Source organism: Pseudoalteromonas sp. CNC9-20 (genome assembly GCF_022347875.1).
Taxonomy (GTDB): domain Bacteria; phylum Pseudomonadota; class Gammaproteobacteria; order Enterobacterales; family Alteromonadaceae; genus Pseudoalteromonas; species Pseudoalteromonas ruthenica.
Map to the genome: position 1 here is coordinate 1 of NZ_JAKRFS010000011.1, position 41,943 is coordinate 41,943.

Consider the following 41,943-nt stretch of genomic DNA (forward strand, 5'->3'; position numbering starts at 1 on the left):
ACCCCATGCCGAACTCAGAAGTGAAACGGAACTGCGCCGATGATAGTGTGGGTTCGCCCATGTGAAAGTAGGTCATCACCAGGCTCCTAATTAGAGAGACCCGTTGCAGAAGTGCAGCGGGTTTTTTTATGCCTGTAGGCCAGGCTTCAGCCTTGCATCACCTAGTCAGGGTAAACCCTGACCTACAACAGAACGAAACACCCATCACCACACCTGTAGGTAAGGCTTCAGCCTTGCATCATTGAGTCAGGATAAATCCTGACCCACAACACAGTGTCACCGGTCATCGCATCTGTAGGCAAGGCTTCAGTCTTGCAACACCCTAGTAAGGGTAAACCCTGACCTACAACAGAACCAAACAACAGAAAAACCCCACACCTGTAGGCAAGGCTTCTAGCCTTGCAACATCTAGTCAGGGTAAACCCTGACCTACAAACACAGCGAAACACCTGTCATCATATCTGTAGGCAAGGCTTCAGCCTTGCTTCACCCTAGTCAGGGTAAATCCTGACCCACAACACAGTGTCACCGGTCATCGCATCTGTAGGCAAGGCTTCAGCCTTGCAGCACCTATTCAGGGTAAACCCTGACCTACAACACAGCAACCTAGCCAGGATGAACCTCTACTAATCAGAATAATCCATATGCGGGCGTTTCTTCTGGACTGTGAGAAAGATGTTCAGGCCTAAAAATAGCACTGGGCTCTATGATCACTGAGTGACTATCGCCGAGCTTTATTAATCCGGCCATCATATGTTTGGTTTCATTATCTATATTGAACCCAACCGACGTTAATTCACTTAGTGACTTAATATCATCTCGCTCTACACTGATGCTGTCTTCCACTCTGTCTATCAGCAAACCAATATAGGGGTTTAGACCATCTTTAGTGGTAAAAACGATGATAGGCTTATAGTTGTATAAGATCTGATCTTTGGCGGTTTCTAATAAGCGATTGAGATGAGCGAAGCTGTGATGCTTTTCATAGCTCAATATTTCACGCCCTTGTTCTTGTGTGGCAGTGCGCACCAATTTAGCTTGCTCTAATAGACGCTGATGGCTATCACTTAAGCGCTGTAGGATATCCTTTAGGTCACTGTCGTGGGCGTGCATATTTTGGTACCAGCGCACAAACTGACGAATCTCATCGTCGTACTCGTTGGTCATGGCTTGGGTATTTTCTACGGCGTTCTCCAGCGCTGTAAACCACGTTTTATTTAATGTAATAAACTGGTCCAACTTATGCGCCAAGTTTGCATTACTCTGCTTTGTGGAGACACCATTGAGCATAATACCTAAATCGAATACCGGTGTTGGTATATCCATATAGTCTTTAACCCCGAGAAACGCTTTGTGCTCATTAGGAAGGCTGGTGAGGTTATCGTCGTAACGCTCAGTGAGTAAGATATCAAGGATCTTTAAAGAGATGGTTTTAGCGCCAATACGAAAATTAACAAAGTCCATAAAAGTCTAAGAGTTGCTCGCAATCGTTATTCTAAAGCTTAGTCTAGATAGACTTTTTAACCAGCAAATACAGTTAATTAAGTGGAACGATGTAACTATTCTCACCAACGGGCTTTGAAAGCTTGAAGAGTGTTGCAAGCTGCGGATCTTGAGAGCTGATGAGTGCGCCATTTTGAGCAATGCAGGATGGCATAGGGGCTTGCTTTTGCAGGCAGAATTCAGCAATGAGTGTCATCGCATAAGCATTTAAGTAACCTTCAAAATGTAAGCGATTAGCGTTACTCATGCCTGCGGCGGAGAAATCCCGCCGAAAGGCGTCACATAGGGGTTGCTGACACGTGTTAGGGTCGGCCACTACTTCTGTGACTATAGCTCGAGAGCTTTGCTTAAGGTGAGGCCGTAATGCACTTTCGGAAGTAAATGACATTGCCGCGAACCAAGGTTCCTGCCCTTGTTCTGCTGCGGTATTTATAAACTCAGCAACCGGAACGTAGGTTCCTATCAATACGATGGCATCAAGACGCAGAGGCAAAAGCTTCTTTAGCGCGATGGCTAAATCTTGTGTATTGCGCCGAAATCGTGCCGTTTGTTTAACAGCTAACCCTTTGCTGGCTAGTGCTTTTAGGGTGCTAGACCCTGCTTCGAGACCAAACTCATCAGCCTGAATAACTATCCCCACACTTTTTACACCTCGATCTTTAAAGTACTGGGCATGAGCCATAGCTTCATCGTCGTAGCTAGTACGCAGATTAATAACGTTGGATGTTTCTAGATTGCGCAGAAAAGCTGCTCCAGAGTAGGGAAATAATAGCGGAACTTGGTGTTTGGAAATTAAATCGACGATGGCTGCAGTAGTCGGTGTCCCCATATAGCCAAACAGGGCATCGACCTTTCTTTGTGTGATGAACTCATGGGTATTAGCCACAGTATTAATTGGCTCATAACGATCATCCAAGACCGTCAGGTTGATGATGGTATCACTGTGTCTATTATGATTATCAAAGTAGAGTTGGGCGCCAATCTTAAGTGCCTTACCAATTTCTTGTGCGGGGCCGGTGAGTGCACATGACATGCCCAAACTCAGAGATTGCTTTTGCTTCGTCGCCACGGGCATTGCAACGTCAAGGGTGAGCGAAAGCAGTAGAGCACTGAGCATGCTGATCCTTAGGTTAGTATTTGTGAAGCTAAAGCTATTAATACCTTATTAGTCTGCTTTTTGCTTTGCTGCAAATCAACCACCCGCTTATTTATACCTAAGGTATGCAAGATAAGCGCTTGGGCTTCATCGTCCACGTTGAACAGCAATGACCAATTACCTGCGATTGCGCGGTACAGGGCTCCGTAGCATAGGTTCAATGGTATCTCATTATTCACAAAGCGAGTTAGACAAAGCCTGTCCGCTTCGGTGAGTGGCCTTGTTGGCGCTTCTTTTAACAGCTGTAATGTTAACTTTGGTGCTATGTCATTAAAGCAGTGGCTTAGCAACAGTGGCATATCTTGGCACCAGCTCTGATTCAGATTTGCAACACTCGAAGTACCTAGGCTATTGAGACCTTTTACCATTAATGCACTGTGTTCACCACTGACATGGTCGCGTTTACTACCTAGTTTGATAGTGCGATAGTTGGCTGATTGCCAAAACGAGAGTAGCGCTGCATGCGCGCCAAAGCTAGTACCAATAACCGCTACCTGCGACTGCCGTAAGTCCTGCTCGATAAATGACAGCAATAAATGACCCAACCCTTGATGGTGCAGCTCGGGTACAATGGCGATGCGCACTATGCGTGCATAACTTAATTGTCCGAGCTGTGCTTCGCCGGACATATTAATCATACTTTGCGCTAATAGATGGCCTTGAGGACGGCGCTGGCCGATGGCGATTGAGCTTGATATATCCTCGTCTAATTCCCCCTCTATGCTGACAAGGGCCACGCCAATAATCTTGGCGCCATCCCGGCAGATATAAAGGTGTTGTGACGGTGCATCAAGCAGTTGCCGCAAATCGTTGGCGGACGTCTGGTAGTGAGCGAGTACCAATAAGGAAAAGCATTGCTCAAGTAAGGCGGCATCAGTCAGCAAGCTATGGGCTGGCACTTTAAGCAGCTCCACCTCGCTGTGGTCCACCCTTTGTGCGGGCATGGGTGTGCGCATATCCAGTAACAGCAGTCGGTTGATGCTTTGCTCTAGTGGATCGCCGTTAGCAAAACGTATGGGGGTAACCATATTGAAGGTGCGGTGATTCTTATAGGCTTTTTTCAAGAAGTCTAAAAATCGCAATGTATAGCCGCGACCGCTGCCTTCATAGCCAGCCATAGTACTGGCAAATACAACCCGAGGATAAAGCGTTAAGAGTTGCTTTAGTATTGGAATGGGTATGGTGGCCGCTTCATCAACAAACAACACGTCACACTGTGGTTGCTCACTGATTAATTTATCCGGCGGCATAAATCGTACGTTGGCCAGTTGATTGCCGTTGTCTGCATCGAGTTGTGTCTGCTCTGCTAAGTGCTTAAAAGCGCTGTCGAGGGAGCGGCGCTGAATGGCACAGAGGATGATATCTTTGTCAGGCAGTTTCGCGGCACTTATGCCAAGTGCAGCTGATTTCCCACGACCCCGATCAGCGCTGAGCACCAAAGGCCGATTGGCACGCCCTGTGGCTGTTTTGATGATCATCGCTATAGCTTGCTCTTGCTCGCTGTAGTCCGGAGAACTTGCGGTCGTGTAAGTTAGCGATTGATAAGTAAGTGCTTGGTGAGTTTGCGCTGATTGACAGAGGCTAAGTGGCTTACAGTCGACTAACTGTTGCTCAAACCAGTGCCAAAACAAGCAGCTCTCGGGTTGAGGGTGGCCATAAGGCAGAATTTTATTGATACCAGGGTCGACAAAATCGTGGGTATTTTCTGGCAGCATAACGACCATCAGGCCCCCGGCTTTAACAGTGCCAGCGGCTGCGGCTGCCTTATCGGCATAAAAGCCGCTGTAGCAATCGTAGGCAACAAAGCTATGCTCTTGTCCAAGAATTTGATGCAGATGCTCCGGCCATTGGTTATCAACACAGTGGTTAGATTTACTTAAAGTGAGCCAGTCGCTGTCGGTATCCTGTTGCAAATATTGCAGTTGCTGTGTGCACCATGACGGCTCACCCCGCAGCAGCAGCAGTTGTCGCCAACGCCGCTGGGTTAAGCCACTCAGTAACGAGGCTAGCTCAGATTGCTTGTAAGCGCGCATAAGCGGTGACCAACCATTTGCTACCAACATCGTCGAAGTTTACTTGTACCCGTGACTGCGGGCCAGCTCCTTCGTAATTAAGCACGGTGCCCTCACCAAACTTAGCATGGAGAACTCGCTGGCCGAGGCTAAAGCCACTGTCGGCAAACGCTGCTTGAGTCAATGAAGGGCTAAAGCGGTTAGCTTGTTGCGGCGCTGAGATTTTTGTTTTAACACGGATCTCTTCTACACAGTCTTCCGGCATTTCTCGTAGGAACCGTGACGGGCTGTGATACTTTTCTTGGCCATATAAGCGCCGGCTTTCAGCGTGGGTAATATAAAGTTTATCCATGGCTCGGGTCATGCCCACATAACATAGACGGCGCTCTTCTTCTAAGCGACCACTTTCCTCTTGGCTTTGTTGTGATGGGAACATGCCTTCCTCTACACCGACCATAAATACCAGTGGAAACTCTAAGCCTTTGGCAGAGTGCAGAGTCATCATTTGCACTGCGTCTTCGTGCTCTTCGGCTTGACCCTCTCCGGCCTCTAAAGAGGTATAGGCTAAAAAGCCTTGCAGTGGTGAGGAAAACTCTTCATCAACGGGTAATTCATATTGCTCGCAAGCGTTAATAAGCTCTTCTAAGTTTTCCACGCGAGCACGACCTTTCTCGCCTTTTTCGGCCTGATACATGGCCATCAAACCGGTATTCTCTATGGTGTATTTTGCCTGCTCTGCGAGGGTCAACTCAGCAATACGCTGCTCCACCCCCTCAACCAACTCAATAAAGCGATTAACTGCCGTGGCGGCGCGACCAGACAAATGTTTCTGCTCTAAGATAGCCTTGGCGGCATACCATAACGGCAGCGACTCGGCTCGGGCACAGTCACGAATATGACTGAGCGTCTTATCGCCAATGCCTCGAGTTGGCGTGTTGATCACACGCTCAAAGGCGGCATCATCTTGACGATTACTCACCAGGCGCAAATAACATAATGCATCTTTGATTTCTTGGCGCTCGAAGAAGCGCATGCCGCCATAAATACGGTACTTTAATCCCTCTTGTAACAAGGCTTCCTCTAAGACTCGAGATTGCGCATTGTTACGGTAAAGAATTGCGGTATCGGTTAGCGCGTTGCCCGCATCCATCCAGGTTTTTATTTTGCCAACAATAAAGCGCGCTTCATCTAGCTCATTAAAAGCAGCATAAATGGAAATAGGCTCGCCTTGATTGCCGTCGGTCCACAGATTTTTACCCATGCGTTCTGCGTTATTCTCAATCAGAGAGTTCGCCGCTTTCAAGATGGTGGCAGTCGAGCGGTAATTTTGTTCAAGACGAATGGTATCGGCGTCGAAGTCGTCCAAGAAGCGTTTGATATTCTCGATACGGGCACCACGCCAGCCGTAGATACTTTGATCATCATCGCCGACAATCATCATGCTGTTGGTATCGCCTGCGATCAGTGCAAGCCAGCGGTACTGAATGGTATTGGTATCTTGAAACTCATCCACCAGAATATGCGCAAAGCGCTGTTGATAATGGCGCAGCAGAGTGGGGTTTTGCTGCAGTACCTCGTAGCATCGCAACAGTATTTCTGCAAAATCGACCAGTCCGGCGCGATCGCAAGCCTCTTGGTAAGCTGAGTATACACGCAGCAATAGCTGCTCGTTGACATCATAGGCTTGAATGTCACCCGGGCGCAGGCCCTCATCTTTTTTGGCGCTGATATACCACGCAAGGTGTTTGGCTGGCCACTTCTTCTCATCAATATTCATGGCCTTGAGTAAGCGACGGATCATTCGCTGTTGATCATCGCTATCAAGAATTTGAAAAGACTCAGGTAGCTTGGCTTCGCGGTGATGGGCGCGCAAAATACGGTGTGCCAAGCCGTGGAATGTGCCTACCCACATGCCGCCAACGGAGCCTTGAATGGTCTGCTCGACACGAGCACGCATCTCTTTTGCGGCTTTGTTGGTAAAGGTTACGGCGAAGATGCTAAAAGGCGAGGCTCCTTCAACTTGAGTAAGCCAAGCGATGCGGTGCACCAAGACCCGGGTTTTGCCCGAGCCAGCTCCTGCTAATACCAGCATATTTTGCAACGGCGCTGCTACCGCCTCGCGTTGCTTGTCGTTTAAGCCATCAAGTAATTCAGATACATCCATCGCCGCTTTCCACCTGTCATAATTGCCACCAGTATAACAAGAGTTCCAGCTTGGCTAAATAGAATACTGTTTTTATAACCAGTGCGCTGTCTCTTTGTCATTAACTATGGTGTTGCAGGCCCGACACTGGCACTTGATGGCTTTATAGCAGCTTGCTAAATACAATCTTAGTATCGGCATCAATTTGGCTGTTAGCAGTGAGTTGTAGGTACTGATATTTCGCCAACATGGCACGCATAGCGCTAAAGCACAGCATGCTCTTAACTTGAATTTCTTGATAGCCATGGGCTTTGGCCCAGCGCTCTTGATATTGCAGCAGCGCCCTGGCTACCCCTTGAGAGCGATAACTGGGCACCACACCGCCAAGTCAGCTATAAAAACATTGTGGTGACAACGCAAAGCCCAGTTTAAAACCGATAATATGATGTTGTTGATAGGCCACCAAGGCAAGAAAGGGGGCTGCTGCGATCTTTCGCTCATAGCGAGCTAGGCTGGCCCCAGTGGCAAGCTCTGGAATACGACGCTGAGCTGTTAAACACTCGGACAAACTAACCGGTTTAAGTGAGAATCTCGAGCTCATGGATATCGCTAATCTCCATATCCGCTAGCCCCTTGTACTGGTAGCTAATCGATTGGTTATTGAGCCATACACTCTTGCAACCAGCATTATTAGCGCCTTGTACATCGGTGTCTAAGCTATCGCCGATATGGATTATTTGCTGCGGTATGACTGCCATTGCCTGCGCTGCTTTGTGGTAAAGGTCGCTATAAGGTTTAGCACGACCGTCTGGGCCGGCCATAAATACGGCATCAAACTGGCCATGAAGGTTAAAGCGGGTGACATCGACATTGCCGTTGGTGATGGCTATCAGGCGAAAGCGTTGGCGCAAAGTGTCCAGTAATGCCAGCACACTGTCGGCAACAACAATGTTACTACGGGCCTCGGCAAACGCCCGATAGGCATGTTCAGCATGGCTGTTGTCAACGCCCATGTGCTTCATGGCGTGAGTAAGTGCCTGCTTACGTAGGGCGGTAACATCATGCGCTAATGCTGGCTGCTGCATTAACGCCTGCTCGCGACAGTATTGCCAAAAATCAGCTTCTTGCTCGCGCCATTGCGGCAATGTTTGTAAGTAATCATGTTGCGCCTGCAGTGCAGCCTTAATAACCGGATGATTGTTATACAGCGTGTCATCCAAATCAAAACTGAGCACTTTGGCTTGCTCTAAGGCGCGATTGAATCGAATCATAGTTACTTCTGTTTTTTGGCTCTAGGGTGGGTATTATCATACACCTTGGCAAGGTGTTGAAAGTCCAAATGGGTATAAACCTGAGTGGCGGACAAGCTGCTGTGTCCAAGCAACTCTTGCACCGCGCGCAAATCACCACTGGACTCAAGTACATGCGAAGCAAAAGAGTGGCGTAGTTTGTGTGGATGTACCTGGGCACTAATCCCTTGTTTGACACCCCATTCCCGCATGCGCTCACGTACGTGACGAGCAGAAATGCGCAACTTGCGCTGTGATAAAAATAGCGCATCAGAGTCTTGGCCGATCAGCGCTGGGCGTATTTTTAGCCACGAGTTTAATGCGCTAATGGCTTGGCGGCCCACAGGAACAATACGCTCTTTACGGCCTTTACCTAGGACCCGAACTTCTCCGCCACGCACGTCTATATCGGTTACATTTAAGCTCACCAGTTCGCTGATCCGCAAACCACTGGAATACATCAGCTCCATCATGGCTTTATCACGAACTGCCAGGGGATCATCATCATCAATATCCAACAATTGATGCATTTGGTCTACATCTAAGTTACGAGGCAGGGGCTTATCGAATTTTGGCCCTTTTACGTACTGCGCCGGGTTGTCGTGGTGCTGGTGGTAAAGCTTCAAATAGCGAAAAAAAGCCCGCAGACAACTTAATTTTAAACTGACGGTACGTGCACTTAGGCCTCGTGCTCGCAATGACATGGCGAACCGGCGAATATCATCCGCGCTTAAGGTCAGCCAACCATCACGCTCTTCATGATAATACCGCGCCACTTCAAGAAGTTGTCGTTGATATTGTTCTAAGGTGAGTGGCGAATATTGTTTTTCAAAACGAAGATAATCACTGTACGACTGGACAGGTGTGGCCCAAGTGTCAGCCATGGTCGAAAATGTTAGCGCCTGCGACTCGCTCATGAACTGGTAGCGAGACGCTCTTGTAATGCTTTCACAAACTCGAAGATAAAAAAGCTGTCCTGCGCGGGCTCAAAATGCAGTTCATCTTCGCTGGCAAATGCGAGCAATGCCAAGGGCGTATCCGGCTCACCAATTAAGTACAATGCCGCGCTCTTGCAGGTATGATTAAAGATCAATGCCTGCTCTTGCTCCGAGAGACGTCCAAGATAATGGCCTTGTGCGTGTAAACGGCTATTTATTAGCGGTTGCAGAGCGTCATTGTACTGAACCAACTTGCACTCGTTAAGCTGCAGTTGCTCGCAAATAAGTTGCTCTAGGCTACTGGCAAGCTCGACAAACTCACAGTCACTCATAAGCTGGCGATGACAGGCACTGAATACTTGGTAAACCTGTTCGTTTTGCTTCGCTTGACTTACAAGTTGTTGTAATTGTTCTTGAAGAGCAAGGTTTTGTTCTCTTAATAGCTGCTGCTGGCGCAGTTGTAAGGAAGCGACGCTCTCATGCTGAGAGCCAAAGTTCATACAAGCAAATACGCCCGGATTTTCTAAAAAGAAGTCTGGGTTCTGTTGTAGGTATTCACTGACTTGCTGGGTAGTTAATTCGCTCATAAGGCTATTTGTCCGTCAAAAACATGCTCTGCGGGGCCAGTCATCTTGACTGGGTGTCCTTCACCTTGCCACCGTATTTGCAATGCTCCACCTGGTAGGTCGACCTTGACGTTGCGCCCAAGCTTGCTTTGCAACTGGCCGACAACGGCGGCTGCACATGCACCGCTGCCACAGGCTAAGGTTTCACCTGCGCCACGCTCCCACACTCTGAGTTTAATATGAGACTCGTCAATAATCTGCATAAAACCGACATTGGCGCGCTTTGGAAAGCGTTCATGCTGCTCAACAGCTGGACCTAGGGTGTGCACCTCGGCGGCAGTAATGTCTTCAACCTCGATCACACAGTGTGGATTGCCCATCGATGCGGCGCCCATAAATAATGTATGTTCTTGGTGGCGAAGAATATACGTTAGCTCACGCTTATTGGCTTGCAGCGGTATATCTTTGGGCTCTAATATTGGCTGCCCCATATTGACCGTCACTTGCCCGTCTTTTTCAATATACAGCGTCATATTGCCGCCTTTAGTGGAAACGGAGATTTTATGACGATTAGTGAGTCCCTTCATACGTACGAAGCGAGCAAAACAACGTGCGCCGTTACCGCATTGTTCAACCTCGTTGCCATCGGCGTTAAAAATGCGGTAATGAAAGTCTAAATCCGGTGAATAAGGTGCTTCCACCATCAGCAGCTGGTCAAAGCCAACGCCAAAATGGCGATCCGCCAAGCGCTTGATCTGGTCTCGGGAGAGAAAAATATTTTGGGTAACATTGTCCACGACCATAAAGTCATTACCCAAACCATGCATCTTTGAAAAGTTAACTAACATAACGCTTTATAATCGCTCACTCTATGCTGTTACTATGCCTACAAAGTTGCGCCAAGGCCATTGCTTTTACTGCTGTGGCGACGGCTCTGCGTTATCGTTTGCGGTTTCCTTGGCATTTAGCGGTGTTTCTGCTTGTTGGTTATCTACTTGTTCTTGTTGTGGCAAATAGAGCGCGCCGCTTTGACCACACGCACTGAGAAGCGTTAAGCTGGAGGCTGCAAGGATACGAAGCAAACGATGACTTTTGTACATAGCGATTCGATAGATAATTAATATGACTCGTTTTATAATCGCAGAGTAACAGAAAATACAAAAAATGTAGTCGTTGCTGTTGAATTATTTCCCATCGAACGTTACTGCGAGCATATAGGAGCGCAGCCACAATGAGCGAAACCACCATGACCGATACCGAATACCATCAGTTAGCCGATGCCTTGATGCTAACAATAGAAGAGCAGATAGACGATATTGATGCGGATTTAGATTATGAGTCTGCAGCTGGCATATTAGAAATTATCTTTGCTGATCGCAGCAAAATCGTCATTAATAAACAAGCGCCATTACATCAAGTTTGGGTCGCTACTAAGTTTAACGGACACCATTTTGAACTACGCGGCGATACTTGGATTGATAACCGCTCTGGTGCGGAATTTTGGCAGTTTATGTGTGATGCGGCGAGTAAACAAGCGGGTGTTGAAATCCGCTGGGAGCATGATTAAGTGAGTAGCTTTGACGGCGTGAGTGTGTTTGATGCGCCAGAGCACAAATGTACAGTTATCTGGCTTCACGGTTTAGGCGATTCAGGTGAAGGGTTTGCACCTGTTGCTGCACACTTAAACCTACCGGCGGAGCTCGGAGTCAAGTTCCTCTTCCCTCACGCCCCGGAGCAAGCGGTGACCATCAATGGTGGTATGGAGATGCGGGCTTGGTACGACATCAAATCTCTTGATCTAGATAAACGTGCAGATGCCCAAGGTGTGCAACAATCGGCGCAAAGTATCAGTGCATTAATAGACGAGCAGATAGCGGCCGGGATCCCTGCGGATAAAATTATTCTAGCTGGCTTCTCTCAAGGGGGAGTTATCGCCTTACACTTAGCGCCGCGTTACCATCATAAGCTGGCCGGTGTTATGGCGCTATCAACCTATATGTCTGAGCCTGAGCGCTTAACGGATGAGGCCCGCCATCGCGATCTTAATATTTTCATGGCTCATGGCGATTTTGACAATGTGGTGCCTTTAGAAGCAGGTAAACAAGCCTATACTTACCTGCAAAATGAAGGCATGAACGTATCTTGGCAATCTTACGCTATGGCCCACCAAGTCTGTGATGCCGAGCTGCACGCTATTCGACAATGGCTGCTTGAGCGACTAAGTTAATAATGATTCAGGAACAACGGTAATGGGACAAAAAATCGTGATCACAGCGAATATGAATAACAAGACTCAACGTATTGAGCGCAAGGAAGTGCAATATCAATGGCATTGGCGCCGCATCGTTGGTGCTGCAACGCTTGGTTTGTGTTCTGTGGCTGCGATTTGGTACCTAGCATTTACGCCTGCCAACGCCGAGCAGGGCGAGGTGAATACGGCGTCCTCCGATGGTATACAGAGTCAGGCTGAAGCGCCCAATGAAAGTGCGCAAGAGGTCACGGTTGCAAAAGCAGCACCCGTTGCGTTAGCTGCGCAGGCACCAGTACAACCGAGCCAGCCCCACAAAGAAGATGAAGTAGAGGCTGACTCAAAGAGCGCCATGATGGAGTCTGAGCAAACGCTGGTGGCACAAGTGAGTACCAATGAAACAAGCACTGTTGAGAGCTCCACGTCCGCGTCCTCAACTGAGGCACAGGCGAATGACACGGCAGTGGATGCGCCTGCGCCCGAGAGTGAGTTTAATACTGAGGCTAAAGTAGCAAGCTTGTCTCAAGGCACCAAAATTGACACCGACAAGGTAAGCCGAGCGGTGCTCACAACCGCTGTGCAAGACCGTGAACCGATTAACTCTCTTGGCCAAGAAGTAAAAACCAGTGACTTCCAGCAACAGCTGTTTTTCTTCACCGAATTACATGGTTTACAAGGACAAAAAGTAAAGCATGTGTGGTACTTTAATAACCAAACTATGGCCAACGTTGAGCTCGGTGTTCATACCACTCGTTACCGTACCTTCTCGTCTAAGAACATCATGCCAAGCCAGCTCGGCACATGGCGAGTAGAGCTGAGAGACGAAAATAATAAACTATTGGCTACCCGAGCATTTCGCTTGGTTGGCTCACGATAAATTCGAAGTAGGAATTTCATGACCAATTCGACCGCGCGAGTGCGTATTGCTACTCGCAAAAGCGCGTTAGCGCTATGGCAAGCTGAGTTTGTAAAAGCGCAACTAGAGCGTCATCACAGGGGTATTACCGTAGAGCTCGTCACCATGACCACCAAGGGTGACATTATTCTTGATACGCCACTGGCAAAAGTGGGTGGAAAAGGCTTGTTTGTTAAAGAGCTTGAGCAAGCGATGCTGGATGGTCGCGCTGATATCGCTGTGCATTCAATGAAAGATGTCCCGGTAGAGTTTCCCAAGGGTCTCGAGTTACACACCATCTGTGAGCGTGAAGACCCTCGTGACGCCTTTGTTTCGAATACGTTTGATAACATTGATAGCTTGCCTGCAGGTGCTATCGTCGGCACGTCCAGCCTACGCCGGCAGTGCCAACTTAAAGAGCAGCGCCCAGATTTAGAGGTGCGTGATTTACGAGGTAATGTGAACACCCGCTTGGCTAAACTAGATGATGGTCAATATGACGCCATTATTCTTGCTGCGGCCGGTTTAATACGGTTGCACATGCCCGAGCGTATTCGCAGTTATATCAGTGCTGAGCAATCACTCCCTGCCAATGGCCAAGGGGCTGTGGGTATCGAGTGTCGCAGTGATGATATGGCGATTAAGGCATTGCTAGCACCGCTGGAGCATCGCGAAACCCGGATTCGAGTTGATGCTGAGCGAGCGATGAATCGTCGACTTCAGGGAGGTTGCCAGGTTCCAATAGGAGCCTATGCCGAGCTCAACGAAGATCACGTTTATTTACGTGGTTTAGTGGGTTCGGTGGATGGTCAGCAAATTTTACGAGCTGAGATCTCCGGTCCCGCTTCTGAAGCTGAGAAGCTTGGTATTTCGCTAGCGGATGACCTGTTAGCGCAAGGGGCGGGAAGTATTCTTGCCGAAGTATATGGCGAACTAAAATAATACGGATTTATTACTATGGCGCATATAGTGGTCACCCGCCCTCAAGGCAAAGGAGAAGCACTCGCTGAGCTGTTGATTGCTGCAGGTCATCGCGTCAGTACCACACCTGTGCTGCAGATTGACTATCTCTCAGTCGACGCAAATCAGCTGGCTACCCTCGATGAGGCTGATATCGCTATTTTTGTGTCGCAAGATGCTGTGCAAGGATTGTATCAACAGCGCGATACCTTACCCGCCAATTTGGCTTGCTTTGCGGTTGGACCCACGACCGCTCAAGCCCTTGAACAGCAATTCTCATGTAATGCCAAGGTGCCAAAAAAACACCATGACTCTGAAGGGTTATTGAGATTACCCGAGCTGCAGAAGGTTGAAGGTAAAACAGTCGTGTTAATCAAAGGCCGAGGTGGGCGCACTTTGATTGCCAAAACGCTGAAAGACCGAGGTGCTTTTGTTAACTCACTGGTGACTTACGAGCGCAAAGCTGTCAACGGTAGCAGCAAGGCATGGTTACAGCAGTGGCAGCAGCAGGGTGTTGAGGCGTTGGTAATCACCAGTAACAGTGGTGCAGATGCTATTTTTGCTTGCCAAGATGAAAGCCTGTTACAGTGGCTTAAATCAAGGCAATTTTATATTGTAAGTGAGCGCACTAAGGCGCACTTAGTGCAGCTTGGGGTGAAAGGCGAGCAAATTAAGGTTGCAGCCGATGTCGACAACGAGGCCATTGCCGCATGTATTGGTGCCGAGCAGGAAGGAAACATGAGCGAACAACCAAAAAACACACCAAAGAGTGAGCCTGCGCCAAGCGCAACACAACCTAAAGCAGTACCATCACAGAGTAAACCAATGACACAAAAAATAAGTAAAACAGCCGTTCTAGCGTTGCTGGTGGCATTGGCTGCGGCTGGGGTAACTGGATATCAATATTGGTTACAACAGCAGGCGCAAGACCAAGAACAGAACCAACTACAACAGCATTTAGAGCAGCTACAAAGCGATAATCAAGCGCTCAACCAACGCCTCGAAGCATTGGCCAACGCTCTGCAACAACAGCAACATAGTGCTCAGCAATGGCAACGACAGTTTAGTGATAGAGTTAATGGTGAGCTAAGTGCTAATCAACGTGCCGTAGCTGGGCAAATAGAGCAAGCCATTGATGGCTTGAACAATCAGGAGCAACCGCCGTTAGACATCAACGAAGTGAAGCGCTTGGTCGCCATGGCTGATTTTCAACTTTGGTCGGAAGCGAACTACGCAGGCGCTGCAGCAACGCTGAAGCGACTCGATGCATTACTGGCAAGTTATCCTGGCAATGCCCAATTAAGACGCGCTATTCACACTGATTTACAGCAGCTGGCCAGCATCGAAGTGGCCGATGTTGAAGCGGTGGTGCTTCGACTTCACGGCCTTGGTGGGCAGGTCGATAAGTTACAATTTAATATGGTTGAATTGGCGCCTACCGAAAGCAATGGCGAGCAATCACAGGCATTGTCGGACAATGTATCTGATTGGCGACGCAATTTAGCTGCAACCTGGGATAAGCTGGTGGATGATTTTATAAAAGTGCGCAAGCGCGAGGCCGCTATAGAGCCATTATTAGATAACCAGCAGCAGCGACTTATTAAACAGCGACTTCACTTTTATCTTGATCAGGCAGGCTTTGCCGCTAGCCATAAACATCCCAAGTTGTATACACAAGCTTTGCAGAGTGCCGCCGATATCGTGACGCGTTACTTTAACCTGCAACAACCGCAGACCAGCCAGTTTTTGGGTCAGCTTAAACAGCTCCAATTAAAAACCTTGGTTCCTCAGCAGCCAGTTACGCTCAGCTCTGTTCAGGTTGTGGGGGAGTCTTAATATGGCGCGTTTATTAATTGTTTTTATTGTTATTGCTGCAGTTGCAGCGATAGCGCCTTGGCTGATAGACGAGAAAGGTTATGTTCTTATTGCGTTCGGTCAGTGGACTGTAGAGGGAAGCATTGTAAGCTTCACCATTCTTACTGCCTTGGCGCTGTTTCTTGGCTACCTAATTTACAGCTTGGTGCGCTATGGCTGGGGCAGTTACCGCAATTTGCGTCATGGCTTTTTCGCGCGCGCGAAAGAGCGCAAACAGGCCGTATTGGAACAAGCGATTTGGGCGCTGATTAATGACGACATGGAGCAGCTGCAACATACATTGAGCAAAGGCAAGGTGGAAGACCATTGGCAGGATTTTGCATTGGCAATGCGCGCCAAAGCAAGTTTGCGTCAAGATAAGCCAGATCTAGCCCTAAACTTGCTTGATGAACTCTCGGATACCAACCGTGCGAAGCCGGCAGCACTGTGGTTAGAGAGCCACTCAGATGCAGAGGTATTAGCGACCTTACGGCAACAGTGTAATAGTAAAAAAGCGACATCACAGCAGCTAAATTTGTATGCACAGGTGCTACTAAGATTACGCAAATACAGTGAATTTGCAGAGCTAGTGCCGCGTCTGGTGAAATCACAAAGTCTTAATGAATACCAATGGGACTGGGCGCTACGGCAATATTTCCAAGGAGCAGATAAAACTCAGCTCGATAAGCGCCAAAGTGAGCTGCCAAAGCATATCCGTGAGGCGGCGCATACACACTATTTACGTGCTGTTGTGCGCATAGGCGACATTGCGTCGGTGACTGATGCCCTGAAGAAGTTATTGAAACGCGGTGAATATTCGCAATTATTGTCTATCCTTAGTGAGATAGAGCAAGGTGACGTTGAAGCGCTGCAAAAGGCACTGCAACAAGAATTGAAGAAGCAACCTGACGAAGCAGAAATGCTATTGTGCCTCGCTTACTTGGCACAAAGCCAAGGAGAGCATGACCTCGCATCGCGTATTTTCGATAAGGTGCTAGCACAACAACAAACCCTGCCTCATCCGCAGCGTGCGATGCGTAGTTATCGCGCAACGCAGCAAGCTGAAAAAGCATTATTGGTTCTCGATCATAGCTAAGACTTAAGACCAGAAGCAGGGAAGGTAATGAAGAATCTCTTTAACTTAACCTTTGTAGTAGCACTGGGTTACTTCATTACCGGCTTTTTAAGCAACGCGCTACTGGCTATTGATGGCTATGCGGTGGCTTCCTGGCCCCCCTCAGGAATAGCGTTAGCGGCATTATTGATTGCAGGGCGGCGAGCGTTGGTTGGCATTGTGCTTGGCGCGTTGATGACCAACTTACTTCACCTTGAAGTGGTCGCCGACATCTTACACTGGCAGGTTGCTTTGCATGCGGCCTCCGTGACTGCAGCTTCAACTGCTCAGGCCTTTCTAGGTTACTGGGTCATCACTCGAATAATAAAAGCGCCTCTGGATCTCTCAGACCTCAAACTGACCATCACCAGTATTATTTTCGGTGGACCAGTCGTTTGTGTCTTCGCCGCTGCAGTGGGTACTGAGCTGCTTATCACTAATGGCGTTATTCCTGAGGTGGCGCGATGGGACAGCTTCGTCACTTGGTGGATAGGCGATAGCATCGGAGTTATGATTTTTACTCCGTTGTTGTTGGCAGGCTTTAACTTCGCGGTGATGCGTCATCGCTTACAAGTGATTGTGCCATCCATGGTGATTTATGCGGCCATTAGCCTGACCTTTTATGCTGCTGCAACCAATAAGCACAATAAAGACCAAGAATTATTCCAAGCTCAAGCTCAGGTCGTTGTTGACCAATTCGACGAAATTCTTACTCGCCTGCGGGCCAATACTCAAGTGTTAGCATCCTTCATTGGTAATCAACAGTCGGTGACTCGTGGCGAGTTTCGTGAGTTTACGGCTAAACAGATGAATTACAACCCAGAAATCAACGCGCTGGTGTGGATGCCTAAAGTAAAAAGCCAAGATATCGCTCAGTTTGAGCAATCTACCACGGTGGAAATGAGCAACCCTTTCAAAGTGTTTGCCCGCTATGAGCGCGACACCAATAACGGCGCACACTTTCCGGTTTACTACGGCCACTTTTCTCAGGGAATGCGACAGGTTTTTGGTTTAGATATCAGTGCTGAGCCTTATTTTAAGCATCTTCAAGCTTATAAAGGTGAACTCTTCGTCACTGATACCTTTGCGCTAGAGAGTAGCCCTCAAGGAGACTTAGGGTTTTTGGTGTTGTCGCCTGTCAGAGCCAAAGATAAAAGTATCAGAGGGTATGTGGCTGCGGTGGTTAGCTTGCCCTTGTTGTATCGCTCGGCGATGGCCAACCTGACCTTTAATAATGTTGGGGTTGAGCTGGTGGATATGAGTGCGCAGCCTCATAAAGTTATTTTACCTTTAGCGCAGTCCGGACCCGTTATCATGCGTCATGACTTTGCGATCGCTAACCGCCAATGGCAACTTAATTTGCACCGTCAAGGAATAGCCCACGCATGGTCTGGCTACTGGTATGCACAGGTCATAGGCATGTTGTTTGTATGGTTACTAATTACTTTTTTAATCGCTATTACCGGCAGTAATATTCGGGTGCGTGACCAAGTAGCAAAACAAACCCGGGTGTTACGAGAAGAAAAAGCCAAAGCTGATAGTGCCAATGACGCTAAGTCTCAGTTTCTGGCTAACATGAGCCATGAAATTCGTACGCCAATCAATGGCATTAAAGGTTTGCACTATTTAGCGTTGCAACAACAAGATTGGCCACAAGCACAGCAATATATCACTCAAGCCGACAGTGCTCTGAGCGTATTACTTCGGGTGCTCAATGATATCCTCGACTTTTCGAAAATGGAGGCGGGCAAACTAGAGTTGTATCAAGAGCCTTTAGAACTTGAAGAGCTGTGCAAAGAACTAAAACACCTTATGAGTGTGGAAGCGGGTAACAAAAGTTTAGTGATCGACTATGAAATTAACGAGGGAGTGAACCCTGTATTCCACACCGATGCAATTCGCCTTAAGCAAGTGTTATTAAACCTGCTGAATAACGCCGTTAAATTCACCCAGCAAGGGGCGATCCGCCTAAAGGTAGACGAACACGATAACGAGCTTTGCTTTAGTGTCACGGATACCGGCATGGGCATTCGCGAAGATATTCAAAAGCAATTGTTTAAGCCCTTTTCTCAAGCCGATGGCTCCACCTCGCGACGCTTCGGCGGCACAGGATTAGGCTTGAGTATCTGTCAGAAACTGGTCACCTTAATGGGCGGGCGTATTTCCCTAGAAAGTGAAGAGGGGCTAGGCTCGTGTTTTCGTGTCTATTTGCCCAAACAAAGCCCCTTAGCTGTGCGTCCCGATGTGCCCAAGGCAAAAGAGCAAGCCACTTTGGAGTTAGACCTCACCGGCGTCGCTATTTTGTTAGTTGAGGATAATTTATTAAACCAACAAGTTGCCAAAGCCATGCTCGAGGGCAAAGGAGCTCAGCCTGATATTGCTAACGACGGTGTCGAGGCTATTGAGATGGTGAGTGAAAACCACTATGACTTAGTTCTAATGGATATTCAAATGCCGAACATGGATGGTTTAACCGCAGCTAGAGCTATTCGCAATGAGCTACTGCTAGACGACTTGCCAATTATTGGGCTCTCTGCCAATGCTCAAGAGCATGACTTTAAGCTGGCTGAGCACTACGGGATGAATGATTATGTGGTCAAACCCATAGACGCGGAGCGGCTATTTAGTAGTATCGCCATGCAATTAAAACAGCACCCAGCGAAGCAGCACGCGTAGCTTGAATTTATCCCTCAAGTGCGTATGATCCGCGAAATTTTATCGAAACCTAGGGGGTCATTATGATCAATCGCCAGTTACCATTGCTCGACTTACACCGCCACCTTGATGGCAATGTGCGTGCCAAAACAATTTTAGAGCTTGGTCAGCAGTTTAATCTTGACCTTCCAGGCAGCGATCTTGAATCGCTACGCCCTCATGTTCAGGTAATCGAGGTTGCTCCAGACTTAGTCTCATTTCTGGCTAAGCTGGATTGGGGAGTGAAAGTGTTAGGGGATTATGACGCCTGTCGTCGTATTGCTATTGAAAATGTCGAAGACGCAGCTGCACAAGGTATTGACTATACCGAGTTGCGCTTTAGCCCCTATTACATGGCGATGAGTCATGGTTTGCATCCGCAAGGTGTAGTAGAAGCGGTGGTTGATGGTATCCACAGCGCGGTGCAAGAGCATGACGTTCAAGTCAACTTAATTGGCATTTTATCGCGTACCTTTGGCCAGCAAAAGTGCCAGCAAGAACTCGATGCCATCTTAGCCTTCAAAGAGCACATGGTCGCCGTTGATTTAGCTGGTGATGAGTTGGGCTTCCCCGGGGAGTTGTTTGTTGATCACTTTAGGCAAGTTCACAAAGCCGACTTGCGAGCGACTATTCACGCTGGCGAGGCCGAAGATTCACGCAGTATCTGGCAAGCCATTGAAGGATTAGGGGCTGACCGCATCGGCCATGGCGTTAACGCCGCTAAAGACCCCAAGCTGATGGATTATTTGCGCGATCACCGTATCGGTATTGAATCTTGCTTGACCAGTAATGTACTGACCAGCACAGTGGCTCAAATTGATACACATCCGCTCAAACAATTTTTAGAGCATGGTATTTTGGCTAGCATCAACACCGATGACCCAGCGGTGCAAGGTATCGAGCTTGCTAATGAATATCAGCATGCTGCCTACCAAGCCGGCCTCAGCCAAGAGCATATCACTCAGGCCCAAGAAAACGCCCTGACTATCGCTTATTTAAGTGACGGTGATAAAGCTGCATTAAAAGTGAAAGCGGCGCAGCGTTCATAAATTAGGCTGCATTGCAGCTTTGATAGCTGCGACTTAGCGCATGTAAAACCTGAGTACGGCTAACGATGCCTATCACTTTGTTTTGCTCCACTACGGGGTATTGCTTGGGTTTATGAGGTTGTTGCATTTTTAGCGCAACCTCCAGCAGTGGCGTCTGTGTGGATGTTGTGAGCACATCTTGGTGCATCACATCAGCCACTGTAATGCGGCCATCACAAAAATAGCTATTGATGGTCAGCGGTGCCAGACAATCCTGCTCCGACAAGTAACCCACCAACTGTTGTTGCTCATCAACAACAGGTGCGCCTATAACTTGGTGCTTCTTGAGCAGCGCAATGGCCGCTGTTAGTTCCAAGTCTGGGCTGAGAGAAAGAAAGCTGCGGCTCATAGCATGCTGTACTTTTAAATCGAACATAATCTGTCACTCCTTTAAGTCTTAGGAGCAGTGTAGGCTTGTCTTTTTGATAGGTAAAAGGGAATAAATAAATGGAAGTGTTCGATTTAACGGATGGTTGAGTGAGAGTTAGCCCTACATCGGTGGAATGTAGGGCTTTAGGTTGTTGCCTCTATTTGATAAAAGCAAATGCGTCGGCAAACATATATTCGCGCTGGGCACCATGCTCTATGAAGTCGTCGCGTACAATGCCTATCATGTCGAAGCGTCCCGCCATATAAATAGAGTAAGGCTCCAAGGAAACAATGTCTTTCATCACCGCGTGGTGCACAAGGCCGGTATGACCATGCCATTCACCTTGAGGCTGCTCAACCACCGGGATAAAAGTGAAGTTACTGCGTTTAGCTGCCCACTGCTGCATTTCCTCTTTGGCATATAAAGCATCTTCATGCTTCACACCCCAGTAAAAAAAGACGGGACGGTCACAGTCAATTTCAGCTAGGTGGTCGGCCATTGATTTTACGTATGAAAAACCGGTGCCACCGGCTAACAATACCACCGGACGGGTGCAGTCGATGCGTAACTGCGATACGCCTAAACCTACTTCAATCAGCGCTTGGGTGCCATTTTCATGGTGCTGGCGTAAATGATCGAGGGCTTGCATCGCATAGCTATCAGCGCCCGATGCGCCGATATGCAGCTCAATTTGCTGTTTTTGGCTTGGGCGGCTGGCGATAGAGAAGGCGCGCTTATCTTTCTCGGCTAAAACGAGCTGCAAGTAGTGACCCGCTTCAAACTCAGCTGGCTGCTCTGGTGCCAAGACAACCTTGGAAACAAATTCTGTCAGTGGCGTGATGCTTACCACATCCGCTTTTAGTGTTTGCATGATTAACCTTTATGATTTTAGCTGCGCCACAGCGTATCACATAAGCGGCTGTGGCGATAAGTCTGCACTTTAGTCGATACCTAGGGAATCCCAGATTTCGTCAACGCGTTGTTTGACCTTGTCATCCATAACGATAGGCTCACCCCATTCGCGATCCGTTTCTCCTGGCCACTTATTGGTTGCGTCCATGCCCATTTTCGAACCTAAGCCAGAAACAGGTGAAGCAAAGTCGAGATAATCGATCGGGGTGTTTTCCACTAGGGTGGTGTCGCGAGCGGGGTCCATACGGGTGGTGATCGCCCAAATGACATCATTCCAGTCGCGTGCGTTGACATCGTCATCACAGACAATGACGAACTTAGTGTACATAAACTGGCGTAAGAACGACCAGACTCCCATCATTACTCGTTTTGCATGTCCTGGATACTGCTTTTTCATGGTCACTACGGCCATGCGGTATGAGCAGCCTTCTGGGGGCAGGTAAAAATCGACAATTTCTGGGAATTGCTTTTGCAGTATAGGTACAAATACCTCGTTCAGGGCGACGCCTAAAATAGCCGGCTCATCGGGTGGGCGGCCAGTATAGGTGCTGTGATAAATAGGATTTTCACGGTGCGTAACATGCGTCACCGTCATAACAGGGAAGTCATCGACCTCATTGTAATACCCGGTATGGTCACCATAAGGCCCTTCTGGGGCGCGCTCGTCTTGAGCAATATAACCTTCAAGCACGAATTCGGCACTAGCGGGAACCTGTAAATCATTGGAAACGGACTTGACCACTTCGGTCTTACCGCCACGAAGTAAACCTGCAAAGGCGTATTCACTCAGAGTATCGGGCACAGGTGTTACCGCGCCTAGTATGGTGGCAGGGTCGGCTCCGAGGGCAACCGACACCGGGTAAGGTTCACCCGGATGCTCTTTACACCACTCTTGAAAGTCAAGCGCACCACCGCGATGGGATAGCCAACGCATGATGATTTTGTTTTTCCCCAGTAATTGCTGGCGATATATACCGAGGTTCTGACGTTTCTTGTACGGGCCCTTGGTAACGGTTAGGCCCCAAGTGATCAACGGTGCAGCATCACCCGGCCAGCAGTGCTGAATGGGCAGGCGGGTTAAATCTACTTGCTCCCCAGCTAATACTACTTGTTGGCATGGCGCTTTCTTCACTTCCTTCGCTGGCATGTTAAGCACTTGCTTGAACACCGGCAGCTGGCCTATAGCTTCTTTAATACCTTTCGGGGGCTCAGGCTCTTTTAAAAAGGCCAACAGCTTACCTACTTCACGCAAGGCCTCTACATTATCTTGGCCCATACCTAGGGCTACGCGTTCAGGAGTGCCAAAGAGGTTAGCTAATACCGGAATGTCGTAACCTTTGGGGTTTTCAAATAATAGGGCTGGGCCTTTAGCGCGCAATGTGCGATCGGCTATTTCCGTCATTTCCAGGTAAGTATCGATGGGCTGGCTAATTCGTTTGAGCTCGCCGCGCTTTTCCAGTAACGCGATAAAGTCGCGAAGATCTTTATATTTCATTACGCCTCGTTAAGCCTGAGTGTTTGCAGCATTATACTGTAACCCAATGGAAAAGCGATCAGTGGCTACGGTGACACTGCCAGGTTTCACTCCCTATCATTAGCATTGCTTCATCGCCCTTGCCCCAGAAGGTCATTTCACCGTTAGTATATTTACTCCCGGAGGCTGAGCGTTCTCCCGATAAACTGTAAGTATCGCCGTCAAGCGTTAATGTGGCCGTGCTGTCGTTATATTCGACCTTTAATACCGATCCAGAATCACACCGATAGCTAATGCCAACGGAATTGTCGGATGGTTCTATGGATAACTCTGAACACGCAGATAACAAAGTGACAAGTAATAATATTATTAGGGAGGGCTTCATAAGTGAAAGACTCCTATTTTGTGGACAACTACAGTGTAGCGTATGCACTTAACTGGGCCTATTACCCTTTTTTAGGATTTATTGCAGCTGCGTTAGCTCACCGTCTTTTTGCTATGACTTGAGCGCCTGACCCTTTGGGTGAGCGACGATAAATAAAGTTATCAGCACAAACAAAAAATCGCGGGCGCATTCGGTGCTGGTATTGCGCTGAATCCGCATCGCACACAACGTTGGGCTAGAGACTGGCGTTTGTGCTGATGTTAGCAACCCTTTCATCTAGTCCGTAGCTGGAACCATGATTGCTATCGCGGTACACTCTTGTAACTTATTTAACAAAAATAAAAAGTACTACTTTTAAAATGCATTTCATGGAGTGAAATAATGAAATTATTTATTGCCCTGCTGTTGGGGCTTGTTAGCACGGCCGTTGGTGCCGAGGAAGCCAAAACAGAGCTTATTCCCCTAGAACATTTCTCCCGTAGCGCACAGTACCACTCTCTTAAATTATCTCCCGATGGCGCCTACTTAGGGGCGATGACCAAAAAAGAGGGCAAGGATGTTCTGTTTATTCTTGATACCGAAAACTTCAAAATGCATCACGGCGTCAGTTTTCCCGGCAACGCACAGGTTGGCGATTATCAGTGGGTCAATAATGAGCGCGTGGTGTTAAGCAAAGAATATTTACGAGGCTGGAAAGACCATCCTGAGTATTATGGTGAATTATTTGGCGTAAACGTCGATGGTAGCCGCTCTAAATATCTGATGGGCTATCAGGGGGAGCAACAGACAGGCTCGCGTTTACGAAAGGCGACCTCCGTATACGGCACCTCTTATATTCTTGACCCATTGGTTGATGATGAGCGACACATGCTGGTGGTTACCTACCCTTGGACTGGCAGCAAGGAGCCCCATACCATCGTTTATGAAGTGGATGTGTATCGCGGGTTGCGCCGTCAGGTCACCCGTTCACCGTCGCGTATGGCGCAGTTTTTAACTGACGAGCAAGGACGCTTGCGGGTATCGGTCTCTACTGATAATTACACCGATCAAGAGATTCACTTACGTGACCTTGATGAGGGTCAGTGGGTTGAGCTTGAGCGCGGGGCCATGGGGTTGTCAGATATCAAGTTGCATGGCTTTAACCAAAAAGGGGATGTCGTGTACGCCAGTGCCTCTAAAAATGGTGAACCAGCTGGCCTTTATAAGTTGAACTTAGAGACTAAAACCCATGAATTGGTCTATCAAGAAGAGCATGTCTCTCCTAGCAAGGTATGGGTTGATGAGGTCGATAAATCGGTATTCGCGATTGAATATGAAGCGCAATATCCTAATTATGCTTTTGTCGATAAGAATGCGCCTATGGCAAAGCGTCTTAAGGGGCTTTTACAAGCAGTCCCCGGGCGCCAAGTGCGTATCACCAGTAGCACCGAAGACGGTAACCTTAGTGTGGTGTGGACAGGTAGCGATCGTCACCCCAGTAGCTTTTACCTGTTTAATGCCAGTACCAACGAGTTGAAGTTTTTGTTCTCGTCGCGGCCTTGGATTGATACCACGCAAATGTCACAAACCAAGCCCATTCAATATACTGCGCGTGATGGGCTGAATATTTACGGTTACTTTACCGTGCCCCATGGTAAGGAATTAAAAGACTTACCATTAGTTGTACTTCCCCACGGCGGCCCCCATGGTCCTCGTGACTGGTGGGGATTCGATCCTGAAGTACAGCTCTTGGCTAGCAGGGGCATAGCTGTGTTGCAGGTCAACTTCAGGGGCTCAGGCGGCTTTGGTGGCAACTTCCAGCGTGCAGGGTATCGCAAATGGGGCAGTGATATTCAGTATGACATCATTGACGGTGTTAACTACGTGACAGAGCAAGGCTGGGTTGATAAAGATAATATGTGCATCATGGGAGCCAGCTTTGGCGCCTACTCAGCATTGCAAAGCGCTATTATTGAACCCGATATGTTCCAATGTGCGGTGGGCGTAGTCGGGGTCTATGATTTGCCGTTGATGTTTGATGAGGGTGACGTAGCTGCTCGCGATAGTGGCCAGCGCTACTTACGCAAGGTCTTAGGCAGCGACAAGAAGCAGCTAAAGGCGTTCTCACCGAGTTACAATGTCGACAAATTAAAGGCGCCCGTACTCATTGTTCATGGAGGAGAAGATCAGCGCGCCCCCATTGAACAGGCCGAGTCTTTGATAGCCGCCCTAGATAAGGCCGAACATCCGTATCAATATGTGTTGCTGGAGGATGAGGGGCACGGCTTTTATAACGCCGAGCACCAACTTCATTATTACCAGCAGATGATCGCGTTTGTCACTGAACACCTTAATTTATAAAGGTTTAGCTTGTGATTGAGCGATGTAAAAAGGCCCTGTTTTAAAACAGGGCCTTTTAGTAAGAAAATGGCCTACAGCCGCAAGGGCAAGCAGGCCACGGGAACAAACTTAGTGTGCGTGGTCATGCTCATCTTCAGCGATACCTAACCACTGCAATTTACTGGCAGCAAAGTTAAGCTCTTGGGTCGCAGTGATGGCCTGCGACTCTAAGTCCACTTTGTGTAGCATGTTCTCTTGCTGATTGAGCACGTAAAGAGCTTCCTCGTCTGCGGCAACCGCTAACTGGTAGTTCTCTGATACCTCCGAAAAAAGGTTGAAGTGAGTGCTGTGATGCCAGCCTCCATCGCCTTCAAAAACGTGTAAGTCACCGTGATTATCGAGAATAAAGTAAGCACCGTGATGAGCGCTAAAGGTGCTAGCCAAAGCATCGACGTCGGCTTCATCACGCCATAACACTTCGGTCATATCATGATTTTCTGGATCGAGGTTAAACAATCGCTTTGCTGAGGTAATGGCAAGCAGATCATGCGAGTTATGACTTGCTTTGATGGTGCCAATGCGACCCTCAAGCCCCTCTGGGTTGGCTATCTTATGAGCACTGAAGCTCGTATCTTGCTGCTCTATTAGCAGTACTCCATCGCTACAACCAAAGGCGATATGTTCTTCATTTTGCGCGCTGCCGTGGAGCATCGGGCAGGTTGGTGCAAAGCGTAGTTCATGGTGAAGATGATCATCATGGCGGTGAAACAGCTCAACTTGGCTAGGCAATACAGTGTCACTGCTAGCCTCTCGATAGGTTGCTAGCACGTAGTCGCCGCGTATCTGTGCGGCACCATGCATATAAGTAGCAAACTCATGGTGGGCAATTACCTCACCTTCGCCAATATGATGATCGTCAAGCAAGGTGACTGATGCGTTGACCGTGTTTTGTTTATCACCATCGAAAAATAAGGCCGCTTGTTGCTCTGCAGCGTCAAAGTGTGTCGGCTTAGCACCACTAAGTTGTAACGATGACAAGCTAGGGGCTTGCTCGTAAGGGTGCATATGGTCGCCATGGTCTTCGCTATAAACGCCACCATCAATAAACTCTACTAAGCCTTGGTCTCGCTGGATCAGCGCGGCGTAACGCAATGAGGGTGTAGCGTACATGCCAGATACCACATGCGTTGTCGGTAGTAGCTCGACGAGGCTTAAGTCCTCAGCGTTAAATACGCTTACTTCAGCCTGTTCAGCCGCCGAAATTAACAGGCGTCCGGCAATGTGTTCATCATTATGCTCATGCTCTGAATGCTCTTCAGGTACAGCTTCTGTGGGTTGATTTAGGTCATCGATGCTGTCGCCACAACCCCACAATAATGTCGTCGCAACTAATAATGGTAAATAACGTAAGCGCAAAGCAAGCTCCTTAATAATTATTCTGGCTCCATGTTTTGTTATATAGTAACATTAAGATGTTATATTGCAACATAACATTGTTTGGTGCCAGTTTTTAGTAACAGCTAGGAGTTATCGCTTACTAGCTACAGTGCTTTAGCGCTATTTTAGCTTTAGGATGGTTTTGTTCGGCGGCTCTCTTAAACCACAGACATGCTTGTTGAGTGTCTTGTTCAGTGCTTTGGCCTTTTAAATACATGTCACCTAAGTTGTATTGCGACCAAGCATCACCTTGCTCGGCACCACGCTGAAAAGCGCTCAATGCCTCAGTCCACAAGCCTTGACGAAAATACTCAATACCTTTTTGGTTGGCTTGATTTAATTTAGGCCCTTCGTAGAGAGGTTTTGGCTTAGGTCGTGGACGAACGATGCCGCCGTCAATGTAGATATGCTCTGGGCGACGGGCTGAAATAATCGTGCCCTGCGCAAATAAAGGGGCGAGCTGCTGACGCTCAAGAGAGATGGAATTTGTTAAAAAGTAGCTATCAAGCATTAAATTATCCATGCTGATGGCTTTGTCTGTGCCGCTTTCTCGCTTATAAGTGACACTACTGACTTTGAAAGTGACGGTATCAGGATCAACAGCTTTAACCTGAAGCACTTGATACCCCGGCGCTGCGTCTTTACCAAGGGCACGACTTAAGCCTTGCTTTTCGAAAACGTACACATCCCAAACTTTGGGCGCAGCTAAGTTGGCAGCCATTTGTTGCCCTTGTTGGTGGTTATGATTAACAAGCAAAACCACTAATGCTGCAATAAGCCATAAGCCCAAGCTATGGTAAGTCGCCCAAATGAGCCAATGGCTCAGAGCTGCGCCGGGCCTGCCTAGCGGCATCAAGGGTAAGCCATAAGCACTGAGAACTGAATAGCGGCCAAAGCGTTTATTGATATGAGTCGGAGCGAGTCGCTCGGTGGGGACGGCAGAAACTGGCATACTAACATTCCTTGTTGCGCAAGTATTTTCACACTAGCGCAACTAAAAAATGTTAGCAAGATTTTATTTTGCTTGAATTTTGTCCTTAGCATCGGCGGCCATATAGGCAAAAACGGCATACGCAGCGGTATTTTGCTTTAGCTTATGTGGTTCGATTTTATCTAAGGTGTCATCAGCGGTGTGATGGTAATCAAAGTAGTCGGTGCCGTCTTGATGCAAGGCAAATATAGGGCTCGATTGTGCTCGTTCAAACGGGATTAAGTCCGGCCCTCCTCGGGCTGAGTTTGCGCCGATATAGGTTACATCAAGAGGTTTCAGTTGCTCAGCAATAGCGCGCACTATGGGTAAGGATTGGGCATGCACGTTCGATTCGAACGCATACACGACATCGGCGCCAAAATCCGATTCGGCGGCGGCAACGATGTGCTCTAACTCATCACTATGTGCTTTGACATAATCTTTAGCACCCCACAGGCCAAGCTCTTCAGCGGCAAAGAGAACAACACGAATACTTCGCTGTGGGCGTTTCACCGCTGCCACATGCTTTGCTGCTGCCATGGTGATTGCAACGCCTGCGCCGTCATCTAAGGCACCGGTGCCTAAATCCCATGAATCAAGGTGGCTAGCTAAGAGAACGTATTCATCAGGTTTACTGTGGCCAGTTATCTCACCAATCACGTTGTAGCTCTCGCCCTGTCCTAAATCTTCAGTTTGTATATTGATGTGCACGGTGACTTGTTCGCCGAGTGCGATAAGTCGCGCAATTTGATCGGCATCTGGGTTGGCAATAGCCACATTGGGGATCTTGCTTACTCCTTCTTTATAGTGACTGCCACCGGTATGAGCAAAACGGTGATGGCTGGTGCTGACTGAGCGCATCATATAGCCAATTGCGCCTTTTTGTGCCGCGACAACGGCGCCTGAACTGCGCGCTTTTACTGCAGGCCCATAACCATTGCCATCAATATCACGGTTCATACGATAGTTCACATAGGCAATTTTTCCTGCTAGCGAGCCGGCGGGTGCAGCTTGTAACTCTGCCAGCGTTTCAAACAAGACGATAGGAGCGGTTAGGCCGTCTTTTGCGGTGCTGACGCTGTTGCCTAAAGCCGTTAGATGCAACGGTTGTTTGCTAGGAGTGAGTATATGTCCTGATTCATGATAGCGACGCCAGTGTGGGAAGTGGGCTTTTTCGAGCCACACTTTATCGAAGCCGAGCCGTTCGAATTGAGCTTTGGCCCAAGCGACGGCCTTTTTATCATTCTCGGTACCCGGCAGGCGAGGGCCGACCTCGGTGGTAAGAGACTCTACGAGCTGCCAACTTAATTCGCTGTTTTGTGCTTGCTGACGAATTTGTGCGGTGTGTCGTAATTGCTCAGTGGTAAATTGCTCTGCGGCTGCTTGCTGTATTGGCGCTAATGCGAGTAGGGGCAGTGCCAACAAAGAGACAAACTTCATGGTTGTTCCTAGGTCTAGAGATAAAAGTGTATTTAATCACATCCTTACTCATGGTGATAATTTATGCGCTAGGTCGGGAGGGAAGGAGGCCGCCAATTGGCGACCTCTTTATGGTTAGAAGCTGAACTGGGCCGCAAGGCGGAAGTTCGTGCCTTCGCCAACAGTGACATTACTGACGCCACCGCCGGCAAGGTAGTCAGTATCAAATAGGTTCTCAATATTGAGTCTTAAGTCAATGTCATTACCGGCAAGCTTAAGCGCGTAGGTAGCACCGACATCGACGCGCGTATACGCATCTTTCTCAACGGTATTGGCACTGTCGGCAAAGCGTTTTCCGGTGTAAAAAACGCCAGCATTAAAGGCCAGGGCATCGTTAAGCTCATAGCGTGACCACAGTGAAGCCGACCACTTGGGTGCATCCGCAGGGCGGTTGCCTTCATAATTCTCATCACGTTCGTATTGAGCATTTAAATACATAGTGGACGCCATGACGAAAAAACGATCGGTGACCGCGCCCTGTGCGGCGAGCTCTAGGCCCTTATGACGCTGCTCGCCAACCTGTGTAGTGATTGAATCATAATCAGGGTGTTCAACGAGCTCAGTGACTAAGGTGCCGTCTTTACTGATATCAAACAGTGAGCCGCTTAGCAGTAAACGGTCATCGAACAACTGCCACTTAGCACCGAGCTCTATTTGCTCAGAAGTCACAGCGTCAAGTTTCATATTATGATTCTTGTCGGTTTCATTATTGAGCTTATCGGCGCCCTGCGGCTCGAAGCCTTCTGAGTAGCTGAGGTAAATCGTGGCGGTATCCAGTGGGTGGTAAAGTACGCCTAGTTTAGGAAGTACAGATTCATTGTCGGCACCGGTTTTATTTTGCTTATCGTAGCGCCCACCAATAGAGACTTGCCACTGTGGGTTCACAGTGATCAAATCCTGAATATAGATACCATAGTAGTCATATTCTGCGGTGTATAAGCTATCATCGCTCTGATAGCTTACATTGGGGCGGCTAGGCTGTTGCTGAGCGAGTGTGTAATCCACTGCATCTGCGCGGGTGCGAAGCTGTCCATAATAGTAATCTAGACTATTGGCACCAATCAGTAGTTGGTGTTGCATATTGGCCAGCTTAAATTCGCCAACAAAGTCGATGTAGGCGGTAGTAAATTGCCAATCATCAAAGCGATCATAGGGGCGCGAGGTGTAGCTATCACCGACTTGATAGTCGCTCGGTTTGCGCGGTGCTGACTCAAAACGTTGGCGCTCGAACGTTTGCTCGTTGTAGCCTACTTTCACTTGCCACTGGTTATTAATGAAATGGCGTACATCAAGGCCGATATTTTCCACAGTAATATCAGTGAAAGCCCAAGAAAAATCGTAAATCGTTTTATCGTCACCGATAAGCTCGCCATCGTTGTTTAGCCAAGCCCCAGTGTCTAATCCTGTTTTATCATCGGTGCGGTCGTAATGTACGCGTAATAAGGTGTCGTCCGTGAGGTCATAATCTAACACCACAGCGCCCAAAAAGCGGTCTCGTTCGCGTTCTTCGCCGCTGGGGTATTCGCGCCAGAAGTTCACATCTTGCTTGACTAAAATGCCGCGTCCGCGCAGGCGTTCATCTTCGGTTAGTGCAGAGCTTGCATCAAGCATAAAGCGAGTGGAGCCGTGTTGATCGATATCTGCCGCAAGGTTAATAAATTGATTGGCGGTGGGCTTTTTAGTCACCATATTGACCAATCCGCCCGGACCAGACTGACCATAGAGGATACTCGAAGGGCCTTTGATAACCTCAACACGCTCAAGGATTTCAATCGGTTGTTGGTAATGAGACCAATGCTGGTGGCCATCGCGTAGGTAGCCAGTCGATGAACTTAAGCCAAACCCACGCATGTTGAATGTCTCTCGGTTACGCTGTTTCGAACCCGATGTAAGGCTGGCGTCATTACTCAGTACTTCGCCGAGTGTGGTGGCCAGTTGCTCATTAACGATAGTGTCAGGAATAACAGTCACAGACTGAGCCGTCTCTAGCAGTGAAGTATTTGTGCGTAAGGCGCCTGAAGCGCTATCCACCTTATAGTCGTTAAAATAAGAGCCGACGACTTCGATCTTTTCCATGTTTTCAGTTGCGAGAGTCGCGGTAGGGAAGGCAGCTGCGATTGCTAAAGTGAGCGCGTGGCGGTTCATAATAATTACCTAGATAAAAAACAACGTTGCGCATGTTAATGAAAGTAATTATCAATTGCAATTGTTATTTTTTACTCGTACATATTGAAGTAACTGTTGGTATTCATTATGAATTTGTTGAAAGTCTGCGTTACTGTGGGTGTTTTTATCCGGGTGGTGCGCAAGCGCAAGCGCGCGCCATCGCTTTTTTAGTGCCTGCATTTGAATCGGCTGTGACAATTTCCAACGTTTGTTAATACGTGCTAGGGTCGTATCGTCTAAAGTGTTAATGGGCAAGGCTTGCCAAAACTGGTCTAACAAGTCTATAACTTGCTCGCGAGATAAGGCGTAATTCTGCCAATTGAGGTAATATTCTCGCAATGAATCGTTGCTGCTAGGTCGTTGTTTTGGGTGGCCGTAAACGAGCTGAATATGTAAACTAGATATGGACAAATAGCAGTCGCTTTTGAGCAATTCATCTTGCAGCTGAAACAGTGCATTCATAATGATGAAGTTGCGTTTAGCTAGATCGGCCATGGAGTCTTCATCCAGGCGGCCAAGGTGACCGTGTGCTTTTAATTGGCTAGCCAGGGTATGGACTTTCCAACTTTGACCGTCCGTTAAGAGCGCTAAAATAGGCTCTATGAGTGGGTTGTAATGTGAGTCGTCCATAATAAAACCGTTAACGTAATTGAGATTGCCCAGCGTAGGGTGTACAGGGTTTAAAATACAGTGAAATGGAATATGTCGCAAAGGAAGCTCCCTCGGTTACTGGTGTGTATCCAGTTACTTGTATGCTCACTTTTTACTAGCCTGAGCTATGGTGATGCGCTGATTGACGATATTCGCTCCCAACCTCAGCAATTGCAACGCGATTACGCCATCAGCAAACTCGCTCAACCTCTTTCTGAACCACAACAATTAGCAGTCAATGCCTTTATCGCCAAACAGTTTTTTGAAGACAGTAACTATGAAAAGGCGGCTCGCTACTATTTACGCGCAGAGCAACTAGCTGCAAAACACGGCACGGTAATTGAGCATTCCCGATATGCACAGATGCAAGGCGTTAGCCACTACTACCGGGGTCAAGATTTAACCGCCATTGAAGACTATCTTCGCGCCATCGAGATCATCGAGCAAATCGACAAACCCATTATTGCGGCGCATTTATATAATAATATTGGCCTGGCTTATTCTGGCGCAGACCAAATCGAAGCGGCCATCGCCTCTTATTCAAAGGCAAAAGAGCTTTACGATGAATATGGCGACGAATATGACCAAGTTAATATCATGCACAACATCGCCGTTGCTTATATGGACTGGTACCGCTTCGAAGCTGCATTTGATATTTATGAGCAAATAGGTGATAGCTTTGAGCGTTTGGGGGATACGATAGGGCAAGCGCAAATGGAGACTAACTTAGGCTCTATTTACCAATCACGTATGGATTTCGAACAAGCCGAAATTTACTACCAAAAGGCTCTGGTGAAGTACCAAGAAAATGGCGACCGCCCAAACCATATTGTCAATCTTATTCGCTTAGCTGAATTAAACTTCGTGCAAGGGCGTTTTGATGCCGCTTATACGCAAATGCGTGACGCCCAAGCGCAGGCTGAGGTAATGGATAATTTGCATTACAACAGCAATATTAAAGAAATTGAAGCCAAGTTGCTGTTCGCTAAAGGTCAATATAAGCAGGCACAGCAAGCGCTGCGAGAGGTATACACCATGCGCGAGCAGGTGACCGATGACAAAGCCTCTCCTGCGATTTCCTTAATTGAATTACTCGTGACTGCGGCGCAGGGTGATCATGTCAAAAGCGCATTGCTATACGAGCGCTATGAGCGCCAGCAGCAAGAGATGCTAAGCAATAAAATAGCCAGTTCTTTGAATGATTTCCAAGCTAAGTACAATGCCACGGAACTACAACAACAGGTTGACTCGCTCAAGCAACAGCAACAGTTAGACAAACTCGAAGCGCAGCAGCGTCGTCAAATGACATTTCTAGCTGCAGGTATACTGATATTGGCTTTTATCAGCATAGTGCTGTTATTCCGGCGCTCTGCCGAGCGCAAAGCCACGGCAATGCTAGAGGATAAAGTAAAGCAACGTACCAAAGAGCTGGAGGAGTTGGCCGATCAGCTCAGTGCGGCAAACGAAATAAAAAGCCAATTCTTGGCCAATATCAGCCATGAAATACGCACCCCCCTGACCTCTATTATGGGTCAAGCGCAAGCAATCATCGAAGGCGATGTGCCCGCCGAGCAAGTAGCCAAGGAGCTACGAGTTATCTACAACAATAGCCAACATCTTGGAGAGCTGATTAACGATGTACTCGATTTGAGTAAAATCGAGGCCAACAAGCTGGAGTTGGTTATTTCAACAGTGAGTATTTGTTCCTTGCTTGCGGATATAAATGCCATGTTCCAGCCAAGCGCATCACAAAAAGGCATTCTTTTTCGTATTAATAATAAGTTGCCAGCAAGCTTCGGCGCGGAATTTGACTACATTCGAGTAAAACAGGTGCTGGTGAACTTATGCTCTAATGCGGTGAAGTTCACTGAGCAAGGTGAGGTTGAACTTGCTATTACTGCTGATGAGCAAGGCGTGTGCTTTCGTGTAAAAGACACCGGGATTGGTATTGCTGAAGATAAGCTTGATGCCATTTTTGCGAACTTTAGCCAAGGTGATAACTCCATCAGCCGGCGCTTTGGCGGCACAGGCCTCGGTCTTAGCCTATCGCAGCAACTAGCGCAGATTATGGGTGGAGATATAAGCGTCTCCAGTGTTTTGGGGCAGGGCAGTACATTTAGCTTCTATATCCCTTGTCGTTGTATGGAAATGGACGAGCGCAGCAACGACACGATTCAGGCAGCACGGGCCCTGAGCTTTTCCGGTGAGGTGGTACTGGCCGAGGATCACGAGGATAACCGGAGACTAATTGAGCGTCTACTTACCAACTTAGGTATTAAAGTGCACAGCGCTGCTAATGGTGAACAAGCTGTAGAGCTTACTTTGCAGCACTGCCCTGATTTAGTGTTGATGGATATCCAAATGCCAAAAATGGATGGTCTTGAGGCTCTTAATTTGTTGCGCCAATGTGGCTATACGCAACCGATCATCGCTTTAACGGCGAACGCCATGACCCATGATATTGAGAGGTACAAAGCTGCTGGGTTCACTAATCACTTGGCGAAACCTATCGAAAAAGAAGAGTTTTGCCGCACCCTAGAGCACTTTTTGAACGTTGAAATAGACGCTCGTGCGGCTCAGAGTGTGGATATGAGCGACTTGCACGAAAGCTTTATGCACACCTTGCCAAGAGAGATCGAAAGCTTAGTAAATGCACACGCTCGTAATGACCTCGATGAAATTAAGGCCGTCGCCCACCGCTTAGCAGGGGCTGCGCAGATGTTTGCCAGCCAAACCATTGCGGAGTTGGTATGCGATATTGAACTTGCGGCAAAGTATCAGGATAAAGAGCAAGTCGGTGTATTAATCGAAGACTTGGCAAATCTGGAACTAGAATAAATCAATATCACCCGTAAGGTCCTCACTATGGCTTGTCGTTTGCGGCAGCGCATCTATGTGTTTTCGGCTGGGATCATTACGTTTGCGGGTATCATAATGTTCTTCACTGGTAATAAATAAGCTTATCTTCTGCTCTATACACTGTGCGAGATTGAGCAAGTCTTGTGATGATACTGATTGTATCCGCGAGCTAGACAGCGCGTCTGAGTTGAGCTCTTGCATGGCATCGACGCAGCTTTGCGCTCTATCCGACAACGTATGCTGTTGCTGCAGTTGACTGCGGATTCGTTCTGAATGGGCGCTAATGTCGAGCATGGAATGCTCTATTTGGTCGACCTCGTTAGTCGCTTGCGCGGATAATTCAACGGTTTCCTGTGTCAGCGAGATGCTTTGTTGCATCAACTCGGTGACCCGCTGCGTCCCTTGCTGAATATGGTGCACCATTTCCCGTACTTCACTGGTGGATTTAGTCGTGCGTGCGGCGAGGTGGCGAACTTCGTCAGCGACCACAGCAAAGCCTCGACCCATTTCACCCGCACGCGCCGCTTCAATCGCGGCGTTTAATGCCAGTAAATTGGTTTGTTCAGCAATGGCATTGATAACATCAATCACCGAACTAATTTTTTCGCTGTCTTGTTGCAACTGTGCTAATTCATCGTTGGTTTGTGCTATCTGTGATGACAGCGTTTGCATGCTGCGCTGGCTTTTATCAGCATCGATTTTGGTTTGCTTTACTGAGTTAGTTGCCAGCTCCAACGAACCACAAATATTGTCAATGCCATCACCGAGTTGGGTCGTAATGTGCAGCATGTCATTAAATGAGTTTACCATGTCGTTACCATGGGTACTTTGCATCATCGCTTTTTGAGTGACTGAGGAATAGGTATCGGTAAGTTCATCAGCCATCGGAAGGAGGCGTGCAGAGCTGGCATGAATCTCCATGATTAAGTGCTCAATAGTGGCTAAGCAGCTATTGAATACCAGGTAAGATTGGGGAGCGTGTTTGCTGTCATCAAAGCGAAAACTGACGTTCACTTTTTCTCCATCTACCAAGTGCTGTGCTAGATCAGCGGTCAGCTCATGGTCTTGTACAGAGCCTTGCTTCAAAACGTAGATAAATAAGGCGAGGATAACCACAGTGGGCAATAAAATAAGTGCGGTGTGCCACCACGATGATGTGAACTGGTAGGCCACTATCACTTGCGTGAGTGTTAATACCGCCACAAAGAGAAGGTAAAAATTTCTAAGATTCATTAGCTTACTGATTATATTTTGCCCTATCTAAGATATAGACTAATCTCGTCTAGGCGCAAAATAAAAAGGCCGCGACTGCAAAACAGTCACGGCCTAGGAGTAAGCTAAAGCAGTTATTACTTGCGCTTCATCGAATCAAAGAATTCATCGTTGGTTTTACACATGGCAAGCTTATCGATGAGGAATTCCATGGCATCGATTTCCGACATGTCATGGACAATCTTACGTAAAATCCACATCTTCTGAAGCTCATCTGCCTTGGTGAGTAATTCTTCGCGGCGTGTACCTGAGCGATTGAAGTCAATTGCTGGGAATACGCGTTTCTCTGCAATCTTACGGTTAAGGTGCAGTTCCATGTTACCTGTACCCTTAAACTCTTCGTAGATGACCTCGTCCATTTTTGAGCCGGTATCAATTAGAGCTGTAGCGATGATGGTCAAGCTACCCCCTTCTTCAACATTACGCGCTGCACCGAAGAAGCGTTTTGGTTTATGTAGCGCATTCGCATCAACACCACCGGTCAGTACTTTACCTGATGATGGGATTACGGTGTTGTAGGCGCGGGCTAAACGGGTAATGGAGTCTAAAAGAATAACCACGTCTTTTTTGTGCTCAACCAGACGTTTGGCTTTCTCAATTACCATTTCGGCTACTTGTACGTGACGGCTGGCAGGTTCATCAAATGTTGACGCTACTACTTCACCTTTCACCAAGCGCTGCATTTCTGTTACTTCTTCTGGGCGCTCGTCAATCAGTAAAACCATCAACTCACAATCAGGCTGATTGTAGCTGATAGACTGGGCAATGTTTTGCAGCAACATGGTTTTACCCGCTTTTGGCGGAGCAACAATCAGGGCTCGCTGACCCTTACCAATTGGTGAGGCTAAATCCAGTACCCGTGCGGTGATGTCTTCGGTACTACCATTACCACGTTCCATGCGTAAACGTTCGTTTGCGTGCAGTGGAGTAAGGTTTTCGAAGAGGATTTTAGTACGGGAGTTTTCAGGTTTATCGAAGTTAACTTCGTTCACTTTTAATAGTGCGAAGTAGCGTTCGCCATCCTTAGGTGGACGAATCAGTCCCGCAATCGTATCGCCAGTACGCAAACTGAAACGACGAATTTGGCTTGGCGAGACGTAAATATCATCAGGGCCGGCTAGGTACGAGGCTTCAGAGCTACGTAAAAAGCCAAAGCCGTCTTGCAAAATCTCCAAGACACCGCCGCCATAAATGTTTTCACCGCTTTTGGCGTGCGCTTTTAAGATTGAGAAGATAATATCTTGTTTTCTAAGGCGGGCTACGTTTTCTAAGCCCATAGACTCGGCTAGTTTTACAAGTTCTTTGATAGACTTGTCTTTCAGTTCGCGTAAATGCATATTGGTGGGTTCTTTAACTATTTATCGTCTCGAAATGGAAGTATCCCGAGTGAGGTTTTTGGATAAACTTAGGATTGTTGGGGTTATAAACTAGCAGCTCGAAAGCGCATCGTCCAGTGTTTAAACACAATTGTAGAGTAAAAAAGGGCCAAAGCCCTTTTTTAACGGCGTGATTACAGGTTGTTCTCTAAAAACTCAACTAGCTGAGCTTTAGATAATGCACCTACTTTCGTTGCTGCAACTTGGCCATCTTTAAATAGCAATAAAGTTGGAATACCACGAATACCGAACTTAGGCGGAGTGCCTGCGTTTTGGTCGATGTTGAGTTTGCCAATGCTTACACGGCCGTCAAATTCGCCAGCTACTTCGTCAAGGATTGGCGCAATCATTTTACAAGGTCCGCACCATTCAGCCCAAAAGTCGACTAGTACAGGCTTGTCTGATTGCAATACGTCAGCGTCAAAGCTGTCGTCAGTTAATTGGATAATTTTATCGCTCATCACGTTCTCCGTTAATTTTGGCGAATTTATTTAGTGCGTATTTAAACACTCTTGTTTCTTATTGCAAGTTTAAGCGTTATGCTTTATCGCTATGAATAAGACACATTTAACCGATAAAAAATTTGCAGACTTTGCTTTAGCACCGGAAGTGGTTGCCGGATTGCAAGCAAGTGGCTTTGAATACTGCACGCCAATTCAGGCAAAGTGTATGCCATACATTATGGCTGGCCAAGATATTGCTGGTCAGGCACAAACGGGCACCGGCAAGACTTTGGCGTTTCTTACGGCCACTTGCCATTACTTATTGCGTAGTCAAAAGCCATCGGGTCAGCAACCAAGAGCCCTGATCATGGCTCCCACTCGGGAGCTCGCGATTCAGATCCACAAAGACGCAGAAATCTTGGCGCCACACTGCAACCTTAAACTAGGTTTATTATATGGTGGCGAGGATTATGAAAAACAACGGGCACAGCTGGAAAAAGGTGTTGATATCTTAATTGGCACCACAGGACGATTGATCGACCTTTATAAGCAAGGTTGTTACACCCTCAATGATATTGAGGTGGTCGTCCTTGATGAAGCCGACCGTATGTTTGACCTTGGCTTTATTAAAGACATCCGTTATATGTTTAGGCGGATGCCAGAAGCAAGTGAGCGACTGAACTTATTGTTCTCCGCGACACTGTCTTATCGTGTCCAAGAGCTTGCGTTTGAGCACATGACAAATCCAGAGCATGTGCAAATTGAGCCGGATGTGAAAACGGGTAAGCGTATTCAAGAGGAGCTGTTCCATCCTTCACAAGAAGACAAGATGAAGCTGCTGCTAACCTTAATTGAAGAAGAATGGCCAGATAAAGCGATTGTGTTTGCTAATACTAAACACAGTTGCGAAACGGTATATGCATGGCTTAAAGCTGACGACCACAGAGTTGGGCTATTAACAGGCGATGTCAATCAGAAAAAACGTCAGTCTATCCTGGCGCAATTCACTAAAGGTGATTTAGACTTTCTGGTAGCTACGGATGTAGCCGCTCGCGGATTGCATATCCCGGAAGTAAGCCATGTATTTAACTATGACCTACCGGATGACTGCGAAGACTATGTGCATCGCATCGGTCGAACTGGGCGCGCTGGTGCTTCAGGACACGCTATTAGCTTTGCCTGTGAGCAGTATGCATATAACCTTCAAGAGATAGAAGAGTATATAGAACACAGCATCCCATTATCCCATTATGACAAGAGTGCATTGTTGGATGACATCAAAGCACCAAAAATGATTAAACGCCGAGGGCCGCAAGGACGTTCTCGTAATGGCGGTCGAGGCCAAGGCCAAGGGCAAAATCGGCGTCGTCAGCCGCGTTAGAAGTAAATGATCCCCAAGCTTGGCCTATGCCAAGCTTTTTTTGAGGTAATAACAAGTGGTGAAACCTTCCCTCCAAGATGATTTATATGCGGTAATCGATCTTGGCTCAAACAGTTTTCACATGCTGATAGCTAAGACCGTTGCTGGCTCTTTGCAAACAATTGGTCGGGTTAAACGTAAAGTACGTCTTGCAGCAGGGTTAGACGCGCAAATGTGCCTGAGCCAAGAGGCGATGGAGCGCGGTTGGGAGTGCTTGGCCTTATTTGCTGAACGCTTGCAGGATATTCCTGCCCATCAGGTGTGCATTGTTGCCACGGCAACGCTGCGCTTAGCCACTAACGCCGAAGAGTTTAAGAACCGTGCGCAAGAGATTCTCGGTCACCCCGTGAATGTTATTAGTGGTGAAGAGGAAGCTAAAACCATTTATCAAGGCGTTGCACACACTTCTTCATGCAGTGGCAAGCAACTGGTTATTGATATTGGTGGCGCGAGCACCGAGGTGGTGATCGGTGAAGGGTCCCACCCTATACATTATCAAAGCCTCAATATGGGATGTGTTACCTATCTAGAAGCTTATTTCAAAGACGGCGCTTTAAGCCAAGAAAACTATAATGCTGCTATTGCTGCGGCGAAAAATATTGTCGAGCCGATCGCCGCTAAGTATAAACACACCGGATGGGACTATGCCGCTGGTGCATCGGGCACCGTACAAGCAATTCAAGAAATTATGGTCGCACAGCGTCAGGACGAAACACTGACCTTGGATAAGCTCCATGATATTCGACAGCTAACGGTACAATATAGCAATATTGATAGCCTTCAACTTCCTGGCTTAAGCGAAGAACGTCGTTTGGTCTTTGTCTCTGGATTAGCAATCCTCATTGCTATTTTTGAAGTGTTAGAAATTGAAGCGATGGGCTTGGCCGGTGGTGCGCTTCGCGAAGGGGTGCTCTATAGCATGATCCCCGAACTACAGCGTAAAGATATTAGACAACGTACTATCGACAGCTTTGTTACCCGTTACCATGTAGATCATAGCCAGGGTGAGCGCGTAGCCTGTATCGCCAAATTGCTCGCCACACAACTGGCCAGTGATTGGCATTTGAATGAGACTGATCACGCTTTACTGCATAGCGCTGCAAAACTCCATGAAGTGGGTTTATTAATTGAATATAAGCAATATCCAAAACACGGCGCTTATATTCTTAAAAATACCGATATGCCAGGGTTCACTCGTCAACAGCACTTATTAGTGACGATGTTAGTGCAAAGCCACAAGGGGGACTTGAGTGCAAACCAGTTTGAGTCCCTTGGTGCGCACCAACAACTAGCGATATGTTTGGTTAGAGTTTTGCGTTTAGCTGTTATTCTCTCTATGCGCCGTAAAGATGATGTACTACCGCAACTAGCCATTAATGCTCAAGGTGAGGCACTCATCTTATCTATAGACTCGCAATGGTTAAAGCAACACCCGCTTATGCTAAGCGAACTTAACCAAGAGACACTCTACCAACGTAATGCTGGTTGGAAGTTAACCATCCAACAATAAAAGTCCTACAATAAAGCCGCCGAACAGCGGCTTTTTGTATTAATTTAAGCCGTAATGCCTAAATTAAAAGCAAACGATCCGTTTTTTGCAGTTTTCTTTAAAAAAGGGGTTGCGTGGAAATCGAATCTCCCTATAATGCGCATCCACCGACACGGCGGACTGCTTACAAACAAGCACTTCAACGAGTTGGGTGAGTCAAGTAAAACTGAGTTTTAAACAGCGCATTGAAAAATGCAAACTTCTTAAAATAAAGTGTTGACAATAAAACAGGGTTGAGTAGAATGCACAGCCCTCGAGACGCGAAAGCAACTCGAAACGTTCTTTAAAAATATGAAGCAATCATCTGTGTGGGCACTCGTACAGATTGAGTTCTAACAGCCGATTCTAGTTCGCTAGATGACGCAAACAAATTTAGAGTCTCAATTGAGCTGAGTGACCAA

Annotated in this window: 35 protein-coding genes; 12 read left to right on the forward strand and 23 right to left on the reverse strand. The window is 47.7% G+C overall.

Annotation, left to right across the window (positions count from 1 at the left end):
* Window positions 1–630 precede the first annotated feature (630 nt).
* The 11 genes from MHM89_RS18440 to MHM89_RS18490 form a co-directional block, all read right to left on the reverse strand.
* Complete coding sequence (locus tag MHM89_RS18440) at window positions 631–1,464, reverse strand: chemotaxis protein (RefSeq protein ID WP_239409430.1); 834 nt, start codon at window positions 1,462–1,464, stop codon at window positions 631–633.
* 73 nt (window positions 1,465–1,537) lie between these two features.
* A complete protein-coding gene (locus MHM89_RS18445; RefSeq protein WP_239409431.1) occupies window positions 1,538–2,620 on the reverse strand; it encodes an ABC transporter substrate-binding protein in 1,083 nt (360 codons plus the stop codon).
* 8 nt (window positions 2,621–2,628) lie between these two features.
* Window positions 2,629–4,692, reverse strand: coding sequence for a GNAT family N-acetyltransferase (locus MHM89_RS18450; protein ID WP_239409432.1), 2,064 nt, complete (start codon window positions 4,690–4,692; stop codon window positions 2,629–2,631).
* Complete coding sequence (gene uvrD / locus MHM89_RS18455; RefSeq protein ID WP_239409433.1) at window positions 4,670–6,835, reverse strand: DNA helicase II; 2,166 nt, start codon at window positions 6,833–6,835, stop codon at window positions 4,670–4,672. The genes MHM89_RS18450 and uvrD overlap by 23 nt, the downstream gene beginning before the upstream one ends.
* Window positions 6,836–6,977: 142 nt before the next feature.
* Entirely contained in the window at window positions 6,978–7,190 is a 213-nt protein-coding gene (locus MHM89_RS18460) for a GNAT family N-acetyltransferase (RefSeq protein WP_239409434.1), read from the reverse strand.
* 12 nt (window positions 7,191–7,202) lie between these two features.
* Complete coding sequence (locus MHM89_RS18465) at window positions 7,203–7,415, reverse strand: hypothetical protein (RefSeq protein WP_239409435.1); 213 nt, start codon at window positions 7,413–7,415, stop codon at window positions 7,203–7,205.
* Window positions 7,393–8,085 (reverse strand): HAD-IA family hydrolase, encoded by a 693-nt coding sequence (locus MHM89_RS18470; protein ID WP_239409436.1) that lies wholly within the window; start codon window positions 8,083–8,085, stop codon window positions 7,393–7,395. Before MHM89_RS18470 ends, MHM89_RS18465 begins: the two co-directional genes overlap by 23 nt.
* 2 nt (window positions 8,086–8,087) lie before the next feature.
* Window positions 8,088–9,020: a tyrosine recombinase XerC gene (xerC, locus tag MHM89_RS18475; protein WP_138589264.1), complete on the reverse strand. Its 933-nt coding sequence runs from the start codon at window positions 9,018–9,020 to the stop codon at window positions 8,088–8,090.
* Window positions 9,017–9,628: a DUF484 family protein gene (locus tag MHM89_RS18480; protein ID WP_239409437.1), complete on the reverse strand. Its 612-nt coding sequence runs from the start codon at window positions 9,626–9,628 to the stop codon at window positions 9,017–9,019. The genes xerC and MHM89_RS18480 overlap by 4 nt, the downstream gene beginning before the upstream one ends.
* Window positions 9,625–10,455 (reverse strand): diaminopimelate epimerase, encoded by an 831-nt coding sequence (gene dapF, locus MHM89_RS18485; protein ID WP_239409438.1) that lies wholly within the window; start codon window positions 10,453–10,455, stop codon window positions 9,625–9,627. Before dapF ends, MHM89_RS18480 begins: the two co-directional genes overlap by 4 nt.
* A 66-nt stretch (window positions 10,456–10,521) precedes the next feature.
* Window positions 10,522–10,707, reverse strand: a complete 186-nt coding sequence (locus tag MHM89_RS18490) for a lipoprotein (protein WP_022943589.1) — start codon at window positions 10,705–10,707, stop codon at window positions 10,522–10,524.
* Window positions 10,708–10,853: 146 nt separating this feature from the next.
* On the opposite strand from MHM89_RS18490, the gene cyaY reads away from it, so the two are divergent.
* The 8 genes from cyaY to add all read left to right on the forward strand — a co-directional run bounded on the left by cyaY (window position 10,854) and on the right by add (window position 20,421).
* Window positions 10,854–11,174 (forward strand): iron donor protein CyaY, encoded by a 321-nt coding sequence (gene cyaY, locus MHM89_RS18495; protein ID WP_026110922.1) that lies wholly within the window; start codon window positions 10,854–10,856, stop codon window positions 11,172–11,174.
* Window positions 11,175–11,834, forward strand: a complete 660-nt coding sequence (locus tag MHM89_RS18500; protein ID WP_239409439.1) for an alpha/beta fold hydrolase — start codon at window positions 11,175–11,177, stop codon at window positions 11,832–11,834.
* A 22-nt stretch (window positions 11,835–11,856) separates the two neighbouring features.
* Window positions 11,857–12,732: a DUF2914 domain-containing protein gene (locus MHM89_RS18505; RefSeq protein WP_239409440.1), complete on the forward strand. Its 876-nt coding sequence runs from the start codon at window positions 11,857–11,859 to the stop codon at window positions 12,730–12,732.
* An 18-nt stretch (window positions 12,733–12,750) separates the two neighbouring features.
* The gene (gene hemC / locus MHM89_RS18510; RefSeq protein WP_239409441.1) at window positions 12,751–13,692 is read left to right on the forward strand and encodes a hydroxymethylbilane synthase; all 942 of its coding nucleotides are present in this window, start codon (window positions 12,751–12,753) and stop codon (window positions 13,690–13,692) included.
* Window positions 13,693–13,707: 15 nt separating this feature from the next.
* The gene (locus tag MHM89_RS18515; RefSeq protein ID WP_239409442.1) at window positions 13,708–15,546 is read left to right on the forward strand and encodes a uroporphyrinogen-III synthase; all 1,839 of its coding nucleotides are present in this window, start codon (window positions 13,708–13,710) and stop codon (window positions 15,544–15,546) included.
* Window position 15,547: 1 nt separating this feature from the next.
* The gene (locus MHM89_RS18520; RefSeq protein WP_045979490.1) at window positions 15,548–16,660 is read left to right on the forward strand and encodes a heme biosynthesis HemY N-terminal domain-containing protein; all 1,113 of its coding nucleotides are present in this window, start codon (window positions 15,548–15,550) and stop codon (window positions 16,658–16,660) included.
* 27 nt (window positions 16,661–16,687) lie between these two features.
* Window positions 16,688–19,354: an ATP-binding protein gene (locus MHM89_RS18525; RefSeq protein WP_235420174.1), complete on the forward strand. Its 2,667-nt coding sequence runs from the start codon at window positions 16,688–16,690 to the stop codon at window positions 19,352–19,354.
* Window positions 19,355–19,416: 62 nt separating this feature from the next.
* Window positions 19,417–20,421, forward strand: coding sequence for an adenosine deaminase (gene add / locus MHM89_RS18530; RefSeq protein WP_045979492.1), 1,005 nt, complete (start codon window positions 19,417–19,419; stop codon window positions 20,419–20,421).
* 1 nt (window position 20,422) lies between these two features.
* On the opposite strand, the gene MHM89_RS18535 is transcribed toward add, so the two are convergent.
* From MHM89_RS18535 to MHM89_RS18550, 4 genes are all read right to left on the reverse strand, one after another.
* Window positions 20,423–20,836: a CBS domain-containing protein gene (locus tag MHM89_RS18535; protein ID WP_138549049.1), complete on the reverse strand. Its 414-nt coding sequence runs from the start codon at window positions 20,834–20,836 to the stop codon at window positions 20,423–20,425.
* A gap of 151 nt (window positions 20,837–20,987) precedes the next feature.
* Complete coding sequence (gene fre / locus MHM89_RS18540) at window positions 20,988–21,701, reverse strand: NAD(P)H-flavin reductase (protein ID WP_045979494.1); 714 nt, start codon at window positions 21,699–21,701, stop codon at window positions 20,988–20,990.
* Between the two features lie 69 nt (window positions 21,702–21,770).
* Window positions 21,771–23,237, reverse strand: coding sequence for a 4-hydroxy-3-polyprenylbenzoate decarboxylase (gene ubiD, locus MHM89_RS18545; RefSeq protein ID WP_053911849.1), 1,467 nt, complete (start codon window positions 23,235–23,237; stop codon window positions 21,771–21,773).
* A 58-nt stretch (window positions 23,238–23,295) separates the two neighbouring features.
* The gene (locus MHM89_RS18550) at window positions 23,296–23,601 is read right to left on the reverse strand and encodes an MliC family protein (protein ID WP_239409443.1); all 306 of its coding nucleotides are present in this window, start codon (window positions 23,599–23,601) and stop codon (window positions 23,296–23,298) included.
* 381 nt (window positions 23,602–23,982) lie between these two features.
* On the opposite strand from MHM89_RS18550, the gene MHM89_RS18555 reads away from it, so the two are divergent.
* Window positions 23,983–25,941, forward strand: a complete 1,959-nt coding sequence (locus MHM89_RS18555; RefSeq protein ID WP_239409444.1) for a S9 family peptidase — start codon at window positions 23,983–23,985, stop codon at window positions 25,939–25,941.
* Between the two features lie 108 nt (window positions 25,942–26,049).
* On the opposite strand, the gene MHM89_RS18560 is transcribed toward MHM89_RS18555, so the two are convergent.
* The 5 genes from MHM89_RS18560 to MHM89_RS18580 form a co-directional block, all read right to left on the reverse strand.
* Complete coding sequence (locus MHM89_RS18560; RefSeq protein WP_239409445.1) at window positions 26,050–27,336, reverse strand: hypothetical protein; 1,287 nt, start codon at window positions 27,334–27,336, stop codon at window positions 26,050–26,052.
* A gap of 121 nt (window positions 27,337–27,457) precedes the next feature.
* Window positions 27,458–28,309 carry a tetratricopeptide repeat protein gene (locus MHM89_RS18565; protein ID WP_239409446.1) on the reverse strand — a complete coding sequence of 284 codons (852 nt, stop codon included), beginning with the start codon at window positions 28,307–28,309 and terminating at the stop codon, window positions 27,458–27,460.
* A 63-nt stretch (window positions 28,310–28,372) separates the two neighbouring features.
* Window positions 28,373–29,767 carry a M20/M25/M40 family metallo-hydrolase gene (locus MHM89_RS18570; protein WP_239409447.1) on the reverse strand — a complete coding sequence of 465 codons (1,395 nt, stop codon included), beginning with the start codon at window positions 29,765–29,767 and terminating at the stop codon, window positions 28,373–28,375.
* 114 nt (window positions 29,768–29,881) lie between these two features.
* The gene (locus MHM89_RS18575) at window positions 29,882–31,951 is read right to left on the reverse strand and encodes a TonB-dependent receptor (RefSeq protein ID WP_239409448.1); all 2,070 of its coding nucleotides are present in this window, start codon (window positions 31,949–31,951) and stop codon (window positions 29,882–29,884) included.
* A 51-nt stretch (window positions 31,952–32,002) separates the two neighbouring features.
* Entirely contained in the window at window positions 32,003–32,602 is a 600-nt protein-coding gene (locus MHM89_RS18580; protein WP_152440082.1) for a DNA-J related domain-containing protein, read from the reverse strand.
* Window positions 32,603–32,674: 72 nt separating this feature from the next.
* On the opposite strand from MHM89_RS18580, the gene MHM89_RS18585 reads away from it, so the two are divergent.
* Window positions 32,675–35,461: an ATP-binding protein gene (locus MHM89_RS18585; protein WP_045979501.1), complete on the forward strand. Its 2,787-nt coding sequence runs from the start codon at window positions 32,675–32,677 to the stop codon at window positions 35,459–35,461.
* Here the strand turns inward: MHM89_RS18585 and MHM89_RS18590 are convergent.
* The 3 genes from MHM89_RS18590 to trxA form a co-directional block, all read right to left on the reverse strand.
* Complete coding sequence (locus MHM89_RS18590; RefSeq protein WP_239409449.1) at window positions 35,453–36,715, reverse strand: methyl-accepting chemotaxis protein; 1,263 nt, start codon at window positions 36,713–36,715, stop codon at window positions 35,453–35,455. The two genes, MHM89_RS18585 and MHM89_RS18590, sit on opposite strands and share 9 nt — an antisense overlap.
* 116 nt (window positions 36,716–36,831) lie before the next feature.
* Window positions 36,832–38,091, reverse strand: a complete 1,260-nt coding sequence (rho, locus tag MHM89_RS18595; protein WP_022943569.1) for a transcription termination factor Rho — start codon at window positions 38,089–38,091, stop codon at window positions 36,832–36,834.
* A gap of 173 nt (window positions 38,092–38,264) precedes the next feature.
* Window positions 38,265–38,591, reverse strand: coding sequence for a thioredoxin TrxA (trxA, locus tag MHM89_RS18600; protein ID WP_022943568.1), 327 nt, complete (start codon window positions 38,589–38,591; stop codon window positions 38,265–38,267).
* Window positions 38,592–38,682: 91 nt separating this feature from the next.
* On the opposite strand from trxA, the gene rhlB reads away from it, so the two are divergent.
* Together rhlB and gppA are read left to right on the forward strand one after the other, a co-directional pair.
* Window positions 38,683–39,954 (forward strand): ATP-dependent RNA helicase RhlB, encoded by a 1,272-nt coding sequence (gene rhlB, locus MHM89_RS18605; protein WP_022943567.1) that lies wholly within the window; start codon window positions 38,683–38,685, stop codon window positions 39,952–39,954.
* A 55-nt stretch (window positions 39,955–40,009) separates the two neighbouring features.
* Window positions 40,010–41,503, forward strand: coding sequence for a guanosine-5'-triphosphate,3'-diphosphate diphosphatase (gppA, locus tag MHM89_RS18610; RefSeq protein ID WP_239385989.1), 1,494 nt, complete (start codon window positions 40,010–40,012; stop codon window positions 41,501–41,503).
* The last annotated feature ends 440 nt before the right edge of the window (window positions 41,504–41,943 follow it).

What these genes read in the sequence shown, in the direction of transcription:
- MHM89_RS18450 (WP_239409432.1), bottom strand. Translation starts at nt 4,692, where the DNA reads ATGCGCGCTTACAAGCAATCTGAGCTAGCCTCGTTACTGAGTGGCTTA.
- rho (WP_022943569.1), bottom strand. Translation starts at nt 38,091, where the DNA reads ATGCATTTACGCGAACTGAAAGACAAGTCTATCAAAGAACTTGTAAAA.
- MHM89_RS18465 (WP_239409435.1), bottom strand. Translation starts at nt 7,415, where the DNA reads ATGAGCTCGAGATTCTCACTTAAACCGGTTAGTTTGTCCGAGTGTTTA.
- MHM89_RS18520 (WP_045979490.1), top strand. Translation starts at nt 15,548, where the DNA reads ATGGCGCGTTTATTAATTGTTTTTATTGTTATTGCTGCAGTTGCAGCG.
- MHM89_RS18440 (WP_239409430.1), bottom strand. Translation starts at nt 1,464, where the DNA reads ATGGACTTTGTTAATTTTCGTATTGGCGCTAAAACCATCTCTTTAAAG.
- MHM89_RS18535 (WP_138549049.1), bottom strand. Translation starts at nt 20,836, where the DNA reads ATGTTCGATTTAAAAGTACAGCATGCTATGAGCCGCAGCTTTCTTTCT.
- cyaY (WP_026110922.1), top strand. Translation starts at nt 10,854, where the DNA reads ATGACCGATACCGAATACCATCAGTTAGCCGATGCCTTGATGCTAACA.
- MHM89_RS18505 (WP_239409440.1), top strand. Translation starts at nt 11,857, where the DNA reads ATGGGACAAAAAATCGTGATCACAGCGAATATGAATAACAAGACTCAA.
- MHM89_RS18525 (WP_235420174.1), top strand. Translation starts at nt 16,688, where the DNA reads ATGAAGAATCTCTTTAACTTAACCTTTGTAGTAGCACTGGGTTACTTC.
- MHM89_RS18570 (WP_239409447.1), bottom strand. Translation starts at nt 29,767, where the DNA reads ATGAAGTTTGTCTCTTTGTTGGCACTGCCCCTACTCGCATTAGCGCCA.
- MHM89_RS18490 (WP_022943589.1), bottom strand. Translation starts at nt 10,707, where the DNA reads ATGTACAAAAGTCATCGTTTGCTTCGTATCCTTGCAGCCTCCAGCTTA.
- MHM89_RS18580 (WP_152440082.1), bottom strand. Translation starts at nt 32,602, where the DNA reads ATGGACGACTCACATTACAACCCACTCATAGAGCCTATTTTAGCGCTC.
- MHM89_RS18515 (WP_239409442.1), top strand. Translation starts at nt 13,708, where the DNA reads ATGGCGCATATAGTGGTCACCCGCCCTCAAGGCAAAGGAGAAGCACTC.
- MHM89_RS18590 (WP_239409449.1), bottom strand. Translation starts at nt 36,715, where the DNA reads ATGAATCTTAGAAATTTTTACCTTCTCTTTGTGGCGGTATTAACACTC.
- uvrD (WP_239409433.1), bottom strand. Translation starts at nt 6,835, where the DNA reads ATGGATGTATCTGAATTACTTGATGGCTTAAACGACAAGCAACGCGAG.
- fre (WP_045979494.1), bottom strand. Translation starts at nt 21,701, where the DNA reads ATGCAAACACTAAAAGCGGATGTGGTAAGCATCACGCCACTGACAGAA.
- MHM89_RS18445 (WP_239409431.1), bottom strand. Translation starts at nt 2,620, where the DNA reads ATGCTCAGTGCTCTACTGCTTTCGCTCACCCTTGACGTTGCAATGCCC.
- add (WP_045979492.1), top strand. Translation starts at nt 19,417, where the DNA reads ATGATCAATCGCCAGTTACCATTGCTCGACTTACACCGCCACCTTGAT.
- MHM89_RS18550 (WP_239409443.1), bottom strand. Translation starts at nt 23,601, where the DNA reads ATGAAGCCCTCCCTAATAATATTATTACTTGTCACTTTGTTATCTGCG.
- MHM89_RS18555 (WP_239409444.1), top strand. Translation starts at nt 23,983, where the DNA reads ATGAAATTATTTATTGCCCTGCTGTTGGGGCTTGTTAGCACGGCCGTT.
- MHM89_RS18480 (WP_239409437.1), bottom strand. Translation starts at nt 9,628, where the DNA reads ATGAGCGAATTAACTACCCAGCAAGTCAGTGAATACCTACAACAGAAC.
- MHM89_RS18575 (WP_239409448.1), bottom strand. Translation starts at nt 31,951, where the DNA reads ATGAACCGCCACGCGCTCACTTTAGCAATCGCAGCTGCCTTCCCTACC.
- dapF (WP_239409438.1), bottom strand. Translation starts at nt 10,455, where the DNA reads ATGTTAGTTAACTTTTCAAAGATGCATGGTTTGGGTAATGACTTTATG.
- MHM89_RS18470 (WP_239409436.1), bottom strand. Translation starts at nt 8,085, where the DNA reads ATGATTCGATTCAATCGCGCCTTAGAGCAAGCCAAAGTGCTCAGTTTT.
- hemC (WP_239409441.1), top strand. Translation starts at nt 12,751, where the DNA reads ATGACCAATTCGACCGCGCGAGTGCGTATTGCTACTCGCAAAAGCGCG.
- rhlB (WP_022943567.1), top strand. Translation starts at nt 38,683, where the DNA reads ATGAATAAGACACATTTAACCGATAAAAAATTTGCAGACTTTGCTTTA.
- MHM89_RS18585 (WP_045979501.1), top strand. Translation starts at nt 32,675, where the DNA reads ATGTCGCAAAGGAAGCTCCCTCGGTTACTGGTGTGTATCCAGTTACTT.
- xerC (WP_138589264.1), bottom strand. Translation starts at nt 9,020, where the DNA reads ATGAGCGAGTCGCAGGCGCTAACATTTTCGACCATGGCTGACACTTGG.
- ubiD (WP_053911849.1), bottom strand. Translation starts at nt 23,237, where the DNA reads ATGAAATATAAAGATCTTCGCGACTTTATCGCGTTACTGGAAAAGCGC.
- MHM89_RS18565 (WP_239409446.1), bottom strand. Translation starts at nt 28,309, where the DNA reads ATGCCAGTTTCTGCCGTCCCCACCGAGCGACTCGCTCCGACTCATATC.
- trxA (WP_022943568.1), bottom strand. Translation starts at nt 38,591, where the DNA reads ATGAGCGATAAAATTATCCAATTAACTGACGACAGCTTTGACGCTGAC.